This is a genomic window from Chloroflexota bacterium, assembly GCA_020850535.1.
Taxonomy (GTDB): Bacteria; Chloroflexota; UBA6077; order UBA6077; family JACCZL01; genus JADZEM01.
Genome location: JADZEM010000130.1, coordinates 1 through 52,503, shown reverse-complemented (window position 1 = coordinate 52,503; position 52,503 = coordinate 1). Strand labels below are relative to the sequence as shown.

General features: G+C 69.0%; 38 protein-coding genes, 2 tRNA genes and 1 pseudogene. 19 read left to right on the top strand and 22 right to left on the bottom strand.

Annotated features, from left to right (window positions below; all coding sequences use genetic code 11):
* The first annotated feature begins 401 nt into the window (after window positions 1-401).
* Genes glpK through IT306_19060 form a run of 4 tightly spaced genes read left to right on the top strand, consistent with a single transcriptional unit; the run spans window position 402 to window position 5,354 of the window.
* Window positions 402-1,919, top strand: a complete 1,518-nt coding sequence (gene glpK, locus IT306_19075; GenBank protein MCC7370532.1) for a glycerol kinase GlpK — start codon at window positions 402-404, stop codon at window positions 1,917-1,919.
* A 34-nt stretch (window positions 1,920-1,953) separates the two neighbouring features.
* Window positions 1,954-2,133 (top strand): hypothetical protein, encoded by a 180-nt coding sequence (locus tag IT306_19070; GenBank protein MCC7370531.1) that lies wholly within the window; start codon window positions 1,954-1,956, stop codon window positions 2,131-2,133.
* A gap of 4 nt (window positions 2,134-2,137) precedes the next feature.
* The gene (locus IT306_19065; protein MCC7370530.1) at window positions 2,138-4,540 is read left to right on the top strand and encodes an O-antigen ligase family protein; all 2,403 of its coding nucleotides are present in this window, start codon (window positions 2,138-2,140) and stop codon (window positions 4,538-4,540) included.
* A 55-nt stretch (window positions 4,541-4,595) separates the two neighbouring features.
* Window positions 4,596-5,354 carry a hypothetical protein gene (locus IT306_19060; protein ID MCC7370529.1) on the top strand — a complete coding sequence of 253 codons (759 nt, stop codon included), beginning with the start codon at window positions 4,596-4,598 and terminating at the stop codon, window positions 5,352-5,354.
* Between the two features lie 64 nt (window positions 5,355-5,418).
* Here the strand turns inward: IT306_19060 and IT306_19055 are convergent, their stop codons facing one another.
* On the bottom strand, window positions 5,419-6,651 hold the full coding sequence (locus IT306_19055) for a molybdopterin molybdotransferase MoeA (GenBank protein MCC7370528.1): 1,233 nt from the start codon (window positions 6,649-6,651) through the stop codon (window positions 5,419-5,421).
* 209 nt (window positions 6,652-6,860) lie between these two features.
* Complete coding sequence (locus tag IT306_19050; protein MCC7370527.1) at window positions 6,861-7,424, bottom strand: PadR family transcriptional regulator; 564 nt, start codon at window positions 7,422-7,424, stop codon at window positions 6,861-6,863.
* A 248-nt stretch (window positions 7,425-7,672) separates the two neighbouring features.
* Between IT306_19050 and IT306_19045 the strand changes: the two genes are divergently transcribed.
* From IT306_19045 to IT306_19030, 4 genes are all read left to right on the top strand, one after another.
* Window positions 7,673-10,885, top strand: a complete 3,213-nt coding sequence (locus tag IT306_19045) for a PAS domain-containing protein (GenBank protein MCC7370526.1) — start codon at window positions 7,673-7,675, stop codon at window positions 10,883-10,885.
* Window positions 10,875-11,573 (top strand): response regulator transcription factor, encoded by a 699-nt coding sequence (locus tag IT306_19040; protein MCC7370525.1) that lies wholly within the window; start codon window positions 10,875-10,877, stop codon window positions 11,571-11,573. The genes IT306_19045 and IT306_19040 overlap by 11 nt, the downstream gene beginning before the upstream one ends.
* An 82-nt stretch (window positions 11,574-11,655) precedes the next feature.
* Window positions 11,656-12,645 (top strand): 2-hydroxyacid dehydrogenase, encoded by a 990-nt coding sequence (locus IT306_19035; GenBank protein ID MCC7370524.1) that lies wholly within the window; start codon window positions 11,656-11,658, stop codon window positions 12,643-12,645.
* A gap of 303 nt (window positions 12,646-12,948) precedes the next feature.
* The gene (locus IT306_19030) at window positions 12,949-15,621 is read left to right on the top strand and encodes an EAL domain-containing protein (protein MCC7370523.1); all 2,673 of its coding nucleotides are present in this window, start codon (window positions 12,949-12,951) and stop codon (window positions 15,619-15,621) included.
* Window positions 15,622-15,743: 122 nt separating this feature from the next.
* Here IT306_19030 and IT306_19025 read toward each other — a convergent pair whose 3' ends face one another.
* Genes IT306_19025 through IT306_19015 form a run of 3 tightly spaced genes read right to left on the bottom strand, consistent with a single transcriptional unit; the run spans window position 15,744 to window position 18,551 of the window.
* Window positions 15,744-16,754 carry an alcohol dehydrogenase catalytic domain-containing protein gene (locus IT306_19025; protein MCC7370522.1) on the bottom strand — a complete coding sequence of 337 codons (1,011 nt, stop codon included), beginning with the start codon at window positions 16,752-16,754 and terminating at the stop codon, window positions 15,744-15,746.
* Window positions 16,755-16,758: 4 nt separating this feature from the next.
* Window positions 16,759-17,760 carry a transketolase family protein gene (locus tag IT306_19020; GenBank protein ID MCC7370521.1) on the bottom strand — a complete coding sequence of 334 codons (1,002 nt, stop codon included), beginning with the start codon at window positions 17,758-17,760 and terminating at the stop codon, window positions 16,759-16,761.
* The gene (locus IT306_19015) at window positions 17,751-18,551 is read right to left on the bottom strand and encodes a transketolase (protein ID MCC7370520.1); all 801 of its coding nucleotides are present in this window, start codon (window positions 18,549-18,551) and stop codon (window positions 17,751-17,753) included. The genes IT306_19020 and IT306_19015 overlap by 10 nt, the downstream gene beginning before the upstream one ends.
* A gap of 314 nt (window positions 18,552-18,865) precedes the next feature.
* Between IT306_19015 and IT306_19010 the strand changes: the two genes are divergently transcribed.
* Entirely contained in the window at window positions 18,866-19,891 is a 1,026-nt protein-coding gene (locus tag IT306_19010) for a hydroxyacid dehydrogenase (protein ID MCC7370519.1), read from the top strand.
* 460 nt (window positions 19,892-20,351) lie between these two features.
* Here IT306_19010 and IT306_19005 read toward each other — a convergent pair whose 3' ends face one another.
* Window positions 20,352-21,026, bottom strand: a complete 675-nt coding sequence (locus IT306_19005) for a FadR family transcriptional regulator (protein MCC7370518.1) — start codon at window positions 21,024-21,026, stop codon at window positions 20,352-20,354.
* 233 nt (window positions 21,027-21,259) lie between these two features.
* Between IT306_19005 and IT306_19000 the strand changes: the two genes are divergently transcribed.
* The 3 genes from IT306_19000 to IT306_18990 all read left to right on the top strand — a co-directional run bounded on the left by IT306_19000 (window position 21,260) and on the right by IT306_18990 (window position 26,002).
* Window positions 21,260-22,699 carry an ABC transporter substrate-binding protein gene (locus IT306_19000; protein ID MCC7370517.1) on the top strand — a complete coding sequence of 480 codons (1,440 nt, stop codon included), beginning with the start codon at window positions 21,260-21,262 and terminating at the stop codon, window positions 22,697-22,699.
* Window positions 22,700-22,780: 81 nt separating this feature from the next.
* Window positions 22,781-23,755: a D-2-hydroxyacid dehydrogenase gene (locus IT306_18995; protein MCC7370516.1), complete on the top strand. Its 975-nt coding sequence runs from the start codon at window positions 22,781-22,783 to the stop codon at window positions 23,753-23,755.
* A gap of 63 nt (window positions 23,756-23,818) precedes the next feature.
* Window positions 23,819-26,002 (top strand): beta-galactosidase trimerization domain-containing protein, encoded by a 2,184-nt coding sequence (locus IT306_18990; protein MCC7370515.1) that lies wholly within the window; start codon window positions 23,819-23,821, stop codon window positions 26,000-26,002.
* A 337-nt stretch (window positions 26,003-26,339) separates the two neighbouring features.
* Here IT306_18990 and IT306_18985 read toward each other — a convergent pair whose 3' ends face one another.
* From IT306_18985 to trxB, 3 genes are all read right to left on the bottom strand, one after another.
* Window positions 26,340-27,518, bottom strand: a complete 1,179-nt coding sequence (locus tag IT306_18985) for a mandelate racemase/muconate lactonizing enzyme family protein (protein ID MCC7370514.1) — start codon at window positions 27,516-27,518, stop codon at window positions 26,340-26,342.
* A gap of 554 nt (window positions 27,519-28,072) precedes the next feature.
* On the bottom strand, window positions 28,073-29,854 hold the full coding sequence (locus IT306_18980; protein ID MCC7370513.1) for a Stp1/IreP family PP2C-type Ser/Thr phosphatase: 1,782 nt from the start codon (window positions 29,852-29,854) through the stop codon (window positions 28,073-28,075).
* Between the two features lie 360 nt (window positions 29,855-30,214).
* Window positions 30,215-31,210, bottom strand: coding sequence for a thioredoxin-disulfide reductase (trxB, locus tag IT306_18975; protein ID MCC7370512.1), 996 nt, complete (start codon window positions 31,208-31,210; stop codon window positions 30,215-30,217).
* 413 nt (window positions 31,211-31,623) lie between these two features.
* Here trxB and IT306_18970 point away from each other — a divergent pair, with 413 nt between their 5' ends.
* From IT306_18970 to IT306_18955, 4 genes are all read left to right on the top strand, one after another.
* Window positions 31,624-33,420, top strand: coding sequence for an ABC transporter substrate-binding protein (locus IT306_18970; protein MCC7370511.1), 1,797 nt, complete (start codon window positions 31,624-31,626; stop codon window positions 33,418-33,420).
* 146 nt (window positions 33,421-33,566) lie between these two features.
* A complete protein-coding gene (locus IT306_18965) occupies window positions 33,567-34,508 on the top strand; it encodes an ABC transporter permease (protein MCC7370510.1) in 942 nt (313 codons plus the stop codon).
* Window positions 34,508-35,428: an ABC transporter permease gene (locus IT306_18960; GenBank protein MCC7370509.1), complete on the top strand. Its 921-nt coding sequence runs from the start codon at window positions 34,508-34,510 to the stop codon at window positions 35,426-35,428. The genes IT306_18965 and IT306_18960 overlap by 1 nt, the downstream gene beginning before the upstream one ends.
* 136 nt (window positions 35,429-35,564) lie before the next feature.
* Window positions 35,565-36,992 (top strand): class II fumarate hydratase, encoded by a 1,428-nt coding sequence (locus tag IT306_18955; GenBank protein ID MCC7370508.1) that lies wholly within the window; start codon window positions 35,565-35,567, stop codon window positions 36,990-36,992.
* Between the two features lie 134 nt (window positions 36,993-37,126).
* On the opposite strand, the gene IT306_18950 is transcribed toward IT306_18955, so the two are convergent.
* From IT306_18950 to IT306_18925, 6 genes are all read right to left on the bottom strand, one after another.
* Window positions 37,127-37,540: a CBS domain-containing protein gene (locus tag IT306_18950; protein MCC7370507.1), complete on the bottom strand. Its 414-nt coding sequence runs from the start codon at window positions 37,538-37,540 to the stop codon at window positions 37,127-37,129.
* 2,177 nt (window positions 37,541-39,717) lie between these two features.
* Window positions 39,718-39,794 (bottom strand) — tRNA-Arg (locus IT306_18945).
* 37 nt (window positions 39,795-39,831) lie between these two features.
* Window positions 39,832-39,907: transfer RNA gene (locus tag IT306_18940), tRNA-His, on the bottom strand.
* A gap of 332 nt (window positions 39,908-40,239) precedes the next feature.
* Window positions 40,240-41,154 (bottom strand): NYN domain-containing protein, encoded by a 915-nt coding sequence (locus IT306_18935; GenBank protein ID MCC7370506.1) that lies wholly within the window; start codon window positions 41,152-41,154, stop codon window positions 40,240-40,242.
* 90 nt (window positions 41,155-41,244) lie between these two features.
* A complete protein-coding gene (locus tag IT306_18930; GenBank protein MCC7370505.1) occupies window positions 41,245-41,964 on the bottom strand; it encodes a Crp/Fnr family transcriptional regulator in 720 nt (239 codons plus the stop codon).
* 112 nt (window positions 41,965-42,076) lie between these two features.
* The gene (locus IT306_18925; protein MCC7370504.1) at window positions 42,077-43,093 is read right to left on the bottom strand and encodes an NAD(P)-dependent glycerol-3-phosphate dehydrogenase; all 1,017 of its coding nucleotides are present in this window, start codon (window positions 43,091-43,093) and stop codon (window positions 42,077-42,079) included.
* Between the two features lie 220 nt (window positions 43,094-43,313).
* Here IT306_18925 and plsY point away from each other — a divergent pair, with 220 nt between their 5' ends.
* Entirely contained in the window at window positions 43,314-43,943 is a 630-nt protein-coding gene (gene plsY / locus IT306_18920; GenBank protein ID MCC7370503.1) for a glycerol-3-phosphate 1-O-acyltransferase PlsY, read from the top strand.
* Between the two features lie 116 nt (window positions 43,944-44,059).
* On the opposite strand, the gene IT306_18915 is transcribed toward plsY, so the two are convergent.
* The 4 genes and pseudogenes from IT306_18915 to ribD form a co-directional block, all read right to left on the bottom strand.
* Window positions 44,060-44,530, bottom strand: a complete 471-nt coding sequence (locus IT306_18915) for a 6,7-dimethyl-8-ribityllumazine synthase (protein MCC7370502.1) — start codon at window positions 44,528-44,530, stop codon at window positions 44,060-44,062.
* Between the two features lie 2 nt (window positions 44,531-44,532).
* The gene (locus IT306_18910) at window positions 44,533-45,816 is read right to left on the bottom strand and encodes a bifunctional 3,4-dihydroxy-2-butanone-4-phosphate synthase/GTP cyclohydrolase II (protein MCC7370501.1); all 1,284 of its coding nucleotides are present in this window, start codon (window positions 45,814-45,816) and stop codon (window positions 44,533-44,535) included.
* Between the two features lie 16 nt (window positions 45,817-45,832).
* Window positions 45,833-46,447 carry a riboflavin synthase gene (locus IT306_18905; GenBank protein MCC7370500.1) on the bottom strand — a complete coding sequence of 205 codons (615 nt, stop codon included), beginning with the start codon at window positions 46,445-46,447 and terminating at the stop codon, window positions 45,833-45,835.
* A 536-nt stretch (window positions 46,448-46,983) separates the two neighbouring features.
* Window positions 46,984-47,451: pseudogene (gene ribD, locus IT306_18900) on the bottom strand (bifunctional diaminohydroxyphosphoribosylaminopyrimidine deaminase/5-amino-6-(5-phosphoribosylamino)uracil reductase RibD).
* Between the two features lie 176 nt (window positions 47,452-47,627).
* Here ribD and IT306_18895 point away from each other — a divergent pair.
* Window positions 47,628-47,942: an Lrp/AsnC ligand binding domain-containing protein gene (locus tag IT306_18895; GenBank protein MCC7370499.1), complete on the top strand. Its 315-nt coding sequence runs from the start codon at window positions 47,628-47,630 to the stop codon at window positions 47,940-47,942.
* A 104-nt stretch (window positions 47,943-48,046) separates the two neighbouring features.
* Entirely contained in the window at window positions 48,047-49,111 is a 1,065-nt protein-coding gene (locus IT306_18890) for a M23 family metallopeptidase (protein MCC7370498.1), read from the top strand.
* A 69-nt stretch (window positions 49,112-49,180) separates the two neighbouring features.
* Here IT306_18890 and IT306_18885 read toward each other — a convergent pair whose 3' ends face one another.
* The 3 genes from IT306_18885 to IT306_18875 are packed head-to-tail and all read right to left on the bottom strand — an operon-like array spanning window position 49,181 to window position 52,042.
* Window positions 49,181-50,962 carry a hypothetical protein gene (locus IT306_18885; protein MCC7370497.1) on the bottom strand — a complete coding sequence of 594 codons (1,782 nt, stop codon included), beginning with the start codon at window positions 50,960-50,962 and terminating at the stop codon, window positions 49,181-49,183.
* Between the two features lies 1 nt (window position 50,963).
* Window positions 50,964-51,464: a pilus assembly protein gene (locus IT306_18880; protein MCC7370496.1), complete on the bottom strand. Its 501-nt coding sequence runs from the start codon at window positions 51,462-51,464 to the stop codon at window positions 50,964-50,966.
* Window positions 51,461-52,042 (bottom strand): hypothetical protein, encoded by a 582-nt coding sequence (locus tag IT306_18875; GenBank protein MCC7370495.1) that lies wholly within the window; start codon window positions 52,040-52,042, stop codon window positions 51,461-51,463. Before IT306_18875 ends, IT306_18880 begins: the two co-directional genes overlap by 4 nt.
* Between the last annotated feature and the right edge of the window lie 461 nt (window positions 52,043-52,503).

Sequence of the window (52,503 nt, the reverse complement as noted above, 5' to 3'; positions counted from 1 at the left end):
CCGGCACTGGTGCGACTGGCGCGTCGCGCAGCGACTGCAGGATCGTAGGCGGGGCTTTCAAGCCCCGACGCGGCGGCACGACGCGCTCAACATACGATTGCACTGGTAGCAGCATCAGGGCGATGGCCTGTTCATTGGTGTCCCCGAAGCATCGTGGAACGGGCGGTCGGGGACTGAAGTCCCCGCCTACCGTCACGCCGTCGCTGCGCGACGGACACCGGAAACGGCGTCGTCTGGTGAGACCGGGGCGTCGCGCAGCGACTGCAGGATGGTAGGCGGGGCTTTCAAGCCCCGACGCGGCGGCACGACACACCCAACATGCGATCGCCCTGCGTCCGAAGCCCGATTCATAGGAGGCCGGCCTGGGGGCGGTCTATACTCCCTCAGCAGGAGGGCGTGGTGTGAGCGACGGCGGGCGTGGATACATCCTGGCACTCGATCAGGGCACCACGGGGTCGGCGGCGTTGGTGTTCGACCGGCGAGGAGCGCCGGTCGCGATGGCCGACAGCGAGACCCACCAGTACTTTCCGCGGCCCGGCTGGGTCGAGCACGACCCCGAGGAGATCTTCACCAGCACCATGCGCGTCGCCAGTCAGGCGATGGCGTCGGCGGGCATCAGCGGGGCCGATCTCGCGGCCATCGGGATCACCAACCAGCGCGAAACGACGCTGATCTGGGATCGCAAGACCGGCCAGCCGATCCACAAAGCCATCGTCTGGCAGGATCGCCGCAGCGCCGCGATCTGCCAGCGGCTGAAGCAGTCCGGGCTGGAGCCCATCGTCCGCGAGCGGACTGGCCTGCTGATCGACGCCTACTTCTCGGCGACGAAGATCGCCTGGCTGCTGGAGAACGTGCCGGGCAGCCGCGAACGCGCCGAGGCCGGTGAGCTGGCGTTCGGGACGGTCGATTCCTGGCTGCTCTGGCGGCTGACCGATGGCCGCGTCCACGCCACCGACGCGACAAACGCCTCCCGAACGATGCTCTTCAACATCTACGAGCATCAGTGGGACAGCATCCTGCTCGACGCGGTCGGGGTGCCGCGCGCCCTGCTGCCCGAGGTTCGCCCGTCGAGCGGCGTCTTCGGGGAGGTCGCGGGCGCGGCCCTCGAGACGTTCGGCGGTGTGCCGGTGCCGGTCGCGGGCGTTGCAGGAGATCAGCAGTCGGCCCTGTTCGGGCAGGCTTGCTTCAGCCCCGGCATGTCGAAGAACACCTACGGCACCGGCTCGTTCCTGTTGCTCAACACCGGCGAGCGCGCCCCGAGCTCGCGACTGGGGCTGCTGACGACCGTCGCGTGGCAGCTTGGCGAGCGCTGGACGTACGCCCTGGAGGGGTCGGTCTTTGTGACGGGCGCGGCGGTTCAGTGGCTGCGCGACGGCCTCGGGCTGATCGCCGATGCCGCCGAGACGGAAGCGCTCGCGAACGCGGTGCCGGACACGGGCGGCGTCTACTTCGTGCCGGCCTTTGCCGGGCTGGGCGCGCCGTACTGGGACATGTACGCGCGCGGGGCCATCGTCGGGCTGACGGGGGCGACCCGCAAAGAGCATCTGGTCCGGGCGACGCTCGAAGCGATTGCGTTCCAGACGGCTGACGTGCTGGCCGGCATGCGCGACGAAGGCGGCGTCGATGTGCCCGTGCTGCGGGTGGACGGTGGCGGCACGGCGAACCGCTTCCTGATGCAATTCCAGTCCGATCTGCTCGGCATCCCGCTTGAGGTGGCGGACGTGCAGGAGACGACGGCGCGCGGCGCGGCCTACCTGGCTGGTCTGGGCGTCGGCTACTGGAAGGACGCCCAGGCCATCGGGCAGCAGTGGCAGCCAGCCCATCGGTATGCGCCGTCGATGTCCGCTGACCGACGCGGCGAGCTGATGTCGGCGTGGCACCGGGCCGTGGATCGCGCACGCAACTGGGCCACGGGGTAGGATGCGGTCGGTCGTCACCGCGGCAGGTATCGGGGTGGGGCTCGGTGTCCTGCTCGTGGTGCTCATTCTCGGCGCCGGGTGGGCAGTTAACCGCGCGCCGTCCGTGCCGTGGTCGTGCGACGACACCCGCTTCAACGACACGACGCCGACGGGCCGTGGCGTCGTCGGGCCGGCCGTGAGCGCGCCGCCCGGCTGCGGCGGACGAGGTCTGTAGCCGCGTGTCTTCCGCCGCCCGCGCCGAGCAATCGTGGAGTCTGGCCGCCTGCCAGCTCGCCGGCCTGCTGACGCCGCTGGTGTTCCACACGCTTGGCGCGCTCGGCTTCGAGTCCACCAAGGTGCTGCTCCTGCGCGTCCTGGCGCTGGCGATGCTGTTTGGTTGGCTCGGGTGGGAGGGCGCGAAACTCGGTGGGTCGCCGGGGCCGTTCGGGTGGCGGAATGCGCTCGCGAAGGTCTGGAGCGGCCCGCTGCAACTGCCGATCCTCGGTGTGGCGGGGCTGGCCCTGTCCACCGCCGTATCGACGGCCGCGTCGATCTCGCCGCTGGTCAGCCTGCTCGGATCGTGGGACCGGCAGGTCGGACTGGCGACGGTCCTGGCCTGGCTGGTGCTCGGGGTTACCGCGACCATCGCGGGCCGCGACGCCGAGCGCCGTCGAGGCCTGTTGCTGGTCTGGACGCTGGCGAGCATCCCCGTCTGCCTGTACGCGTTCGTCCAGGCGGCGCACCTCGACCCGGTGAACTGGCTGCATCAACCGCTCGGCGTGGCGAGCACGCTCGGCTCGTCCACAGCCCTCGCCACCTACCTGACGATGCTGCTGCCGCTGACGCTGGTCTGTGCTGCCGAGGCCGCAGACGCTGTGCCGCGGCCGTCTCGCCGCCCGAAACGCGAGGCTGTCTGGTACACCGATCCGCGCGTCCATCTCGCCGGCCTCTCGGCGCTCCTGACGGCCCAGGCCGTCGTCGTGGTGCTGACGCACGTGCGCGGCGGCCTGCTGGCCCTGGGCGCTGGCCTGCTGGTGACGCTGGCCGTCGTGTTCTGGCCGAGCCAGCGTCGGCTGGTGCTGGTCGGCGGCGTTGCGACCTGCGCGCTCCTGGTGCTGGCGGCCACGCTCTTCGCGCTGGCCCCGCGTCCAGACACCGGCGATGGCGAGGACACCTCCGCGCGCCAGCGGGTGCTCATCTGGCAGGACGCCGTGGGTGCGCTGGCGGGGCCGCGCATCGTCCTGGGGTTCGGCCCGGAGACGCAGATGACGGCGCTCGAAGCGAAGTACCCGGTCGCCCTGGCGAACCGCTTCGAGGATCAGCGCTTCGACCGCGCGCACAACCTCTGGCTGGACACGCTGTTGACCACCGGCCTCGTCGGGCTGGTGGCGTTGCTGGCGACGCTCGTCGGGGTGGCGCGTGCGGGCCTGCTGGCGGCCGCCACCGAGCGCGGCGTCGGCCGCTGGCAGCCGGCCGGACTGCTGGGCGCGCTGGCCGCTAACCTCGTCGCCAACCAGTTCGCCTTCGACTCGTCGGTCACCGGCGCGCTGTTCTGGATGCTGGCTGGCCTGACCGTCGCGCCGCTGCTGCCGTGGAGCTCGCCGGCCGCCGTCGCCGTGGCCCGTGCCGTCTCGCGGCGCAAGCGCAACGAGCGCAGCGGTCAACCGGCCTCAGGGCTGACCCCGGCCGTGCGCCTCCGAGCGACCGCTATGCTGGCGGCGGGAGCCGTCGCGCTGGCGACGCTCCCCTGGGTGACGGCTCCCTTCCTGGCCGATCTCTACCATACCCGTGCGCTGGCGCTGCGGGCCGGCGAGGCGCCCGGCTCGGCCTCGCAGCAGGATCTCCTGGCCGCCCGCTCGACCCCCTGGCTGGACGTCCCGTTGCTGGCGCTCGGGGATACGTTCCTGGATCTCGCGCGCTCGTCCACGCTCTCGTCGCCGGTGACGATCTCGCGCTACGAAGACCTCTTCGAGATGACGCCGTCGAGCCGCGCCGCCCTGTTCGACGCCGCGAAGGTCACGCTCGAACGGGCCGTTCAGCTGAATCCGCTCGATCCGTACCCGCACGCCTATCTCGGGCGTCAGTGGATGCTGCGCGCCGAGGCCAGCCGCGATCCAACCGAGCAGGCTGACGCCTACGGGCGCGCCGTCGAGGCGTTCGACCTGGCCATCGCGGCCGGGCCGAGCAGAGTCAGCTTCTACGATCAGTCCGGAGTGGCGCTGACCCGTTGGGGGCGGCCGGCGCTTGCCCTACAGCGCTTCCGACAGGCCCAGCAACTGAGCCGTCCGAGCGCCGAGCGTCTCGCGCGGATGGCGGATGCCGAGCTGGCTCTGGGCAACCCGGAAGCCGCCCGTGCCCTCTACGAGCAGGGGCTCCAGCTTGACCCGCGCTCGGCCCCCGCTGATGCCGGGTTGGCGCGGATGGAGCGGGCGGCTGGCAACCTGCCGGCCGCGCTGGTGCGGATGCAACGGGCCGCTCGCAACCAGATGCGGAACTGGGAGTATCAGCGAGACGTGGCGATGCTCCAGCGGGAGCTGGGGCAGCGCGGCGAGGCGCTGGCGTCGGCGCGGGCCGCCCGCCGGCTCGCGCCGGCCTGGGAGCTTGACGACCTGAACGCGCTGATTCAATCCGTGACAAGCTAGTCCGTGGCAAGCTACAGGGTGTGCGGTCAGATCATCGGGGAGCGGCGACAACAGCATGAGTGAGGCACACGCGCCGCACCGGCTCGTTGTGGAGCGGATCGCGTACCGGCTGGCGGCGGACCGGCCGGCGCCCGTCGGGGTTGAGCGGTGCGGCACGGACGCCGAGGGCCGGACCCTCTATGCGGAGCATGGACGCGCGGCCTCGCGGAAGTTCGTCTATCTGCCGGCCGCTGAGCCGCCGCTGGTGGCCTACGTCCGAGACGATCCACCGCCGGGCTATGGGTTGGCCACCCTGCTGGCAAATGCCTTTCCGCAGCTACTGCCTCGCCCGGAGGCGCTCGGGCTGCTGGCGCTCCTGACCGCGCACCACGTCATCCTGTCGGACGGCACACGGCTTGGCGGCTCGCGAGACGCCCTGGCCGAAGCCGTGATGTCCGTAGCGCTGGAGCCGAGCGGCTTCGTGGCGCAGGCGCGGCGCGTGCCCGAGTGGGCGCTGACGGAGGCGCTGCGTCCGCGCGAGGACGCGCTGCGGACGCGGCTGCTCGCGGCGCCGCATGTGCGCGGCCTGGCAACGCCAGACTTCGGGTTCGTGCGGTCGATCGCGCCGACCGAGCTGGTGATTGCTCGGGTCGGTCAGCAGCCCGTCGATCTCGGCGCGCTGCTGGCCATCGGCACGCCGAGCGGCCACGGCGAGTCGGTGATCGTGCGGGTCGTGCAGCTCAGCGAGCGCGACGCCCGCGTGGTGCAGGCCGACGCGGGCCGTGACGAGGGCGTCAACCACGGCGATCCGGTCGCGTTCGTCCCGACGCTGTAGCGCAGGGCTCGCCGCCCGTTCATCAGCGAACGGAGCGGGGCGGACAGCCTGTGAAGATGGTCTCCTAACTCTGGAGGTCGCCCGTCAACAGGGCCGGCAGCTCCGTGCCGGCTGGCAGCAGCGCCGTTCCAGACGGCACTTCGAGCAGCGCGTTTGCGCCGACCATCGTGATCAGCCGGCTGGAGGTCTGCTTGCCGGTCGAGGTTGCCAGCAGTGTGCCGTCCTGCCAGCGGACCGTCGCACGGTGGTACTCCAGGCGGCCGGCGTCGGGTTGGATGTCGTGCGCCAGTGTCACCCGCACCCGTGGCCGCTGGACGTTGGCATACCCCTGGAGGCGGCGCAGGGCCGGCCGCACGAAGACCTCGAACGTCACCAGCGACGAGACCGGGAAGCCCGGCAGGCCGAACGCGTAGGCTACGCGGCCCGGCCGCTGGAACGACGCAAACGTCAGCGGCTTGCCGGGCTTGAAGGCGATCCGTCCGAAATGGACATCTCCCAGTTCGGCCAGGAGCGGCTTGATGTGGTCTCGCGTGCCCATCGAGACGCCGCCAGACGTGATCAGCACGTCGGCTACCGAGAGCGCGTCACGCATGGCGTCGGCCAGCGCGGCCGGGTCATCCGGCACGTGGCGCGACCAGACGACCTCACCGCCGGCCTCGGTGGCAGCGGCGATCACGGCATAGCGGTTGCTGTCGCGGACGTATCCGACAGGCGGCTCCTCTTCCGGCTCCACGACCTCGTCGCCCGTCGCCATCACGGCGACCCGTGGCTTCGGATGCACCTTGACCCGCGTCTGACCGATGGTCGCGAGCATCCCGATCTCGGGCGGCCCCAGCCGGCGGCCCGCGACGAGGACTGCCTGGCCCTGGTGGACGTCGATGCCCGCGCCCTGGATGTTGTCGCCGACCTTTGGCGTCGACCTGACCGTGACGACCCCGTCCCGCTCCTCGGTCTCTTCGACCATCACCACGGCGTCAGCGCCCGGCGGGATCACGCCGCCCGTCATGATCCTGACCGCCGTCTCCCGGTCCAGGTGGAGGTCAGCGCTCTGGCCGGCCGTCAGCTCGCGGAGCACCCGTAACGAGAGCGGCCCTGGCTGCGCCACCAGCGCGTATCCGTCCACCGCTGACCGCTCGGCCGGCGGCAGATCCATCGGCGCGATGGCATCCTCCGCCAGCACGTAGCCGAGCGCCTCGCGGAACCCCACGACAATCGGCGGGAGCGGAGCAACCCGCGACTGGATCTCGTCCGTCGCCTCGGCGACCGAGATCATCGGGTAGGGCGAACTGGTGCGCATCGGGACGGACATAGTGGGCGGTCTCCTCACGACGCTCGACTGACGGTCAGACCTGGAGTCAGAAACCTATTTTACCTTTGAGTACCCTGTCCACGGCCGAAAAGGGGCGTGAGGTCCGGGGCGATTGCGCGTTGGGCGCGTCTTACGACGTCCTGGGAAACCGGCGAACACGCGATTGCCCAGGCGTCAGGACGCCGTGTCGTGACGGCTCAGGCGGGCGGTGCTGTGACCTGCTCGCCCGCCCGCGCCCGCTCCGTTTCGAGCCACGTCGTGGTGGCGCGTGCCAGCGCCAGCCGTGACTCGTACACCAGCAGGGCGAAGCTGCCGGCCGGCTCGGCGGCGGCCGCCGCGGCCAGCTCGTCAGCTACGGCGCGGCTCACGGCAAGCTGCCGGTCGATCAGGCCGGCCGTATCGTGCTCCGGAAGCTTCTGCGAGAAGAACAGCTTCAGGAGGAAATCCTGCCGGATCTGCCGGAGGCGGCGGATCGGCTGGTCGAGCCAGGCAGCGAACGCCGTCGCGCCGGCCTCCGTCAGGCTGAAGACCTTGCGGGGTGGTCCGCCGCTGACCACGGAGGACTCGGCGTGCACCAGCCCCAGCTCTTCGAGTGTGTGCAGCAGGGCGTACAGGCGCGAGACGCCCAGCGTGCAGACCGGCCCGAGGGTGCCGTCAGCCTGAAAGTACGACGCCAGCTCGTACCCGTGACGGGCGCCCAGGCGTAACAGGCCGAGCAGGGCGTGATCGGCCGCCCCTAGCTGGTGGCTTCGTCGCGGCATACGCACTCCCGATGGCGGTCGTGCCGCCACACCCACAATGGTGTAGGCTACATCGTGCCATCAAGGGGAGGGGGTGTGTCTACCCTCAGTGGTCACGGGCATCGGCTCGCTCCCAAACGAATGCGACCGTACCCCGGGCCATTGGCCGGGTCCATCTCGTTCTAGACGCGCAAGCCGCGCCCCTGGCGGGGGACGTGGCGCGCTCAACTCGTCAGCCTCGGCTGGCCGGTGAGGACCGTCGCTTCGCTGTGAGTGCTCCAAGAACCTCCCAGTCACCCCCGGGCTACGCGCCCGGCGATGGCCAGGGACCGTCCGCCGCACATCGGCCCGACCGCCGGTGGCTGCGTGTTCCCAGGCCGTTCCTGCCGTTGCGCATCCAGCTCGGACTGCTGCTCGGGACCGTCGCCGCGCTCGCCGTGGCCATCCCGACGATCCTGCACGCGCTGGTGCTCCTTGATGACCTGGAACGGTCGGTCAATGACCAGAACCTGGAACTGGCGCGCGTGGTCGGAGCGCTCGCGGAGCAGCGCATCGATCAGACCATTCTCACGCTCGAAATGATCGCCGCCAGCCCGGGATTTGCGGAGGACGTTGACCTCCGCGACAACGGGCAGATGCACGAGCGTCTGGCGCAGGCGGTACGCCTCGATCAAGCGCTCTCCTCCGCCAGCATTGTTGACCGACAGGGCGTGACCTGGGCGCACACGATCGATGACCCGCGTATGCTGAGCCAGGACGATCCGCGCGCGCCCGGCGTTCAGGAAGCGCTGAAGACGGGCAAGCCCGCGCTCGGGCAGGCGATTCGCGGCAACGTGACGGGCCGGGCAGTGGTCCCGATAGTCGTCCCGTTCAGCGACCGTCACGGAGCGACCGGCGGTGCTCTCAAGGGCTGGCTCTCGCTGGAGCGGCTCAACGCGATGGTCGATGGCGTACGGGGCGCGGCGCGCGGCAACGTGCGCCTGTACGATGGCTTCGGACGTCTTCTCACGGCGCCGAATCCGGAGCAGATCCTCGCCGATCTGCCGGCCTCCAGCCTGGCCGCGCGCGACGCCCTCGACGGGCGCGTGTCCACCCGCCGGATGACGGATGCCACCGGTGAGCCGGTGTATGCCGCTGCACTGCCGCTGAAGCAAGGCTGGGTTGTGGAGGCGTACCAGCCGGTCGACGTTGCGCGCGCCGCCCTGTACGGCCAGTTTGTGCGGATCGGCCTGTTTGCACTGGCGGCGTTCGTGGCGGCGATGCTGGTCGGTATCCTGGTGGCCCGGCGCATCTCCGCGCCGCTGGTGGCGGTGTTGCGTGCGCTCCGCTCGATCCGCGACGACGAGCACGGTCCCGCGCTGCGGCGTTCGTCCACGCTGGAGGTGGCGCAGCTCGTCGCCGAGCTGGACGCCGTGCGTGATGCGCTGAACCGTCGTTCAGCGGAGACCCAGGAGACGCTCGGTCTGCTGCAACGATACCGCTTGCTGGCCGAACAGATGCACGATCTCGTGCTGTTCGTGGACGAGGACGGGCGGATCGTCGAGGCGAACCCGGCCGCCGAGCATGGCTACGGGCTCGCGCGCGAGGAGCTGATCGGCCGGCCGATGAACGACCTGCTGGGTGGCCCGGAGCACGTGCTGCGGGGCGAGGAGATCGCCCAGGCCATGCAGGAAGGTATGCGCTTCGAGGCCAGCCACCGGCGCAGCGATGGCACGTTGTTCCCGGTCGAGGTCGCGCTGTTCGGCGCCGATTTGAGCGGCCGGCAGTTGCTGATCTCCATCGCGCGGGATCTGACGGACCGTCTGCGCTCGGACGAGACGCGCGCCCGTATGCTCTTGCATGAGCGCGAAGCGCGGGCGCGTGAGGAGCGAGCCGCCGAGGTGACGGGCATCGTGCAGCACATGCCGTGCGGCGTGCTCGTCTTCGACGGCGACGGGATCCTGATCCTGGCGAACGAGCAGGCGACCGACATGCTCAGCCCGGCGCCGTCTGTGACGGGCACATCGGCCGGTGCGACAGGCACGGTGCTGCATCCGTCACAGCTGCTGGATGCACGCCTGCTCGGGCCGTGCCGGGCGCTGGTGAGCCGGGCGCTGGGCGGCAAGGTGGTCAGCGGGCAGGAGCTGAGGCTCGGGTTGGCCGGCGGCGAGGGGCGTGCCGTCGTCGGCTCGGCTGCGCCGTTGCGGTCGCCGGAGGGTGAGATTCATGGAGCCGTCGCCGTGCTGGTGGACGTGACCCGTGAGCGACGGCTTGTCCACGACCTGACCGTTTCCGAATCGACGCTGCGGCACAGCCTGGAAAGCCTGCTGGTGCTGCACGAGGCCAGCCGAGACCTGGGCTCAACGCTGGTTGAGGAGGAGATCGGTCAGCGGCTGGTCGAGAGCTGCGTGAGGATCGCCCGGCTCGATGCGGCGCTGGTGTTCCTGGACGACGGCCTCGGCGACGTGCGGCTGCTCGGCCAGGATGGCGACCCGCTCTTGACGGAGCACATCCGCCGCTGCGACTCGCTGCGGCAGGCTCGGCTGGCCGCGCTCGAAGAGGCGTCGTCTCCGTCCGTTCTGGCGGTGCCGGCCTGCCCCGAGACGGGCATGGTCGTCGGGCAGTTCGTGGTGCTGCGGGCGCGTGGGCGGGCGCTCGGCGTGCTGGAGATCTACGGTGCGGAGCACCGGGCGGTGGTCACGCAGGACGCGCTCGCCAGCCTGGCCGCGCACGCCGTGAGCGCATTGGACAACGCCCGCCTCTACCGCGAGGTCGGAGACCGCGAGCTGCGCCTCCAGGATGCGCTGCGTAAGTTGCTGATCGCGCAGGAAGAGGAGCGCCGGCGCGTTGCCTACGACCTGCACGACGGGCTGGCCCAGGTCGCGGCAGCCACCCACATGAGCCTGCAGACGTTCGCGTCGCAGTACCGCCCACGTTCTCAGGAGACCCGCCAGCAGCTCGAGCGGAGTCTGGAGCTGGCGCGCCGCGTGGTGCGCGAGGCGCGTCAGGCGATCGCCGGCCTGCGCCCGACGACGCTTGACGACTTTGGCCTGGAGCGAGCGTTGCGCCTGCACATCCAGGAGCTGAACAGCGACGGCTGGAGTATTGAGTATCATGCCGGGCTGGGACCAGCGCGCCTGCCCGGTCCTATCGAGACGGTCCTCTTCCGAATCACGCAGGAGGCGTTGACCAACGTGCGTAAACACGCCGAGACGCTGGTGGCTACCGTGTCGCTCCAGCGGCAGGATGGATACGTCGATCTGGAGGTGGCCGACCGGGGAGCGGGGTTCGTGGTGGGGGCGCCTCCCACCGAGGCGAGCCCAGGGCAGCGACTGGGCCTGGTCGGGATGCGCGAGCGCGCCGCGCTGGTCGGCGGGACGTGTACCGTCGAGAGCCAGCCAGGGCGCGGAACCCGCGTCGCCGTGCGGATTCCGCTCGGCGTGGTAGCGCTGCCACCGGCCGGTGAGACGCCAGCGGTGGAGTCGAGCAACTATGTCGCGTGAGTCAGGCGGGCGGACCAGCCGCTCGGTGGCGCGGCTGCTGATCGTCGACGACCACGAGCTGGCGCGGCTCGGACTGGTCGGCGCGCTGCAGGGCGAGCGTGGGATCGCCATCGTCGGTGAGGCGCGAGACGGCCTGGAAGCGTTGCAGCTCTGCCAGGAGCTTGGCCCCGACCTGGTGCTGATGGACGTGCGGATGCCCAAGATGGACGGCCTCTCGGCGACTGCCGAGATCGTCAAGACCTGCCCGCGCACCAGCGTCATCATGCTGACGATGCAGGAAGACCCGGAGTACGTGCTCGAAGCGCTGAAGGTCGGGGCATCGGGGTACTTGCTCAAAGACTCGGGGCGGCCGGAGATCGTCAACGCGATCCGTCAGGTGCTGGCCGGCGAGTCGCTGCTGAACGCCGGGATGGTGGCCGAGTTGCTGCAGCGGCTCGGGCGGGACCGCGGGGCGCAGCCTGAGTCGACGCCGGCTGGCTCGACGCACAACCTGTCCGACCGCGAGGTCGAGGTGCTGACCTTGCTGGCCGCCGGCAAGACGAATCGTGAGATCGCTCGGGATCTGGTGCTGAGCGTCAGCACGGTCAAGACGCACGTCGAGCACGTGATCGCCAAGCTCGAAGTCGCGGACCGCACCCAGGCCGCCGTCAAGGCGACCCGCCTCGGCATCGTGCGCGCCGCCACCTGAGCCAGCAGGCGCACCCAGCGGCCTGCTATCGTCCCGCCCGACACCCTGAGCGAACAAGGCTCTTGAGGAACGGGAGGGAGCGATGGCGTACACCGTGCTCTACATGGGGACGCCGCCCCAGGCGCACCGCGAGGTGACGCTGAGCGTCGAGCCTGATGGCTTCGAGAACGTCTGGCTCGAAAAGGCGGACACGGCGGACGAGGTTCGCGCCAAGTTCGCCGAGGCCGACTTCATCGTCACGGGCGCGATCTCCGCCGAGCAGATCGCAATGGCGCCCGACGTGAAGCTGATCCAGATGCCGGGCGTCGGCTACGAGAAGATCGACGTCGCAGCGGCCAACGCGCGCGGCATCCCCGTCGCCATCACCCCCGAGGGGACGATCACGGGTGTGTCAGAGCACGTGATCCTGCTGATGCTGGCCATCTACAAGCACCTGACCGAGGCCCACAACGCCCTCAAGCAGGGCCGCTGGATTCACAACGACTTGCGCCACACCGCGCTGATGCTCGAGCACAAGCGGGTCGGCATTCTGGGGCTCGGGCGCATCGGGCGGGAGGTTGCGAAGCGGCTGCGTGGGTTCGACGTCGACGCGGTCTACCACGACGTCGTGCGCCAGCCAGCCGAAGTCGAGCAGGCGCTTGGCGTACGGTACTTGCCATTCGAGGAGCTGCTGCAGACGGCGGACGCCATCACGCTGCACGTCTTCCTGGGAGACGGCTCCAAGCACCTGATCGGCGCGTCCGAGCTGGCGATGATGAAGTCGAGCGCCATCCTGATCAACACTTCGCGGGGTGGCGTCATCGACGAGGTGGCCCTCTACGCGGCCCTGCGCTCAGGGCGGATTCAGGCGGCCGGCCTGGATGTGTTCGAGGTTGAGCCGACGCCGGCCGACAATCCGCTCCTGACGCTCGACAACGTGGTGGTGACGCCGCACATGGCGACGGCGAATCGCGACTCGATGGTCAAGAAGTCCGAGGCGTGCTACGCCAACTTCGGACGGGTGCTGCGCGGCGAGACGCCGATCAACGTCGTGCAGCCGTACGCGGCGGTCGAGGCAGCCGTGAAGGCGTAGCGGTCACAGGCTTTCGGGGAACCACCTGGACTTCGGGCGCGCTGGCCGAAATAGGCCATCTGACCGATCAGACGGTCGCATCGTGTCGCGTTTCCTAGACAGATGTTTCGTGAATCGTGCACGGCGCGCCAGCGTTCCGGCCCGGGCGAGGAGTCGTCGGGCGGTGCCTGCCCGTCATTCGCCGGGCTGCAGCGCTCCCGCGCGTGCGCCGCGGCCGGCGCCGTCGCACGCTGCCTCGGTGGCCTGCATGACTGGGGTGACTGGCTCACCGCCGCTTGCGTCGTCTATTGCCTGCTGTTCATCGTGTGGCAGTTTGGCCGCTGGGGCGGCGAGTCGTACATGCTGCTCGTCGGCGGATTCGTCGACGTGCCGCTCAACCTGGTGGGCGCAGGGCTGGCGTGGCGGATATCGGTAACGGGCGACCTGGACCACATGACGCGCCGCGCCTGGCGCTTCATCGGCATCGGTTCGGTCAGCTACGGCATGGGAAACGCCCTCTGGGGCTACTACGAGTCGCTGCTTCGCGTGTCGCCCAGCCCATCGCTGGCCGATGTTGCCTACCTCGGCAGTTTCCCGCTCATGATGGCCGGCCTGGTGAGCTTTCCACTGGCGTTCCGCACGCGGGGTGAGCGAGCACGCTACTGGCTCGACGTGTGCATCGTCCTCGTCGGCTCGGCGATGGTACTCCTGCACTTTGTACTTCCGCAGATGGTCGCCGAGGGTGACGACCTCGCGGCCAGTATCCTGGCGTACGCCTACGTCGTCGGATGCCTGGTGCTCCTGTTCGGCGTCATCACGCTGCTGCTGCGCGGCTACCAGGGCTCGTCGCAACGGGTCATGGAGCTGCTCGCGCTCAGCGTCGGTCTGATCCTGGTGGCTGACCTGTTCCTGGCTGAGCTCTTCCCGGAGAGGAAGTACACCGGCGGCGACCTGCTCGACGTCGCCTGGCTCACCTCGGAGCTGCTGATCGTGGCTGCCGCGCAACTGCAATACCGGGGTCGGGCAGAGATCATCGTCGAACCCACGGCGCATGCCGCCGGCCGGCCGATGGCATGGCTGCCGTATGCCGCCATCGCTGCCGGCTACGGCCTGCTGCTGGTCGTCTCGTTCACCGATGCGGGGACGGAGCTGTACAACCTCGTCATCGGCGCGATGGCCCTGACGGCGCTTGTGGTCGTCCGTCAGGTGCTGGCCGTCCGCGAGAACGGAGAGCTGCTGGCCGAGATCGAGGGGCGGCGCGTGGAGGCGCGCTTCCGGTCGCTCGTGCAGCATGCGTCGGACGCGATCCTGGTGGTGGACGCGGACACGGCGATCAGGTATCAGACGCCGTCGGTCGCTACGATGTTTGGCTTTGCCCCAGAGGATTCGCTCGGGGCACGCTTCCTGGCCTGGGTCCACCCTGACGATGCCGGCCATGCCCAGGTGCTCTTGGCTGAGAACGCAGGCCACGATCCGACCGCAACGGCGACGGAGTGGCGGCTGCGCCGTCGTGACGGCGGCTGGCTGCATGCCGAGGTCATCGCCACGAATCTTCTGGCAGACCCGAACGTCAACGGCATCGTCCTGACCATCCGCGACATCGGCGAGCGCAAGGCCCTGGAACGGCAGTTGACGCACCAGGCGTTCCACGACCCGCTCACCGGGCTCTCGAATCGGGCGCTGTTCCACAACCGCGTGGCCCACGCCCTGGCACGGCAGGAGCGTGGCGGCGGCGACCTGATCGTCCTGTTCCTGGACCTGGATGACTTCAAGACGGTGAACGACAGCCTCGGGCACGCCGCCGGCGACCATCTCCTGGTGACGCTGGCTGGTCGGCTGCAGACGGTCGTACGGACCGCCGACACCATCGCACGGCTCGGCGGCGACGAGTTCGCGATCCTGCTCGAACAGCCGACGTCCATGGCTGAAGCGGAGGAGATCGCCGAGCGGATCCAGAGCGCCCTGCGTGTGCCGATCCCGGTCGAGGGGCACGAGCTGCTGATGAACGCCAGCATCGGCATCGCGGCCGGGCGGCCCGGCGACGGCGCGAACGAGCTGCTCCGCAACGCCGACGTGGCGATGTACATGGTGAAGACCCGTGGCAAGGCCGGCTGGGCATCGTTCCGCCCCGACATGCACGAGGCGGCGGTGCAGCGGCTGGCCTTGAAGGCTGACCTCCAGCGGGCCGTCGATCAGGACGAGTTCGACGTGTTCTACCAGCCGACCGTCGCGATCGCGACCGGCCAGATCATCGGCGCGGAGGCGCTGATTCGCTGGCGTCACCCCGTGCGTGGCACGGTCTCGCCGGCCGAGTTCATCCCGCTGGCCGAGGAGACGGGGCTCATCGTTCCCATCGGGCTGAAGGTTCTGGCAACAGCCTGCCAGCAGGCACGCACCTGGCAGCAGGAGCTGCCGTTTGGTTCGCGCTTCAAGGTCAACGTGAACCTGTCGGCTCGCCAGCTCCACGATCCGCGCCTGATCGAGCAGGTGCAGGCGATGCTGCAGGAGACCGGAATCGCCCCTGACTCGCTGGTGCTCGAGATCACCGAGAGCATGCTGATGCAGGACATCGAGTCGGCCATCAGCCGGCTCCAGGCGATCAAGCGGCTGGGCGTTCGGCTCGCCATCGACGATTTCGGGACCGGCTACTCGTCGTTGGCCTACCTGCGACGCTTCCCTATCGACGTGCTGAAGATCGACCGCGCCTTCGTGAAGGATCTGGCGCGCGGCGTGACCGACGTGGCGCTTACCAGCGCCATTGTGGAGCTGGGTCGGGCGCTCGACCTGGAGCTGGTGGCCGAGGGCATCGAGACGGCGGACCAGCGGCTGCACCTGATGCGGATGGGGTGCGAGCTGGGGCAGGGCTACCTGTGGTCGAAACCGGTGCCGGCCGACGAGTTCAATCAGCTGCTGATGGACGGATCGTTCGCCGCCGCCGACCTGCCCCGCCGCCCGATCCTGCTGTCAAGCCGGCGCGGGAACCTGGTGCGCCCCTGACTGAGAACCTGCCTCACGCTGACGGCTGCCGCAGCGCGGGGGCCTGTCCCCCGCCCGTTTCAAAGCATGACGGGCAGGAGACAGGCCCCCGCGCCACATTCGCGCCTTCTTGAGACCGTTTCTTACGGTGCGAGCAGGATCTTCATCTCGTCGCGGGAGTCTCGCAGCCGCTCGTAGCCATCGGTGACCGCGTGCTCCAGCGGGACCGTCCGCGTCACCAGCCCCTTGACGTTGATGGCCCCCGTGCCGAGCAGGTGCACGGCCGTCGCCATGTCGCGCGAGGAGTAGACGCGCGAGCCGATCAGGGTCAGCTCTTTGAACACCACGTTCGCAAGGTCGGTCGGCGGCTGGACTCCGCCGATCCCGCCGACCAGGATGCGCCCCTGAACGCGGGCGGCCGGGATCATCTGGGCGACCGTTGCCGGGTGGCCGACAGCCTCGACCACCACATCCGCGCCCTCGCCGTTCGTGATCTCGCGGATCACGGCGACAGGGTCGTGCAGGCTGGCGTCGATGGTCTCGATGCCGGCCTGCTCGGCCAGCGAAAGGCGCGGCTTGCTGACCTCCGAGATCAGCACGCGGCGCGCACCCGCCGCCTTCGCCACGTTCGCCACCAGGAAGCCGATGGGGCCGCCGCCCAGCACCAGGACGGTGTCGCCCAGCTCGATGCCGGCGCGCCGCACCATGTGAACGGCCACCGAGACCGGCTCGGTGCAGCCAGCCTCCTCCCAGGACAGGCCGTCTGGGATCGCATGCAGCCGCGTCGTCGGCGTGCAGAGCAGCTCCGCTGCGCCGCCGTCGGCGTGAACGCCCTGGACCCGCAGCGTGCGACAGACGTGCGATGCGCCGGAGCGGCAGGCCAGACAGCTCCCGCAGACCAGCAGCGGCTCGACGGCGACGCGCTGCCCGGCCGAATAGCGGCCCGTGGTGTCCGTCACGACCTCGCCCACCAGCTCGTGCCCGACGACGACCGGCGGATTGACCGTCGACATCTCGCCGTGCCACAGATGCAGGTCCGTCCCACAGATCCCGGCGTAGCGGATCCGGATCAGCGCTTCGCCCTCCCTGGGCGTGGGCGTCGGCCGGTTCTCCAGCTCCAGCTGATCCGGCCCCAGGTAGACCAGTGCGCGCATGGTGTCAGCCCTCCGTAGCAGACTGCGTGTCAGAAGTCCGGCGAACGGCCGCCTCGGCCTGTTCCGCGATGGCGGCCGGGGTCAGCCCGTACCGCTCGAGCAGGAAGTCGAGCGAGCCGGCCACCGGGAAGAGATCCTGCACGCCCAGCGTGGTGAGCGGCACGCCGCTGCCGGCCGCCGCCAGCGCCTCAGAGACGGCGCTCCCCAGCCCGCCGAGGACGGTCCCATTCTCCACGCTGACCAGGGCCGGCACGCGGGCCGCCAGCGCTCTGACGGCCTCGGCGTCGAACGGCTTCAGGCTGCTGGCGTGCAGCACGCTGGCCTGGACGCCGCGCGCCGCCAGGACGTCAGCCGCCTGCAACGCCCGCTCCGTCATGATGCCGGTCGAGATCAGGCCGACATCCGCCCCATCGCGCAGCAGCCGGGCTTTGCCAATCTCGAACTGGTAGCCCTGGGGCAGGACGATCTGCACGACGCCGCGCGGGCCGCGCACGTAGGCCGGCCCGTCATGGTCGGCGACGGCCTGCACGACCTGCCCAAGCTCGCGGGCGTCGGCCGGATCGATCACCACCATGTTCGGCAGGCTTCGCATCAGGGCCACGTCTTCGATGGCCTGGTGGGTCGGGCCGCCGGGGGTCGTCAGGCCCGGCAGAAAGGCGAAGATCTTGACGTTCTGGCGGCCCAGCGCGATCGCCATCGCCACCTGATCGAACGCCCGCCGGCTGGCGAAGACGCCGTAGGTGGTGACGAACGGCGTGTAGCCGACGCGCGCCAGCCCCGCCGCGATGCCCATCATGTTCGCTTCGGCCATGCCGGCCTGGTAGAAGCGCTCGGGGAACGCCTCGGCAAACGGCAGGATATCGGTGTACTTGGAGAGGTCGGCGGACATGCCGACCACATCGGCGCGCGCCTTCCCGAGCGCCAGCAGCGCCCGGCCAAACGGCGCATCGACGGCCTGGGCCTCGGCGGCCACCGCGCCCATCATCGCCGCGTCGATCATCGCCATGCCGCCGCCTCCGTCTCCAGCTCCTCGATCAACCCATCCAGCTCGCGCGGGTCGCGCGGGCGGACGTAGTGGACCTTCTCGCGCTGCTCGATGCTCGGGACGCCTCGGCCCGGCAGGGTATCGCAGACGATGGCGCTCGGCTGACCCTGGACGGTCCGCGCCTCTGCGAAGGCCGCCAGCAGGGCCGCCAGATCGTTGCCGTCCACCCGGCTGACGTTCCAGCCGAAGGCGCGCAGCTTCTCGTGGACCGGCTCGATGCCCATGACGGTGGCGGGCGGGCCATCCGCCTGGATCTGGTTCAGGTCGAAGATCGCCACAAGGTTGTCGAGGCGGTAGTGGGCAGCCGACATGATCGCCTCCCAGACCTGTCCCTCTTGCAGCTCGCCATCAGACACGAGGGCGTACACTCGATACGCCTTGCGGCCTTCGAGCGTCCGCAACCGGGCGCCGAGCGCCATGCCGATGGCCTGCGACAGTCCCTGCCCGAGCGAGCCGCCAGTGACCTCGAAGCCCTTCGCGAACTCGGTGGCGTTCTGCTCCACGTCGCTGCCGTCCTGGCCGTAGGTCGCCAGCTCCTCGTCCGTGTATGCGCCAAGCTCGGCCAGCACGCCGAACAGCGCGATGGCGTAGTGGCCGACCGATAGCACGAAGCGGCCGCGGTCTGGGTCAGCCAGCCAGGCGTCGATGGGCTGCGCCTCATCCCGAGCAAGCTCGTGGAAGTAGACGGCGGTCAGGATGTCGGCCACGCCGAGCCCCTGCCCGAGGTAGCCGTGGCCGAGAGCCTGCACCATCTGGATCACGCGGCGGCGCACGGCAAGGGCGCGCTCGCGCAGTCTGGCGACGGTCGGCGTCGGGTCAGTCGTCGGCGACTGGTGTGCGTCGATGGCGCTCAACGGTGCACCTCGACGGGCGGGGTGGTGGCGGCAGGCACAGGCCGAACCCTCCGTGTACTTGCGAAACTCCGCGGCAGGGGGATTGTGGCCCGGATGATGTGCCAGGGGCACGGGTCGGGTCGCCGTCAACGTTGCCCGACGCCCGGCCGAACCGGCACGATCATTCCATGTGCGAGAGGGGCGGTCGCCGGGATGCGGTCGCCGGCTGAGAGGTGAAGGCCGTGTCCGAGAAGCCCGTTGCCGTGTTCTTCGATCTCGAGGGGTGGGAGGAGCCGTACCTGCGGGAGCAGCTACCGGAGGTCGAGGTGCGCGCCACCAGCGACTTGCTCCTGCCGGGCCGTGTCGGCCCCACCGCTGACGCCGACATCGTGTCGGTGTTCATCATGTCACGCGTCACCGCCGACGTGATGGCCGCCATGCCCGACTTGCGTTTTGTGGCGACCCGCTCGACCGGTTTCGATCATGTCGATCTCGCGGCGGCGAAGGCGCGCGGGATTCAGGTCGCCAACGTGCCCTACTACGGCGAGAACACCGTGGCCGAGCACACGATGGCGCTGATCCTGTCGCTCTCGCGGAACGTGCACCGGGCCTATGTCCGGACGGTGGCCGGCAACTACAGCCTGGAGGGGCTGCGCGGCTTCGACCTCCAGGGCAAGCGGCTGGGCATCATCGGGGCCGGCAGCATCGGCCTGCACGTCATCCGGATGGCGAAGGGCTTCGGGATGGAGGTCGTGGCGAGCGACCTGCGCCAGAATCGCCTGATCGCCGACGTGCTCGGCTTCGAGTACGTCGATCTCGACACGCTCCTCGCGACATCGGACGTGATCAGCCTCCACCTGCCGTACAGCGCTGGCGCACGCCACCTGCTCGACCGCGAGCGGCTGGCGAAGGTCAAGCGGGGAGCCTTGCTGATCAACACGGCGCGCGGGCAGCTGGTGGACACCGACGGGCTGCTCTGGGCGCTCGACGCCGGCATCCTCGGCGGGGCCGGCCTGGACGTGTTCGAGGGCGAGGATATGGTCAACCGTGAAGAGCAGTTGTTGGCGACGGACACCGGCGCCGAGGAGCAGTTGAAGGCCGCCATGCGGCTGCACCTGCTCCAGCGGCGCGAGAACGTCGTGCTGACACCGCACATCGCGTTCAACAGCCACGAGGCCGTGCGGCGGATCCTTGACACGACGGTCGGCAACATCCGAGCGTTCCTGGCGGGCCAGCCGACCAACCTCGTCGGGGCTTGAAAGCCCCGCCTACGATCCTGCAGTCGCTGCGCGACGCGCCAGTCGCACCAGTGCCTGCCGTTCCCGGCGGCCGTCGCGCAGCGACGGCGTGACTGTAGGCGGGGACTTCAGTCCCCGACCGCTCGTTCCATGATGCTTCGGGGACACCAATGAACATGCAATGGCCCGGACGAATCAGTCCGGGCGATTGCATGTTGATGTCGTCGTGCCGCCGCGTCGGGGCTTGAAAGCCCCGCCTACGATCCTGCAGTCGCTGCGCGACGCTCCAGTCGCACCAGTGCCTGCCGTTCCCGGCGACCGTCGCGCAGCGACGGCGTGACTGTAGGCGGGGACTTCAGTCCCCGACCGCCCGTTCCATGATGCTCCGGGTACACCAATGAACATGCAGTCGCCCTGGGGTAGCGTCGGCAGTGGCCCGACCTCGTAGTTCGCGACTGACAGGCGGCTGGACGGCGCGCGCTCACTCCGAGCGGGTTGGACGGTCCTCGGAGAGGATCAGGTGCCGGAAGGCCCGCATGTGGACGGCCATCGCCAGCGAAGCGCCCTCGCCGTCGCGCTGCTCGATGGCCTCGAAGACGGCGGCGTGCTCGCGGTACCTGAGGCTGGCGTTGCTCGGCCGGGCTGAGAGGGTGGTGGCGAGCCGGGTCATCATCAGCGACCGCAGCGCCCGCAGGATCTGGTAGAAGACGCGATTCTGGGTGGCGCGCGCCACGGCGAGGTGGAAGGCCACATCCGCCTTCAGGAACTCGTCGATGGAGTCGAGCGCGGCCTCCTGCCGCTCCAGGCAGCGCCGCATCTCGGCAAGGTCGTCGGGCGTGGCGCGCTCGGCCGCCAGCCGCGCGATGTGCGGCTCGACAATCGAGCGCACCTCGTACAGCTCGTTCGCCGTGCGCCCGCCGATCAGCGTGCTGACCATCAACGCCTGATTGAGGAACGGCTCGTCGCTCTGGGCCACGAACGTGCCACGGCCCCCTCGGACCTCGATCAGCCCGAGCGAGAGCAGCACGCGCAACGCCTCGCGCATCGAGGTCCGCCCGACGCCAAGCTGTTGGACGAGCTGCCGCTCGGCGGGAAGCCGATCCCCCGGCCGCCACGTCGAAGCCGGCCGAGGCCCCCAAGCCGACCGCCCCGCCACAGATCGTCGTCCCGACTCCGCCGGCCGCGCCATCGCCGGCCGCGGGAGCCTCGCCAGCAGCGGCGGCGTCCCCGGGCGCGTCGCCGGTTGCGGGCGCGTCGCCGGCCGCATCGCCGTCCCCAGCGGCTGCCGCCCCGACCCAGGCCGCGCCCGTTGCTGCCGCTCCGAAGCCCTCGGGCACGGTCAAGCGCGGCGGCTCGCTGATCGTCAACTCGCAGAACGACTGGTCCACGATGGACGTGCAGACCAGCCAGACGGGCAACCCGGACTCGCCGCTCGTCTACGATTTTCTGACTCGGCTCGACCGCAACGTGCAGTCTGGCGCGTTCGAGGTCAAGCCGCACCTCGCGGAGTCGTGGGACATCAGCGATCCGCTCAACGTGCTACTGAAGCTGCGCCGGGGCGTCAAGTTCCACGACGGCTCTGACCTGGATGCCTCGGCGATCAAGTGGAATCTCGACCGCGCGATGACGCACCCCAAGTCGGGCGCGAAGGCGCAGTTGGCGACGATCGAGGCGGTCGACGTGGTGGATCCGCTGACCGTCCGGCTCAAGCTGAAGTCGCCCAGCCCGACGCTCCTGGTGGCGCTGGCTTCCGACGGCCGATACGTCTCGATCATGTCGAAGGCGCACCACGACAAGGTGGGCGATGAGGGCGTGGCCCGGCAGGCTGTGGGGACCGGGCCGTTCAAGCAGGTGGACTGGAAGGCCGGCCAGAGCGTTCGCTACGAGCGGTTCGACGGCTACTGGATGATGGGGGCGGACGGGAAGCCGCTGCCGTACCCTGACGCCGTCGAGCTGCGGTTCCAGGCCGATCCGGCCGCCGCGCTGATCGCGCTCCGGAGCGGCGGCCTCGACGTGCTGCCGACCGTCCTCGGCAAGGACGTCGCGACGATCAAGGGCGACGCCAGCCTGGTGTACCAGGAAGCGCCCTGGCAGGCTACCATCTACTGCCTTGCCTTCAACGCCCGGCCCGGCAAGAAGTTCTCGGGCGATCAGATGAAGAAGGTCAGGCAGGCGGCCATGTACGCCATCGACCGCGAGGGCATGGCGAAGGCGTTGGGCTTCGGGCTGGGCCAGCCGAACGGCTACCTGCTGGCCCCCGGCCAGATCGGCTACGACGAGTCGCTGCCGGCCTACAAGCTCGATGTTGACCGGGCGAAGCAGCTGATGAACGAGGCCGGCTTTGCCAGCGGCATCGACGTGACGCTGGACTTCATCTCGCGGCCTGAGGACAACCAGAATGCCCAGCTCTATCAGCAGATGTTGGAGAAGATCGGCATTCGGCTGACGCTCCAGCCGTCCGAGCGGGTGGCCTGGGTCCAGAAGACGCTGGCCGGCGACTACGAGTTCGCGGCGTTCCAGACGGGGACGCCGCGCGCCGACACGGACCTGACGATGAGCGCCTATCTGGCGACCAACGGCACCAGCGCCTGGGCCGGCCTGAACAATCCGGAGATCGACAAGCTGATCGTGGACGGGCGCTCGACGTTCGACACGGCGAAGCGCATCGCCACCTACGCTCAGATCCAGAAGATGGTGCACGACGAGGCGTACCTGGGATTCACCTGGCGGCGCAACGGCGCGTGGGCGTTCGCGAAGGCCGTCAAGGACTTCGGGGATCCGTACCAGAACGTGGTGACCAGCGGCACGGCGGTCTGGCTGGACCGATAGTCCACACGCACGGCGCCCTGGCTGCCTGACCGTGTACCCTCGCCACCGAGGTCACTGATATCGCTTGAGGGAGAGAACCTGATGCCAGAGATCGAGGTGGCGCTCGTCACGGTCGGCTGGTCGGACACCTACCTCGCACGACTGCGCGAGGCGCTGCACCCCGCCGAGATCGTGCAGACGCGCGACGACGCCGAGATCGCGCGGACGCTCGTGCGGGCCGACGTGGCGATCCTCTCCGGCGACCTGGACGACCGCTACGCCGACGCGCCGCGTCTGCGCTGGGTCCACTGCGACCACGCCGGGCTGAACAAGTCGGCCCGACCCTGGGTCTTCGAGCGCGAGCTGATCGTCACCAGCTCGGCCGGGCGCTCCGGGCCGGTGCTGGCCGAGCACGCCATCCTCTTCATGCTGCTGTTCGCCTTCCAGTACCCATCATTTCTGGCGGCCCAGCGGGAGCATCAGTGGGGCTTCCCCGGCATGGAGAAGCTGCGCGGCCTCTACGGGCGCACGGTCGGGATCGTCGGGCTGGGCAACACCGGCCGCGAGCTGGCCGTTCGCACGAAGGCGCTGGGCATGCGGGTGCTCGGGTATCGGCGGTCCGACGAGGACGTGCCGGGCGTCGATCGGCTCTACTCGGCGGCGCGCGGCGAGACGCTCGATGCGCTGCTCCGCGAGAGCGACTTCGTGGTGCTGGCGACGCCGCTCTCGGACGCCACCTACCGCCTGATCGGGCGACGCGAGCTGGATCTGATGAAACCATCGGCCGTCCTGGTGAACATGGCGCGCGGCCCGGTCGTAGACGAGGCCGCGCTGATCGAGACGCTCCGCGCCGGTAAGATCGCCGGGGCCGGCCTCGACGTGTTCGCGCGGGAGCCGCTGCCAGCCGACAGCCCGCTCTGGGATCTGCCGAACGTCCTGATCACCCCGCACACGACGCCCCAGGTGCCGGATCGGACGGGCCGCTCGTTCGACACGATCTCCGAGAACATCCGTCGCTTCCGGGCCGGCGAGCCGCTGCTGAATCGCCTGCTGCCCGCCGACATCTACACCCGCTGAGGACAGCCCCGACCGGCGCGGCCTGGCATCGTCGCAGGCCCGCCGGTCTTCGGAGGACCGCTCATGACCGTCGGCACGCCGACTGCGACGCCGCAGGATGACCCCGCCCGGCCGGGGCCGTGGTACACCCGGCCATTCCGCATCTTTCAGACGAACATCCGTGAGACCGACGCCGGCATGGATGTCGACGCGGTGGCCGACGACGTGCGCGACTTCGGCGCGAGCGCGTGGCTGCTCAACACGGCCGGCCTGGTGTCGTTCTATCCGTCCGCGCTGCCGTTCGCGCGGCCCAGCCGCTGGCTCGTGGACCGCCCGAGCGGCGACCTGATCGGCGACGCGCTGGCGGCGGCCCAGGCGCGCGGCCTGCGCCTGCTGGCCCGCTGCGACTTCTCGAAGCTGCACCGCTCGGTCTACGAGCAGCACCCGGACTGGTTCTACGTCTCGCCGGCCGGCCGGTCTCAGGTCTACAACGACTTCTACTCCTGCTGCCCGAACTCGCCGTACTACCAGCACCATGCCTTCGAGATCCTCTCGGAGATCCTCGACCGCTACGACGTGAGCGGCTTCTACTTCAACATGTTCAACTTCCAGCTGCGGGACTACGCCGGCGTCCATCACGGCATCTGCCAGTGCATCCACTGCCGGACCCGCTTCCCGGACCAGACCGGCATGACGCTGCCCCGGACGGAGAGCTGGGCCGATCCGGCCTACATCCGCTGGCGCGAATGGTCGCGCGAGGTGCTGCGCGACCTGTCCGGCCGGATGCGAGAGCACATCACGGCGAAGAACCCCGAGGCCGGGATGATCCTGCGCCAGAACGCCCACATCCTGACCCACGAGGTCAACAACGCCGTGGACCGGGCGCTGCCACTCTGGCGCTTCTGGGCCGGCGAGTTCGGGCGGGAGGTGCGGACGGCCCATCCGCAGACGCCAGCCGTCATCAACTCGGTGATGTTCCTGGACATGCCGTACCGCTTCAGCGCCGAACAGCCGGGCCTGTTGGGCCTCCACCTGAGCCAGACGATGTCACAGGGCGTCAACCTCTGGGCCTACGTGCTGGGGACGACTCAGAACCAGCCAGATCGCAAGAACTTCGGGATCGTCAAGCGGCTGTTGAGTTTCCACCGCGACCACCAGGACGTGTACGCGGGGCTGCGCTCTGCTGCGAAGGTCGCCATCATCTCGTCGGTGCGCTCCGAGGAGCGCGCCGGTTCCGGCGGCGATGCCCGCGATGTGGCCGTCATGCTGGGCGGCGGCGAGGGGCTGGCGTCGGTGCTGAACGCGCGGCGCGGCGCCTACCGGGCGCTCCTGGAGAGCCAGATCCCGTTCGACATCCTGCCGGACAGCCAGCTCGTGGCGGCGGCCGGCGATGGACGGCTGGCCCAGTACGACGTGCTGGTGCTGCCGAACGTCGCCGTGCTGGACGACGCCCAGGTGGCCGTGCTCGACGCATTCGTGGAGAGCGGCGGCGGGCTCGTCGCGACCTACGAGACGGGCCGCTACACGCCTGACGGGCAGGTGCGCGGCGAGATGCCGCTGGCCTCGCTCGGGGCGGCCCGGGTGATGAGCAAGCGGTCTGGCGCGTCCACTATCGGCGTGGCCGATGCCGGCGGCATCGAACGGCCGATGCGCTCGTCGTACTTGCGGATCACGCGGCGCGCGGACATCCCCGGCTTCGATGACACCGACCTCGTCATGCTGGATCGGGCGTTCCTGACCGTCGAGCCACGCGCGGGAGCCGAGCCGTCGCTGACGCTGGTGCCGCGGTCGCGCAACGGCCCGCCTGAGGTCATCTACTTCGACTATGAGACCGAGCACCCTGGCCTGCTCCACTACGCGTACGGCAAGGGGCGGACGGCGTACTTCACCTGGCCCGTCGATCTCCTGTTCTTCGACCACAGCCTGCCAGAGCATCGGGCACTGCTGGCGCAGGCTGTGGCGACGGTCGCGGGCGGCCGACAGGTCGAGGCGCAGTCGCCGCCGCAGGTGGAGGTCGTGGTCTCGAGGCGGCCGAGTGGCGAGCAGGTCGTCCACCTGATCAACCATTCGGGCCACCAGGACCGCTCGTTCCACGATCCGCTGCCGATCTTCGAGATAGGGCTGTCACTGGCCGTTGGCGGGTCGCAGCCGACAGGCGCCCGGGCGCTGGTCGCGGGTGTGGACCTGTCGCTCACCCGGGATGGCGACCGCACGCGCCTGACGCTGCCGCGCCTGGACACCTTCGAGGTGATCGTGCTGGAGGCGTAGGTTCGCGCAAACGCTGGCCTCCCTCTGCCGGTCCGGGTTCGTCGGCACACGGCTTCAGGGACAGATGAGCAGGCGTCCTGTGCAAATCTTGCAAGATGCAATGTCATTCTGAGCGAAGCGAGGAACGAGCGTCGTCGAAGGATCTTCCCCGTGAGCCGTCTGCATGCTTGAGGAGGATCCCTCCACTCCGCTCCTTCGCCGCTCCGGTCGGGATGACGGGTGTGTTGCGCTCGTTCCTCGCTCCGGTCGGGATGACGGGTGTGTTGCGCTCCTTCGTCGCTCCGGTCGGGATGACGGCGAGCCCTCAGCACCCCTGCGATTGTCGGCTGACGAGTGGCTACAGGTGCAGGTCGTCCTGCTCCTCCGGCGGCACCACGAACAGGCCGCCGCCGCGCCGACGGCCCCAACTGCCAAGCGTGACGCCCGGCGTCAGCGACTCGACCTCCAGCGCCTTCAGCTTCTCCTCGTCGAAGACCATGCCGATGCCCGGCGTCTCGCCAAGGACGATGTAGCCGTCCTCGATCCGCTGATCGACCGTGAAGCAGACCTCGCGGCCGGCCTCCACCACTTCCATCATGCTGTGGTTTGGCAGGGCGGCTGCGACGTGGGCCATGAAGTTGCCAGGGCAGTTCATCACGGCCACCGGCAGCTCGAAACCGTAGGCCACGTCCGCGACGTACATCGCGCCGGTGATCCCCGAGGTGTTCGAGCCGACCTGCACGATGTCTACGGCTTCCTGGTCGATCAGGGCCATGAAGTCGCCGATCTCGTGGAGGTTCTCGCCGGTCGCCACCGCCGCCTTGATTGCCCGTGAGACCTGTCGCAGGCCCCGGTAGTCCCAGCGGCGGGCCGGCTCCTCGACCCACGTCAGGTCGAACCGCTCCTCAAGCTGGCTGATGCGTCGGATCGCCTGCTTCGGAGACCAGTACTCGTTGGAGTCGATCATCAGCAACGGGCGCTTCTTCGACGTGGCGAGCGCCTCCTCCATCAGGGCCAGCCGGCGCTCGTCAGCATCGTGGTCCACGCCGACCTTCAGCTTGCCGGCGTGGACGCCGCGCGCCGCGAGGCTGCTGTAGAACGCCGTGATCTCGACATCGGTCAGGTTCATGTCGATGCCGCTGGCGTACGCCTTGACCTTCGGCACCGACGCCCCGAGCGTCCGCCAGAGCGGCTCGCTGTTGATCTTGGCCTTCAAGTCCCAGAGGCAGATATCGAGGGCCGAGATCGCGCTGGTGATCGCCCCGCGATTGCCACCCTTGAAGACGGCATCGACCATCCGCTTCCAGAGGCCGCGCACGCCGCGTGGATCCTGCCCGACGAGCAAGTTCTCAGCGAGGCTGTGGATCGATCCGCGCGCGGCCGGACTGCCGGTGATGCAGCCGGTCAGGCCCTCGTCCGTGTCGAGAAAGACGGCCAGCCCGTTGGCCTTGTTGCTGCCGGTTGGCAGGTTGGCATCGCCGAGCGCTCGCGCGGCGGTGAACTCGTAGAGGCGCGTCCGCACGCCAGTGATCTTCATCCCGTACCCCTTCGTCGGATCGAGGAACGGTAGCGGGAGACGCGCGCGGCGTCAAACTCGTGGGTCGTGGGTCGTGGGTCGTGGGTCGTGGGTCGTGGGTCGTGGGTCGTGGGTCGTGGGTCGTGGGTCGTGGATCGTGGATCGTGGATCGTGGATCGTGGATCGTGGATCGTGGATCGTGGATCGTGGATCGTGGATCGTGGATCGTGGGAGTGATGGGGTGAAAGCGTGCAAGTTGCAGTTGTCATCCTGAGCGAAGCGAAGGACCTCACCCGCTGACGCGAACGCTGACAGGCAGACGCGCCGGCCGATGACAGGGTGGCATCTCACCCGCTGACGCGAACGCTGACCGGCAGATGCTGCCGGCCGATGACAGGGTGGCATCTCACCCGCTGACGCGAACGCTGACAGGCAGACGCTGCCGGCCGATGACAGAGTGGCATCTCACCTGTTGACGTGAGGATTGACGGCCAGCACCTGAGATTCTTCGCTGCGCTCGCAGGCCCTGCCCTGAGCCCGCCGCAAGGGTCGGTCTGCTCAGAATAACCGGCGGGTTAGTGCCCACTCTCGTTGTCGCTCGGGCGGCACCCGGCTCGTGTGGCGGCCTCGCGGGATACCTGGATCAGCCGCGCGCACAGCTCGGACGTGCGTGGCGCGTCGGCCGGGGTGGCCTCGGCAGGGGCGCCTTCATCGGCCGGCGTGACCGTCGCGGGTGCGCCGCTGTCTGGGCTGGTGGCGCCAGCGTTCGGCGCGTCCGCCGATGTCGAGGGCGCTTCGCCGGTGCGCGGCTTCCCTGGAATCGACGGAAGGACGGGCGTCAGGATCGTCTGCGCGGTCGCCAGCGACGGCGGCAGGATCTGGAGGGGTGGGGCCGGGCTGCCGACTGCATTGGGCGAGGGCGCTGGCGTGGCCACGCTTGCCGGTGGGGTTGGCAGCATCGCGCTGATGGTCGGGATGCCGGGCTGTGGGGGCGTGGTCACGGTTGCCTGGGCTGCCGGTAGCTGCGACGAGATCGGCGGCGGCACCGTGGGCACGGCGGTGGGCTGGGCCGCCGCGGGCGGGGCTGCAGTGGCCTGGGCAGCGGCGCTCGTCGAGGCCGCCGTGGGCGGGCTGCTGTCTCGGGTGAGCTGGAACAGGGAGATCAGGATCAGCCCGGCCGCCAGCCCAAAGGCGGCCAGCGCTCCAGCGATCCAGCGCCCGCGTCCACGACTCAACTCCGACAGTCCGCCGGCCGTCTGCACGCTCGTCGAGCGTGCCCTGACCACCGGCCGGCCGCGCGGCGATCCGCCGGCTGTCGCGCCCGGGCCGGCTGCGCCACCGGCAGCTGGTGCTGGGACGCCGAGCGGAACGGTCTGGTCCGCCGGGGCCGCCGGTCCTCGCGGACGCAGGCGGTCCGTCGGCATGTTGCCAGGAGCAGCGTCCGGGCTCTGGAGCCGCGAGCCGGCTGGGCCGGCCAACAGCGTGGTGGTGCGGTCGTCCAGCACGGGAGTTGCCGCCGCGCCATCGGCAGGCACGATGTGCCCGATCAGCACCGTCACGTTGTCGGGCGCGCCGCGGGCGTTCGCCAGCTCGATCAACTGGTGTGGCAGCTCGCGAGCCGGGACGCGGACGGCTTGTTCGGCAATCTCGGCGTCGGAGACCATGCCGGTCAATCCGTCCGAGCACAGCAGCAGGATGTCGCCGGCCTGGAGCTGCACCTGCGAGACGTCAGCCTCAACGCCCGGCTGCCGTCCGAGCGCGCGCAGCAGGACGCTGCGGTTCGGGTGATGCTCGGCCTGCTCGGGCGTGAGGATGCCTTCCTTCACCTGCATCGCTACCCAGGAGTGGTCAAGCGTCAACTGCGTGGCTCGTCCGCCGCGAATCAGGTAGCCGCGACTGTCGCCAACGTGCCCGACGGTCAGATCGCCGTCGTGCACCACCATCGCCACCACGGTGCAGCCCATGCCGGCCTGTTCGCGGTGACGCTGCGCCGCCTGGTAGATCGCATCGTTGGCGACGGTGATCGCCTCGCGGATCGCGTCGCCGACCGGCAGCGAGCGACTCTGGTAGAAGCGGCCGCGGACCGTCCGCACGGCGATCTCGCTGGCGACCTCGCCGGCCGCGTGCCCCCCCATGCCATCCGAGACGACCAGCAGCGTCCCGTGCGTGCGCGCCTCGCTGGCGGCAGGGTCTTCCCAGGTCAGGTTGTCTTCGTTGCCGGGGCGGACCCGGCCAGGGTTCGTCTCGCCGAACACTTCGATGGCGAGGCGCTGCGGTGGCCTGAGCTGCCCGGTCGGCGCGTCCGACTCGGGAAACCCGTGAGAGCCGGGCGGATGTGCTCGGGGGGCGTCAGTCATGATGCGCGGCTCACCCGAATCCGAAGGTAGCTACCGGCGACGGTCCTGCTCGCTCGGACGCGCTGGCAGGACGAACCGATCCCATCGTTGGCCTGACTCACGACCACCGCTCTCGTTCTGGCGCTTGACGCTGCAATCTCACTGTACCATGCGCCCTCGTCAGAGGATGCTCGCAAGCGAACAGTTTCTGAGTTCGTCAGGCAACGCGCCAGCACGGTGCGCGTCCGGCAACGTGCAACGCCCCCGCTCCGGTGATCGGAGCGGGGGCGCTGAAGAGCGGCCCGCAGCAGTCTTGAGACGGGTGGGGCGCGCCTGCGCCGTGGCGGACTGACGCCGTGGCGGACTGACGCCGTGGCGGGCCTACGCCTTGGCGGCTTCGGCCTCGGCGTGGCCCCAGTCGAGCGCCACCTCGCCGGTCAGGAAGTGCTCGGCGTCGAGGGCTGCGCGGCAGCCGTCGCCGGCCGCCGTGACCGCCTGGCGGTAGCGCGTGTCCGAGACGTCGCCCGCCGCGAAGACGCCGGGGATGTTGGTCTCGGTGCGGTCGTGCTGAATGATGTAGCCGTTCGGGTCCATGTCGAGCTTGCCGGCGAACAGTTCCGTATTCGGCTTGTGGCCGATGGCGATGAACAGGCCGTCCGTCTTCAGCTCCGACTCGTCGCCGGACTTGAGGTTCTTCAGCCGCACGCCTTCCACACCGTGCTCGCCCAGCACGTCAACCACGGCGCTGTCCCACACGAACTCGATCTTCGAGTTGCGAAACGCCCGCTCCTGCATGATCTTCGAGGCCCGCAGCTCGTTCCGACGATGCACCACCGTCACTCTGGTGGCGTAGTTGGTGAGGAAGCTGGCCTCCTCCATCGCGGTGTCGCCGCCGCCGACCACCACGACATCCTTCCCCTTGAAGAAGAAGCCGTCGCAGGTGGCGCAGGCCGAGACGCCACGTCCCTGGAGCCGCTTCTCGCTGTCCAGGCCCAGCCAGAGCGCCGACGCCCCGGTCGCGATGATGACGGCGCGGCCCTTGTACTCCTGGCCATCCTCGGCGGTCAGCGTGAACGGCCGGCGGGAGAAGTCGACGCTCGCCACGTCGTCCTCGACCAGCTGCGTGCCGAAGCGGACGGCCTGCTCGCGCATCTCCTCCATCAGCTCCGGCCCCATGATGCCGTTGCGGAAGCCGGGATAGTTCTCGACCTCGGTGGTCAGCATGAGCTGACCACCGGGCAGGCCGCCGCGCTCCAGGCCGGTGAACACGAGGGTCTTGAGGGTCGCCCGGGCGGCATAGATCGCGGCCGTCCAGCCAGCCGGCCCAGAACCGATAATGATCGCGTCCCAGAGGACGCCAGTCTTCTCGTCAGCCATGGTCGTCTTTCTTCTCTCCGCTGCACCGATGTCGGCAGCCTGCGCTCGGGTCCGTGTGCCCGTCATTGTGCGTCCTGCCCGTGTCGGTTCACCAAGTGAAACGTCCGTGGCATCGGCACTATTCCCCGAAAAAATACGCTGAAGATTGTGCACCCGTAACGTTTGAGCGGGTTGCCACTCGGTTGCGTTCGACCGGGATACTTGCTATATCAGCGTCGTGCCGTCGGTGGTCCGGGGGCATTGTCGTTGTCAGGCCTGAGTGCCCCCGTTGCGTCGATCGGCTCCGTTGCCTCGTGCGGGTGGGCGCGCTGGTCCGTTCCGTACAGCCCACGGCGGCTGTGCGATTCGTCCGGCTGTCGTCGCTTGCTGCCGGGTCGCCTGGGCGGCCCTACCCCGACGAGAGGTCAACATCTATGCCACACGCGCATCGCTCCACGCCGCAGGGCGGATCGCTGGTCAGCCGCCGGTGCTTCATCGGACTGTTTGTTGGCGCATCGACCGCCGCCCTGGCCGCAGCCTGCCAGAGCGCACCGGCCGCCCAGCCGACGGCCAAGCCGGCCGCCGAGACGGCCAAGCCGGCCGTCGCGACCCAGGTTCCGCCGACGGCGGTCCCGGCCGCTGGCGCCAGCCCGGCCGCGAGTCCGGCTGCCAGCCCGGCGGCCGCGGCCAGCCCGGTGGCGGCCGCGAGTCCTTCGCCGTCGCCGGCCGCCGCGTCGAGCGCCGCGCCCGCGCCGGCCGTTGCCGCCAGCGGCGCGAAGAAGGTCTACAAGCTGGCCGTGCTCGGGGATATCGCCACGATGGACCCGGCCATCATGAACCAGCAGGTGGACTTCCAGATCGCCGAGACGATCTTCAACCTGATCGGCCGGTATCCGTACGATCCGCCGCTGGGCAACGCCATCACGCCGGAGCTGGCCGAGGGCTGGGAAGTGCAGGACGGCGCGCGCACCTGGATCTTCCACCTCCGCAAGGGCGTCAAGTTCCACAAAGGCTACGGCGACCTGACGGCAGAGGACGTGAAGTACAACTGGGAGCGGATCAAGGATCCAAAGACGGCCTCGCCGTTCCGTGCCGAGTTCAGCGGCACCACCATCGACGTGCTCGATCCGTACACCATCAAGGTGGCGTTCGACCGGCCGGTGCCGTCGTTTGTGTCGGCGTCGCTCGGGTTCCGACCGGGCTTCGTGATCTCCCCGAAGGCGCACCAGGAGCTTGGCGACCGCTGGAAGACCGGCCCGGTTGGCTCGGGGCCGTTCATCTGGAACAACTATCAGGCCGGCACCAGCCTCTCGCTGGTCAGGAACCCCGACTACTGGGGGCCGAAGCCGAAGATCGACGAGATCCTCTACCGCTTCAAGGTGGACGACCGCGCCGCGATGCTGGCCGTCGCCAAGGGCGAGCTTGACGCGTACTACCTGTCCGACCCGGACCTGATGGCCCAGGCGGCGAAGAACCCGGACCCGAACACCGTCTTCCTCAAGTCGAACCTCGGGCAATCGCCGTTCATGTTCTGGTTCAACATGGCCCGCAAGCCGTTCGACGACGTGCGGGTGCGCCAGGCGTTGCGCTACGCCATCGACAACGAGGCCATCGCGCGCGACCTGTTCGGCGGGCTGGCCCAGCCGATTCACAGCTACCTGCCGCCGTTCAGCTTCGGCTACACCGAGGACGTGCCGCGCTTTGAGTACAACCCGGACAAGGCCAAGCAGCTGCTCAAGGAGGCGAACGTCCCGGCCAACTGGTCGTTCAACCTCCTGAGCTACTCGGCGCTGCTGATCTGCCGCCGCGTCACCGAGGCCGTCGCCTCGTACTGGAACGACATCGGCGTCAAGGTCACGCCCGAGCTGGCCGAGAACGCCGTGGTGGCCCAGAAGACCGGCCCGCGCGACTTCGACGTGTGGGGCACGTACATCGGCCGGATCGATCCGGACCAGTTCACCACCCCGTACTTCCTGTCCTCGTCGCCGTCGAACTTCTCGGGGTACAAGGACGCCGACGACCTCATCACCGTCACCCGGACCGAGCCAGACCCGGCGAAGCGGGCGCAGGCGTACGGCGACTTGCAGCGGAAGCTCTCGCAGGACTCGCCGGCCGCGTTCATCATCGCCTGCTCGGAAGGCATCCTGGCCAACAAGAAGGTCACCGGCCTGACCGGCGCTGGCTGGCAGGAGCGGCACCCCTGGTGGGATATCGACGTGCCGGCCGTCTGAGCGATCCCCAAAATCATGGTGAAACACTCACGCCCTCCGCTCTGCTTGCATCACCCATCAAGCGGCGTGCCGGCCTCGGTGCGGGCACGCCGTGCCATCCGTTGTCCCGCCGGATCTGCGGGGCCGGCTACCAGTGAGGTGGCGGCATGACGTTTGTGCTGAGCCGCCTGGTGCGGGCGGTGCTGACCGTCTTCGGGGCGCTGACGCTGGTCTTCCTGAGCCTGCGTCTGACCCCTGGCGACCCCGTCGAGATCATGCTGGGCGACTACCGCACCCCGGAGCTGGTGGCGATCCTGCGCGCCCAGTACGGGCTCGACCGACCGCTGCCCGTGCAGTATCTCGTCTTCGTGAAGAACACTCTGACCGGCGACTTCGGCATGTCGCTGGCGAAGCGCCAGGATGTCAGCGTCATCATCGGGGCAGCGTGGCCGTACACGGTGGCGCTGGCGCTGGCCTCGATGGTGGTCACCTGCATCATCGGCATCCCGCTCGGGACCATCGCCGCGCTCAAGCGGAACACCTGGGCCGACTTCTCGGCTATGGTGATCTCCCTGCTCGGGGTGGCGATGCCGGGCTTCCTGATGGCCCTGCTGATGATCTACCTGTTTGCCTACTGGCTCGGCTGGTTCCCGGTCCAGGGGGCCGGCGAAGGGCGAGGCGTCGCCATCCTGGGCTACTACCTCGTCCTGCCGTCGGTGGCGCTCGGGTTCCAGTCGGCCGCGCTGGTGGCTCGCACGACGCGCGCCTCGCTGCTGGCCGTGCTGGACGAGGACTACATGCGAACGGCCCGCGCGAAGGGCCTGTCCGAGGCCGTGATTCTTCAGGTCCATGCGTACCGCAACGCGCTCGTCCCGATCCTCGCCGTCCTCGGCCTGTTCTTTGGACAATTGCTCGGCGGCGCCGCCGTGGCCGAGATCGTGTTCGGGCGGCCGGGCCTGGGCAAGCTGCTGGTCGACTCGATTCTCTCGCGTGACTATCCGCTCTCGCAGGCGCTCATCAGCGTCTTCCTGATGGGCGTGATCCTGGTCAACTTCGTGACGGACACCCTCTACGGGCTGGCCGATCCGCGCATTCGGCGAGGCACCTGATGGCAGCGACCTCTGAACGCTCCGCGACGGTCTCCCCAGCGGCAGCAGCGGCGGCGCCGGCCCGGCTCGGGCCGCCGCGTACGTTCTGGCGAGACACGGCCAGACGGTTCCGCCGCCGCACCTCCGCCATGATCGGGCTGGCGCTCGTGGGCCTCTTCCTGGTGGCAACGCTCATCGGGCTGTTCGGGACGCCGGCCACCACCAACCGCAGCAACCTCGGGCAGCGGCTGCGCGCCCCCAGCCTGACGCAGCCCTTCGGCACGGACGGCTTCGGCCGCGATGTGCTGTTCCGGGTGCTCCAGGGCGCGCCGCTCGCCCTGGCCGTCGGCGTCGTCTCGGTGGCCATCGGCAGCGTGCTGGGCTGCGCGCAGGGCCTGATCGCCGGCTACTACCGTGGCAAGGTCGGCGCGGCGATCATGGGCTTCACGGACGCCATGCTGGCCTTCCCGACGCTGCTGCTGGCGCTGTCGGTGGTGGCGACGCTCGGCTCGGGCCTGAGCAACGTCATGATCGCCGTCGGCATCTCCACGATGCCGCGCTTCACCCGCATGATGGAAGCCGAGGTGCTCTCCATCGGCAGCCGCGACTTTGTGCTGGCGTCGCGGGCCATCGGCGCGGACACGCGGCGCATCCTCCTGCGGCACATCCTGCCGAACGCGCTGTCGTCGGTGCTGGTGATGGCGACGCTGTACATCTCGACGGCGATCCTGGCCGAGGCGACCTTGAGCTTCCTGGGGCTGGGGCCGCCGCCGCCGACGCCCACCTGGGGCTCGATGATCAACGACGGCAGCTCGGTGCTGGAGACGGCGCCCTGGGTGGCGCTCTTCCCCGGGCTGGCGATCACCCTGACGGTGCTCGGGTTCAGCCTCGTGGGAGACGGTGTGCGCGACGCCCTCGACGCCCGCCTCCGAGACCGGTAAGGCCATCGTGCAGCGGGACGGGTGAGGCACGCCCGTTCCGCGCTACACTCCTTCCATACCTGATGAGCGAACGATCCCCGTGCAATGGGCCGCGGATGCCGTTGCGCGAGGGGCAGCTAGTACGGGAGGAATCGTGATGGCCGGTGGTCCTGTCCGGCGCACTGAGCGCGACACGATGGGCGAACTGGAAGTACCAGATGGCGCCTACTACGGCGCGAGCACGATGCGCGCCGTCAAGAACTTTCCAGCGAGCGGCCTGAAGCCCCCGAGCCGCTTTGTCAGCGCACTGGCGCTGATCAAGCTGGCGGCAGCGAAAGTGAACGCCGATCTCGGCCTGCTCGACCGGGGGCTGGCCGACGCCATCGTCACGGCGGCAACCGAGATCGTTGATGGCAAGCTCGACGGGCAGATCGTCGTCGACGTGCTGTTCCAGACCGGCTCGGGCACCTCGACCAACATGAACGCCAACGAGGTGATCGCGAACCGGGCCATCGAGCTGCTCGGCGGGCAGATCGGCTCGCGCAAGCCGGTCCACCCGAACGACCACGTCAATATCTGCCAGTCCTCGAATGACGTGATCCCGAGCGCGATCCAGCTTGCCGCGCTGGTCGCCATCAAGGAAGACCTGATCCCGGCGCTGGAGCGTCTTCAGGCCGCGCTGCTGAAGCAGTCCGACGAGCTGATGCCGGTCATCAAGACCGGCCGCACGCACCTGCAGGACGCCACGCCGGTGCGTCTGGGGCAGGAGTTCCTGGGGTACGCCGGGCAGGCTGAGCGGGCGATCCGCCGCCTGAAGCACGCGCAGGAGGAGCTGGGCGATCTGCCGCTCGGCGGCACGGCGGTTGGCACGGGCATCAACGCCCACCCCGAGTTCTCGGCCCGCGCCTGCAAGGTCCTGTCGGAGCTGTCGGGCGTCGAGGTCTGGGAGACGACCAACCATTTCCAGGCGCAGAACACGCTCGACGCGGTCCTGGAGACGAGCGGCGTCCTGCGGACCACCGCCATCAGCCTGATCAAGATCGCCAATGACATCCGCTGGATGGCGTCTGGCCCCCGCGCCGGCTTCGCCGAGCTGGATCTGCCGGCTCTGCAGCCGGGCAGCTCGATCATGCCGGGCAAGGTCAACCCGGTGATCGCCGAGGCGGTCTGTCAGGTGGTCGGCCAGGTCGTCGGCAACGACCAGACGGTCGCGATCAGCGCGCTGCAGGGCAGCAACTTCGAGCTGAACGTGATGATGCCGGTCGCCTGCTACAACGTCCTGCAGTCTATCGAGCTGCTGGCGCACGCCGCCGACAACTTCGCGACGAACTGCATCGAGGGGCTGACGGCGACGACCAACGGACCGTCGATGGTCGAGCGGGGCCTGATGATCTGCACCGCCCTGGCGCCTGAGGTCGGGTATGACGCGGCGGCGTCCATCGCCAAGGAGGCCTACGCCTCCGGCCGCACGATCCGCGAGGTGGCGCGCGACAAGACCTCGCTCTCGGAGAGCGACCTCGACCGGCTGCTGGACCCGTCCGGGATGACCGAGCCAGGGCTGACGGGCGGCCCCGGCGGCGGCTGATTCGAGGGGACGGGGTGCAGGGGTGGACGACCTGCCGCTGTACCCCATCCCCAGGGCGACTCCGCGTTTCGTAGTGTTGCGGGAACATCAACGACCATGCAATCGCCCTGCCTGTCCCGTCTGACCTGTAGCTGCTAGCGTTCCGGCTTCGACGGCGCGGAGATCTCCTCCAGCGCCTTGCCCGACAGGTCGCGGTCGTTCACATCCACGGCCAGATCGCCCAGCGAGACGACGCCGACGAGGCTGTGCCGCTCGTCCACGATCGGCAGCCGCCGGATGCGATGCTCGCGCATGATCCGGGCGGCCTCCTCCACCGGGTCATCCTCGGTGGCCCAGGCCACGCCGCTGGACATAATGTCGCGGACCGGCGTCAGGTGCGGGTCGTGCCCGTCCGCCGCCGAGCGAATCGCGATATCGCGGTCGGTGACCATGCCGATCAGGCGCGAGCCGTCGCAGACGGGCAGTCCGCCCACGTCGAGCTGGCGCATCAGGGCGGCAGCGTCCGCCACCGTGGCGTTCGGGTGGATGGTGCGCGGGCGGCGCGTCATCACGTCGGCGATGCGGGCCGACCGTGCCGTGTGTGCCCCTCGCCGCGCGAGATAGATCGCCAGCCCGCTGACGGCGATCAGCGCCCCGGAGAGCGCCGCCTCGGTTGGCACGGACCACTGCGACGGCCGGTTCCAGTTCTCGGGCATCTCCATCTGCGTCACGGAGTCCTGGAGCCGCCGCATGCCGGTGCTCACGGAGTCGGATGTCGCCGCGCCCGCCATCGGCAGCCACGTCGCGAGATCCGTGAGGCCGCGATCCAGCATGTCGGCCAACTGCTCTGACGCCGTTGCTGCCTGCCGGACCGACCGTGTTGGCGTCTCCTTCTCGGGCCACGCGTAATAGGCCGCCAGCGGCACGACCGTCGCCGCGAGGCCGCCCCACCAGGCAGGGTTCCGATCCCGTGCGAAGTCGGCGGCGACGCCTGCCCAGGCGTTGGCGGCGTCCGCGAAGCGCTCCATCCGCGACTTGCGGCGCAGCTTCTGCCGCAGCAGATAGGCGGCTGCCGCCAGCCCGCCGACGGCCAGTCCGCTGAGCGTCATCGTGGTGGCGGTCCAGCGACTCTCCGGCTCGTGGTACTCGTCCGGATACATCGGCGTGATGCGTGGATCGGTCGGGGCCGTCGCGGCGTGTGGAATGGTTGTCGCGCGTGGCCGGGCGGCGTCGGCGGTCGAGCTTGAGACGTCCGAGGCCGAGGTCGCCGAGCCGACTGAAGACGCGGTCGGCCCCACGCCTGCCATGGTCGCGCCCACAGTGGTCGCGCCCACAGTGGTCGCGCCCACAGTGGTCGCGCCCACAGTGGTCGCGCCCACGGATGGCCTCGTCGGGTCGGCGGATGACGTCGTCGGGACGGTGGACGGTGTGGCCGGCGTCGACAGGGGCGATGACGTGCTCGTGTGGGCTGGCGTCGTGCTCGTGGTGCGTGGCGGCTCGACGAAGTGGGGGACGTCGTCGTTCGCCGAGGCCTGCGCGTCAAGCATCTGGGACAGGAAGACATCGTTGCCTTCCGTCCGCGCGATCAACGCAAACGGCACCTCGAAGGCGTTGAAGCCGGCCGGCCGCCCGTCGATCACCAGCATCTCACGGGCGGTGTCCACGTCCGTGACGTTGCCGATGGCCCGCTCGACGACGTCGTGCACGGACCAGCCTTTCTCGATCTGCCGGACGCTGGCGCGGGCGTTGCTCGTCCCGCGCCCCGTCGACGTTCGCTGATTCTGCGGTGGCATCTGTGAACCTCCAACAGCGCTCGAATCCCCTCATGCGCGCGTGCGGTCCTCGGGTTCGAGGGGTTCGAGCGGGGATGCTGGAGAGGTGCGGTTGCAGGGTTCATGCCGAGGGACGATTTTCGGCGGGGCCGGGTGCATCTGCCGAGCTTGTGCGCTCCGGCCCGGCCGCCGGACAGCACAAAGCCCGGGAGGGACAGCCCCCGGGCCTTGTGTCGATGTCTTGAGAATCTGGGTGCCAGGCCGGCGGTGGCCGGCCCGGCGGATCTAGTCGTCCGGATCGTTCTCCGGTTGGTTCGACAGATCCTCGCTGATGTCGCCGCCCTCGTCGACGTAGCTGTCTTCGTACATGTCCATCCTCCCCCAGAAGTGTTGTCATGCGTTTCGGTCAGTGTCAGTGGCGGAAAGCTCGCCCTGCGCGGGCTGGCGTCCTCGCCACATCGACACTGTACCACCCCCTGAAGCGCCGCTCTGTCAGCATCCGAACGGCCCGGATGTCGGGGCTGACACACCCGACAGGCCTGCTGGCGGCCTAGTCGTCCGGATCGTTGATCGACTGGTTGGAGAGCTGATCGCCGTCGAGGTCGGTCTCAGGCTCGAGGGTGATGAAGGTGTCGTCGTGCAGTTCGCGGGTCATCGTGTTGCTCCGTGCTTTCGTCTGTGCGGCTCGGGCGCGATGCCCTGACCGTTCACTTGTTGGTCTCGCCGGTGGTCTCCGCCGCTACTCCGACGCCGTCGCCTGATCGGGACGACGGCGCTCGGGTGGCGAGGACGCTGGCGCCGTTTCTCGGTGGTGTGCGCGCACCTACTCTGACTACGGCCGGCGGTTCTGGGCCGGTCGTCATTTTCGGCGGGCGCTGGCCGAACTGTCGGCAGGATGACATCTGGCCACGGGGCAGAACGCAAACGGCGCTCGCCTCGTCAGGCTTGACGAATGGCGAGCGCCGAGAGGCTGGTGGCACGCCCGGAGGGATTCGAACCCCCGACCCCGTGGTCCGAAGCCACGTGCTCTAGTCCACTGAGCTACGGGCGCGTGAGCAGTACACCGAGTGGGAGCAGCAATGGCTGCTTGGGGTGAGCGAAGGGATTCGAACCCTCGATCTCCAGGGCCACAACCTGGCGCGTTAACCGCTACGCTACGCCCACCATGAGCCGGCACCGTGTTTCCACGGCTCCGATGCCCTGCAAGTGTAGCCGCCGGCTGGCGTCGGCGGCAACATCGTGGCCGACGCGGACAGGGCGATCGCATGTTGATGTCGTCGTGCCGCCGCGTCGGGGCTTGAAAGCCCCGCCTACACGCATGCAGTCGCTGCGCGACGCGCCAGTCGCACCAGTGCCTGCCGTTCCCGGCGTCCGTCGCGCAGCGACGGTGTGACTGTAGGCGGGGACTTCAGTCCCCGACCGCCCGTTCCATGATGCTCCGGGGACACCAATGAACAGGCAATCGCCCTGCCGACGCGGAGGTCAGCCGGAGACGGTCAGTCGCGCAGGTCTGGCGGCCAGGGGTGCGCCCCGAGGACGCGCGGCATCGGCCGCTCGAACGCCAGTCCGGGCACGTCATCCTCGTCGTCAAGGTCATCGTCATCGTCCTCGGGCGCCATCGGCTCGCCGCCCGGTTCGAGCAGCATTTTGCCGATGATCCGCTCGACGATGGGATGGTCGCGCCGCAACCGCGTGGTGGTCAGCGTCTTGCCGCGCGAGCTGGTCTCAAGCTGCTTGTAGAGGATGCCCTGCCGGATGAACTCGAGGATCTTGCCGTCGATCTGCTCGCTCGGGAGGAGGCCAACCTCCAGCCGCTGCTTGAGCCACGCGATGAGGTTGCCCTGCGTAGGCAGGAAGCCGCCGTACAGGCTGCGCTCGTACTCCTCGATCCGCGCGATCAGCGCAGCGTCAACCTCCGGCGAGGAGACGACTTCGGAGACTTCGAGCGGGTCTTCCTCGCCGGCCGCGATGACGAGGTCGCGGCTGGTCGTCTCGGGCACACCGCAGATGACGACCCGCTTGCCAAGTCGATTCCGCAGCATCGCCACGACGCGGATAAAGTCGCCATCGCCGGTGAAGAAGAGAAACGTGTCGATGTTCGGGCGGCCGAGGGCGGTATCGACAATGTCGATGACCATGTGCAAGTCCGCGATGCTGCGGATGCGCTCGGTGCCGTCTCGGTCGCGATAGCGCTTGACCGGGTAGTGCTCGGCCTCGAAGCCTGCGACGTTGAGCCGCTGACGAAGCTGGGGCGGATGCTGCTCGTAGTCAGCGTAGGCCCGCGCAATGCCGATCAGCCCATACGCCCGCGCCTTATCGCGCCATGCGAGAGGATCCGGCTCCTGATGCCACCGGTTAAGCATCGAATAGCGGATGTTCTCCAGGTCGACAAATGCGGCGACTTCGTTCATAGCCTGCCCTCATCAGCGTTACGGCTGGAATTGTAGCAGCCGGTGCTTTCGCCCGGTCTGAATGCTTTGCGTGCGGTGATGCGCGACGTGCTAGTCAGCGAGGCGCCGGAGTCGTTCCTCTTGACGCAAAATGAGCGTGCGGCCATCGATATCGATCCAGCCGAGACGACGGAAACGTTGCAGCAGTTGATTGACTGTGGGCCGGGAGCCGCCAACCATCGACGCCAGCTCGGACTGGGTGAGGCGCAGGGTGACCCGCACCGCGCCGTCTGGCAGCTGCTGGCCGTAGGTACGTCCGAGGTCAACCAGCGTCTTGGCGAGCCGCGCGGGCAGGGTCAGGAAGGTGGCATCGCCAAGCTGTGCATCGGCCTGGCGCAGTCGCCGCGCCAGCACCCGCAGGCAGAAGACCGCCGCTTCTGGCCGCGCCCGGAGATACGAGAGGAAGTCGCCACGGTGCAGCACCAGCAGATCGGTCGGCTCGCCGGCGACGGCGGTGGCTGAGCGCGGCTCCTGGTCGATGGCGGCCAGCTCACCGAAGAACTCGCCCGGCTCGAAGCGGGCGATGGTCAGCTCCTGGCCGTCCTCCGAGCGGAGGAAGAGGCGCACCGCCCCCCGTGCGACCAGATACAGCCCCTCGCCGATGTCATGCTGGTGAAAGATTGCCTCGCCGCTGCTGTAGTGGCGCAGCCGAATGCGCGCCGCGATCTCGCCGAAGTACGGCTCCGGCACGGTGGCGAACAGGGGGACGTCACGGAGCGCGCGAGCGACCCGTTCCGGCTCGTTCGTTCTTGAGAGGTGCTGGCTCGTCACCCGTAGCGCTCCTCGAGCTTCGCCGCGAGATGCGACAAGCGTACCAACGGATGGCACAGTACAAACGTTGCAGCGTGAACGGTTTCGGCAGTCAGTGTGGACGATGCTGCCCTCATGGTACGCCACCCCAGCCTTCGGCGGTCGGATCTCGGGCCATCAGCTCGGCCATCGCGGCGCGCGGGTCGCGTCCCTCGAACAACACGGCGTTTGCCTGCTCGACAATCGGCATGCTGACGCCGTAGCGCCGGGCCAGGGCCAGGGCCGCCCGGGTGGCCGGAACACCCTCCACCACCTGGGCTGATTGCGCCAGTACGGCCTCAAGCGGCATCCCCTTCCCGATCGACTCCCCGGCGCGGCGGTTGCGGCTGTGGCGGCTCGTGCAGGTGGCGACGAGGTCGCCCACCCCGGCCAGGCCGGCCACGGTCTCCGCTCGCCCGCCCGCCGCCACGACCAGCCGCCCGATCTCGGCGAGGCTCCGCGTCATCAGGGCCGCGCGGCCGTTGTCGCCGCCGCCCAGCCCGTCCCCGACGCCGGTCGCCAGCGCCACGACATTCTTGAGCGCGCCGCACAGCTCCACCCCGACGACGTCGGTGTTGGTGTAGATGCGGAATGCCTGGCTGGTCAAGATGGCCTGGAGCGACTCGGCAGCCGCACGGTCGGCGCACGCGACAACGGCGGCCGTCGGGATGCCGCGCCCGACCTCCTCGGCGTGGGTGGGGCCGGAGAGCGCGGCGACCCGGCCACGGTGGGCCGGCCGCAGCTCGCTCTCGACCACCTGGGAGAGTCGCAGCAGGCTGTCCCGCTCCAGCCCCTTCGTACCGTGGACGACCTGGGCGGCGTCTGGCAGCAGCGGCCCGAGCCGATGTGCAAGCTCCCGCAGCCCGGCCGAGATCGGGACCAGCACGGCGGCGTCGCAGCCCGCCACCGCCTCAGCCAGGTCGGCGGTCGGCAAAATGCCGTCCGGCAGCGGCACGCCCGGGAGATACGTCTCGTTCAGGCGGCTGGAAGCCAGCAGCGCGGCCTGCTCCGGCCGACGCGCCCAGAGGCTGACCCGGTGTCCGTTGCGCGCCAGCACGATGGCGAGCGCCGTGCCCCACCCGCCGGCGTTGAGGACTGCTACCGTCGCCACCTGCTCCACCCTCCGGATACCTGGCCCGTGCCCAGCATACGCGCATCGTTATACGCGCATCGTTCCGAAGCCGAGACGCCACCGGGGTGCGCCCGCCCCCATCGTTATAATGGCGGACGGTCGGGGGGAGCGGGATCAATCCGGCCGGTTGGCTCCGTCAGGGGCGGCCGGCGGAACGCGAGGGGACCTGGATATGTCCGTGGACGGCGTGGCGCTCCAGATGGTCATCGGAGCCGTCGTCGGTTACCTCCTGGGAATGATCCCAACAGGCGCCATCGTGGGGCGGTGCCTCGGCGTCGATCTGACAAAGGTTGGCAGCAAGCGTATCGGCATGACCAACGCTCTGCGGACGTTGGGCATCCGTTGGGCGATTGTCGTGCTCCTCGGCGATATTCTCAAGGGCACGCTGGCGGTCTTGATTGTCGGGTGGGTGGTCGGCGGCCGTCCCTGGGGAGATGTGAGCTGGGCACAGGTCATGGCGGCAGCATTCGCCGTCCTCGGACACACGTTCTCGCCGCTGCTCGGCTTCAAGGGCGGGCGCGGCATCGTGACGGGCGGCGGCGGGCTGCTGGTGCTCTCACCTGAGGCGTTCGCCATCGCTCTCGTCTGCGGCGTTGCGATGGTCGTCCTGACGCGCTACATGTCGCTTGGCTCGCTGGTTGGCACGGCTGTCTCGGGTGCAACCGTGATCGTCCAGGCCCTGTTCTTCGACGGACCCACGCCGTACCTGCTCTACGGCACGGCGCTGCCGGCCTTTCTCTTCTGGGCGCACCGCGACAACATCCAGCGGCTGCTGAGCGGCACCGAGCGCAAGCTCTCGCGCGGCAGCCGCGACAAGCTGCCGACGTAGACGAAGGCGACACGCCCACGGCCTGGCCCTGTCGCTCCGCGCGCTGGCCCCGGTACCGGAGCGACTTCCCGCTCCCGCCCAGGGATCCGGGCTGCGCGTGAGGGACTCCCGGAGCGCTACTCCGGGATCTTCTTCAGGAGCGACGCCATCTCGATGGCTGCGACGGCAGCCTCATAGCCGTTGTTGCCGGCCTTGAGGCCTGAGCGGTTGAGCGCCTGCTCCACCGTGTCCGTCGTCAGGACGCCGAAGATCGTCGGGACGCCCGTATCCAGCCCGACGCGCGCGACGCCCGACGTGACCGATCCGGCGACGTGGTCGTAGTGGTCCGTCTCGCCACGGATCACCGCGCCGATGCAGATCACCGCGTCGTAGCGGCCGGTCTGCGCCAGCCGCTTCGCCACCAGCGGGATCTCGAACGATCCGGGAACATGGGCGATCTCGATGTCGTTGTCGGCCACGCCATGCCGGCGCAGCGCCTCTTCAGCGCCGGCCAGCAGGTAGTTCGTGACAATCGAGTTGAACCGCGCGACGACCACCGCGATCTTCAGGCCGTGTCCGTCGAGGTCGCCTTCCAGCGTCTGCGCCATCCTCACTCCTCAACCGAGACGGGCTGGCGCCGGCTGTCGCCCTCCGCCCCGGGCGCAACGTCGAGATCGAGCAAGTGCCCCATCTTCGTCTGCTTGGTCTCCAGGTAGCGTCGGTTCACATCGTTCGGGCTGGTGACCACCGGCACCCGCTCCGCCACCTCCAGGCCGAAGCCCTGGATGCCGGCCCGTTTGCTCGGGTTGTTGGTCAGCAGGCGGATCCGCCGCAGCCCCAGATCGACGAGGATCTGCGCGCCGATGCCGTAATCGCGCGGGTCCGGCGGGAACCCCAGGTGGAGGTTCGCCTCGACGGTGTCCAGGCCTTCGTCTTCCTGGAGGCGGTAGGCGCGCAGCTTGTTGACGATGCCGATGCCGCGCCCTTCGTGGTGCCGCATGTACACGACGACGCCCCGGCCTTCCTCGCCGATCATCTGGAGCGAGCGCTTCAACTGATCGCCGCAGTCACAGCGCTGCGAGCCGAACACGTCGCCCGTCAGGCACTCGGAGTGCATCCGCACGAGCGGAGGCGGGTCGCCGGTCAGGTCGCCTTTGACGAGCGCCAGGTGATGCTGGCTGGTCACCACCGACTCGAAGGCGATGCAGCTGAACGTCCCGAACTCGGTGGGCACCTCGGCGTCGGCCACACGATGGACGAGGTTCTCGGTGCGGCGGCGGTACTCCACCAGCTGCGCCACCGTGAACATCTTGATCCTGTGTTCCTTCGCGAACTGGATCAGGTCCGGCAGGCGGGCCATCGTGCCGTCGGCGTTCATGACCTCGCAGATCACGGCGGCGGGGTACAGGCCAGCCAGCTTCGAGAGGTCAACCGAGGCCTCGGTGTGGCCCGCACGGCGCAAGACGCCACCTTCGGTGTACCGCAGCGGGAACAGGTGGCCCGGCCGCACGATATCGTTGGCGGTGGATCTCGCGTCGATCAGCGCCTGGACCGTCAGATACCGGTCGTAGGCCGAGATGCCCGTCGAGACGCCCTTGCGCGCGTCCACCGAGACGGTGAAGGCCGTCTCCATGCTGACACTGTTCCGGGCGACCATCAGCGGGATCTCAAGCTGGTCGAGCCGCTCCTGGAGCATCGGCATGCAGACGAGGCCGCGCCCGTGGAACGCCATGAAGTTGATGACTTCCGGCGTGGCGAACTGCGCCGCGATGGCGATGTCGCCCTCGTTCTCACGGTCCTCGTCGTCCACGATCAGGACCATCCGGCCCCGCCGAAACTCCTCAATCGCTTCGGGGACCGAGCAGAAGGACGCGTCGTGCTGCGACCCGTTCATGATAGGTCCGCCGGCCTCATGACCGGGATCCGTCGCGCTCAACTCGACCCTCCAACAGGCTCTCGACGTACTTGGCGAAGACGTCGACTTCAAGATTGACGGTACTGCCGACGCCCTTGCTCGGCAGCGTGATCTTGCTCTGGGTGTAGGCGACGAGCGCGATGCCGAATCGACCGTCCACTTTGTCGGTGATGGTCAGGCTCACGCCGTCTAGACAAATGTACCCCTTCTTTACGATGTACGGCATCAACTCGTCGGGCGCGGTGAACCAGACGCGCAGCGAGTCGCCGTCTGGTTGCATCTCGACGACTTGTCCAACGCCGTCGACATGACCCTGGACGTAGTGCCCACCGAGCCGCCCGCCGACCAGCAGCGAGCGCTCCAGGTTGACGCGGTCGCCGACCTTCCGCTCGCCAAGGTTGGTCTTGATGAGCGTCTCGGGTGACAGCCCGATCCAGAAGCCTTCGGGGTCGAGGTCGATGATGGTGAGGCAAGTGCCGTCCACGCAGACGCTGTCGCCAAGGGCGAGGCCCTGGCGCGCCTCAACGCTGGCAACCGACAGGCGCGTACCGTCGGGCGACTGGACCAGCTCGCGCACAGTGCCCATCTCTTCGACAAGGCCGGTAAACATCGATCAGGCTCCCATTCGTCGCGCCCGGGGACGGGCGCAGGCCGCGGCGGAGGGTAGAAGGGGGGCGCAACGCGGCGCGACCGACGGGGCGCTCACGAAGCAGCACCGTTGACCAGCGGCGATCCACTGGAATGGGGATAGCCGGTCACCATGACGGTGTCGCCGAGCCGCTCCGTCGAGACCGCCAGGAGCGCGCCCCGGTCCGAGCACGTGCCGGCGAGCGCAGCAGGCTGGCCGGCCGACGCGATCGGCACGTCGGCCTGTGCCAACGACCCGGCCGCCCGGCGGCCGAAGGCCGGCGTCAGAAACACGATCAGGCGGTCGAGCAGCCCGTGCTCCAGGAGGCTGTCAAGCTCGGCCGGCGCGGCCTCGACGTTCAGGCTGATGACGCCGTCCGCGGCTACGCCAGCAAGGTCAGGATCGCCAGCCAGGAGCGTGAGCGGATCGGTGGAGGTGCGCGCTGCCTGCTGCCGAATCGTTGCAAGCTCGCTGAACGCTGCCGCGCCGAGGGTGGCCTCGTCGAGTGGCTGCGACGTGCCGTCCAGCGCCAGCGCGTAGATACCGGTCACCAGCGGCCGGCCGTGCTGGAGCCAGGTCAGGTACGCTTCGTTCAGGCGGCGGGCGTCCTGTTCGTGCGCCCCGACCTGGACGCTGATGCCGGCCCGTTCGAGCACAGCGTTGCCGCCGCCGTCAACCCAGGGGCTTGGATCGAGCATCGCGACGTGCGCCCGCGCGATGCCGGCCTCGACCAGCGCGTCCGCGCAGGGGGGCGTCCTGCCGTAGTGGGCGCACGGCTCCAGGGTCACGTAGAGCGTGCTGCCGGCGGCGCGCGGCCCAGCGGCACGCAACGCGACGATCTCGGCATGGGCCTGGCCGGCTGGCTGCGTGGCCCCTTCGCCAACGACCTCACCGTCGCGGACGAGCACCGCCCCAACGGCCGGGTTGGGACTGCACCGACCGAGCGCGCGGGAGGCTAGCTGAAGCGCCCGCGCCATGTACTCCATGCTGTTGCCGCCCAGTGTTTCGAGAACCCTCAGGCGCCGTCGACTGGCGTTTGATCCTGGCCTCGAAGCAGATGCTAGCACCCGCTCCAGGGCCATCACAATGCGGCCGGGTACGGTCCATTCCGGCGAACATGGGCGGCAGCGTCGGGATCTGGCCTCGTGCTACAATCGGCCCGATGATCGCTGCCGTTGTCCTGATCACTACCGAGCGCGGACGCATCGCCGAGACGGCCGAAGCCCTCCTGCAACTGCCAGAGGTGTCAGAGGTCTACTCGGTGGCCGGCGCGTACGATCTCGTCGCGATAGTTCGCGTGCGTGAGTACGAGCAGATGGCCGAGGTTGTCCCGACACGGCTTGCGGGGCTGTCTACGATCACCAGTACTACCACGCTGATGGCCTTCCAGTGCTATTCCCGGCGTGACCTGGAGCGCATGTGGGGTATCGGCCTCGACGACGAGTCGACGCTGGGCGAGACGGCCAGCGAGGGCTAACGCTCCCGCTCATCCTGCTGGCCAGTCTGTTCCTCGTTCTGATCGTCGCCGGCGGCGCCTGGTGGACGGGTGCTGCTGCCTACTCCTGGTGGTGGTTGACGAACGTGACCCCGCCGACGGTCGTGCTGGAAGGGCCAACCGGGCCGGTTCGGGCAACCGTCCCCGTGCGGGTGCGCATCGAGCCGGCCGGCCGGGCTGTGCCCGTTGAGGTCCGCGTCAACGACCGCGCCCTGCCGGTACCGGACGGCGAGCAACTGGTGGTCGACACGACCGCGCTGCCCGACGGTCAGCAGCAGCTCGTGATGGTGGCCGAAGACCGCTCCTGGCGCAAGAACCGCACGACGGCCTCGGTGTCGTTGCAGACGGACAACACGCCGCCCGCGCTCACCGTCGATTCGCAGCCCCGCCAGGTGCTCCAGGGCCACACCTGGCTCGTACGCATCCGCACCAACGAGCCGGCCTCTGTCGATGCCCACCTCGGGGAGCATGAGCTGCCGATCCAGGTCGGCAACGGCTTCGGCTGGTCCATCGTCGGGTTCTCGCCGACCGCCGACACGACGACGGTTCCGGTCCGCATCGACGGGCGCGACCAGGCCGGCAACGAGACGCACGTCTCTGAGCCGGTCCAGGTGGCTGCCGAGCAGTTCCCGCGTGAGAACGTCGACGTACCGGCCTCGCTGGCCGAGCTGCTGGGCGGTGAGGTCCGCGCCGAGGAGGACCGCCGCCTCGCCGAGTATTACAAGCCCGTCAGCCCGGAGAAGCTCTGGGAGGGCCGTTTCCTGATCCCCGTCGCCGGCCCGATCATCACCGAGTTTGCCACGATCCGCTCGTTCAACGGCGGGCCGGTGGTGGGGCCGCACCAGGGGGCGGACATCGGCGCGCCGACAGGGCGGCCAGTCGTGGCGCCAGCCAGAGGCCGCGTCTACAAGGTCGAGCAGGTTCGGCTGCGCGGCAACATGGTCATCCTCGATCACGGCCTGGGGGTCTACACGACCTACGCCCACCTCTCCGCTGTCGATGTGAAGGTAGGGGACATGGTCCAGCGGGGACAGGCGTTCGGGAAGGTCGGGAGCACCGGCCTCTCGACGGGGCCGCACCTGCACTGGGAGCTGTGGGTTGGCGGCGCGAACGTCAACCCACTGGAATGGACCGAGCGCGACATCCCGTAGCGACGCACAGCAGCGAGGCAGCCGAGTTGAGGTCGGCTGCCTCGCTGCGGATTGTCACGCGTGGGCGGTCTACTGCAGCTTGCCGCGGGTGATGGCGCCGGCGACGACTCTGAAGAGCTGTGGCAACGACTCCCCCTCAGATTTTGCGATGGGGAAGTAGTGGTCGCAGGTGCCAGGGCTGGACGAGGCGATGGAGTTCAGGATCTCATCCACCCCTGGGCTCACCGAGTTTGAGGCGTACGAGAAGGTGTTCAGGCCCGGCGCCGGCAGCAGTGCTCCGGTTGCGCCCGGGCACGGGTGAGTGTTCGCTGCGACCGTACCAGTGGCAGCCGCCCGGCTGCGGCACCAGCTCGTCTGACCGGCGGACGTGCTGTACGGGGTGCAGAAGAACCCGACCACGAAGATCTCGACATTATCCTCAGGGGTTGCAATGTTTCCATCTGGTCCGGCCTTCAGCGCGTTCGCCTTGGCGATGGCATCGGCGTCCCAGGTGGTCACGTTGAGCGTACTCGGGATGTCCACGCCCGATGAGACGTTGAAGGGGCTCTGGCTGAAGCCGTCCGTCATGATGACCAGCACCTTACGGGCGAGGCCTGCGCCGCCATTGCCGTTCCGGCCGCCGTTGGCATCGCTCCAGGCGTAGTACGTGCCGTTGCTGACCACGTCGATAGCCGCCGGCAGGCGCGTTCCTGTTGCGCCGCTCCAGTTGTAACTGGTGCTGTTGTTGTTCTGGAGCCCGGTCGCGGCGACGGGCGTCCCCGCGATGACCGGTACCTGCGAGATCGGATAGGCCCACGACTGCAGCGGGCAGGCGTAGCCCGACATGCCGGTCGGGCACGTCCCTGCGCCAGAGTTGTCGGCGATCTTGTTCAGCGTCGCGACGTTCTGGGTCAGGTTGGTGACGACGGTCGAATCGTCGGTGCAGGGAGCGACGTACTCGCTGCGGGTGTTGAACGCGCCGGTGTTTGGCGGGCCGATGCCGAAGTCGATGTTGGTATCGCCGTCTGCGCCGAAGTTGACGTCGGGAAGCGGCGTTGGGGTGGACGTCGGCGCAGGGGTCGGGGTCCGGGTCGGCGTGGCCGTGGAACCGGGCCGAGGTGTCGGCGTGCGGGTTGCGCCGGGGTTGGGCGTCGGTGTGCGGGTCGGGGTGGGGGTCAGCGTTGGCGTCAGCGTCGGCGCGACGCCGCGTCGCCAGGAGCATTTGACGCCGGCCCACCGTGCAATGCCAAGCTGGGTGCTGCGCGGGTTGGTGGCATCGATCTTCATCTGGCTGATGAACGCCTTCGTCGCGGCCTGGAGGTTGGTCAGGTCCGAGCCGCCCATGTCCATCGACTTGCTGAGGTCGAGGCTCAGCATCACGTCGATCATGTTGCCGGCGGCTGCGGCCGTCGCCCCCTGCCTCAGCGTGGTGGACTGAATCCCGATGACGCGCCAGAAGTAGGTGCTCTTCACGACGACGGCGTTGATGCGGAGGGTGTCGTTGTGGCCGCCCGCCTCCGACGCCGAGAACTCGTAGTCGAACGTGGCGCCATTCTGACCGCTGGTGTAGCCGTTGAGTGTCAGGTAGGCTGCCGCCGCAGCCTCGCCATCGGCATTCCGCAGCGTCGCGGTGCTGCCAGACGATGTGACGAGCGCGCGCGCGCCAGCGAGGGCGGCCGCGTCCAGCGCGTGCTGGAGCTTCGAGCTTTCGACTACGGCCAGGCTGAAGTCAACGCCGGCGCCTGCCAGCCCCATCAACGACGCCAGCAGCAGCGCCATGTACACGGCGACCTGCCCTGGCCCGCGTCGTACCGACCAGACGGCCCAGGGATGTCGCCAACGCGAGACGTGATCGATCAGTCGCTTTCGCATGTCAAGTTGGCTCCACCTGCATGACGATGGTGTAGTTCGGCAGCGACGTAGGCATCCGGATGACCATGCTGCCAAACCCAAAGCTGGTCGGCAGGAACATGTGCGACGCGATGTTGTACGAAGAGGTGACGGACAACTGCGTTCCGCCAGTGCGGCCCGAGCACTTTCCACTGGTGAGCGCCGTACACGTGGGTGAGACTGTCATCGTGAGGGCAGCGGCGTTGAGGGCAGCGGGAAGGCGACCTTGCACCGTGGCAAGGTTGGTCGAATCGATGACGTGCGGATGGACGGCGATCCATCGAGCGGCGTCGCGCGTGGTATTGATCACGTTGATGTAGGCGATAAACACGACCGCGAACTGCACGCAAGCCAGCCCGAAGAAGGCGATCAACGGCAGGAACACCGCCATCTCGACGAGGGACTGGCCACGCTGTGCACGTCGGCACAGCCGCCAGCGGCGACCGAAGCTGAAGTGTGAGCGGAGTGAATGTCGTCGGATCATTCGAGCAGCACCGTGTAGGCGATGGCCGGCATCGTGCTGGGAAGCCGGAACTGGAGTGGGGCGACTCCTATAGTTGTCGGCAGAAACATCACATGCGATAGGTTCGCGGTCACCGACACGGTGACCGCGTCGCCGCTGGAGCGTGACGCGCATTTCCCGCCGGTCAGCGACGCGCACGAGGGGCTGACCGTCACCGACGTGATGCCGCCGTTGCTCACCCCTGGCAGATTCGCCGCGAACGCCGTGGCCTGGGTTGAAACGGCGGAATCGATCGTGTCGATCCGGACGGCGAGCCAGCGCGATGTCTGCCGGGCTACGTGTGCTGCACTGATCGCCTGTGCAACAACCATCGACAACTGGAGCACCACGACAACCGTGACCACCGACAGCAGCGTGGTGATCGCCGTCTCGACGAGGGCCTGCCCGGAGCGGTGCGAGCGCAGGTGGGGGCGCCCGATCCGGGCAACCAGCCCCCGGATCTGAAGTCCCGCCCAACCCCTCGCAGCCGCCTGCACCCGTTGCCGCATATTCGCTCCGAAGAAGAGTGTCCAGTCAAGTAAACGCGAATCAGTGGTCAAGAGTGCCGATTCGGGGCTCCGTCAGATGGGGGATTGCTCGGCCACCCCACGCCGCGCCGATCCAACCCATGCCGGGCGTCCTCGCTGCGCCCCCGTGCGACCGTCGGCGCGCCCGCTGCACAGCGCCGTGCTGCCCATTCCTGCCCCCGTACCATAGCGCAAGGTCGTGGCAAATGTGCGGTCTTCTAAGTAACATGGACGCAAGAATGCGCCATGCGTACCATGCCAACCCTGGGGATCGCATGTTGATGTCGTCGTGCGGCGGCGTCGGGGCTTGAAAGCCCCGCCTACGATCCTGCAGTCGCTGCGCGACGCCCCGGTCGCACCAGTGCCTGCCGTTCCCGACGGCCGTCGCGCAGCGACGGTGTGACTGTAGGCGGGGACTTCAGTCCCCGACCGCCCGTTCCATGATGCTTCGGGGACACCAATGAACATGCAATCGCCCTGATGCTGCTACCAGT

Excerpts from the sequence above, each read along its gene's own strand:
- IT306_19060 (MCC7370529.1), top strand. The coding sequence starts at position 4,596 with ATGAGTGAGGCACACGCGCCGCACCGGCTCGTTGTGGAGCGGATCGCG.
- IT306_19055 (MCC7370528.1), bottom strand. The coding sequence starts at position 6,651 with ATGCGCACCAGTTCGCCCTACCCGATGATCTCGGTCGCCGAGGCGACG.
- IT306_19050 (MCC7370527.1), bottom strand. The coding sequence starts at position 7,424 with ATGCCGCGACGAAGCCACCAGCTAGGGGCGGCCGATCACGCCCTGCTC.
- IT306_19040 (MCC7370525.1), top strand. The coding sequence starts at position 10,875 with ATGTCGCGTGAGTCAGGCGGGCGGACCAGCCGCTCGGTGGCGCGGCTG.
- IT306_19035 (MCC7370524.1), top strand. The coding sequence starts at position 11,656 with ATGGCGTACACCGTGCTCTACATGGGGACGCCGCCCCAGGCGCACCGC.
- IT306_19025 (MCC7370522.1), bottom strand. The coding sequence starts at position 16,754 with ATGCGCGCACTGGTCTACCTGGGGCCGGATCAGCTGGAGCTGGAGAAC.
- IT306_19020 (MCC7370521.1), bottom strand. The coding sequence starts at position 17,760 with ATGGCGATGATCGACGCGGCGATGATGGGCGCGGTGGCCGCCGAGGCC.
- IT306_19015 (MCC7370520.1), bottom strand. The coding sequence starts at position 18,551 with ATGGTGCAGGCTCTCGGCCACGGCTACCTCGGGCAGGGGCTCGGCGTG.
- IT306_19000 (MCC7370517.1), top strand. The coding sequence starts at position 21,260 with ATGGACGTGCAGACCAGCCAGACGGGCAACCCGGACTCGCCGCTCGTC.
- IT306_18995 (MCC7370516.1), top strand. The coding sequence starts at position 22,781 with ATGCCAGAGATCGAGGTGGCGCTCGTCACGGTCGGCTGGTCGGACACC.
- IT306_18990 (MCC7370515.1), top strand. The coding sequence starts at position 23,819 with ATGACCGTCGGCACGCCGACTGCGACGCCGCAGGATGACCCCGCCCGG.
- IT306_18985 (MCC7370514.1), bottom strand. The coding sequence starts at position 27,518 with ATGAAGATCACTGGCGTGCGGACGCGCCTCTACGAGTTCACCGCCGCG.
- IT306_18980 (MCC7370513.1), bottom strand. The coding sequence starts at position 29,854 with ATGACTGACGCCCCCCGAGCACATCCGCCCGGCTCTCACGGGTTTCCC.
- trxB (MCC7370512.1), bottom strand. The coding sequence starts at position 31,210 with ATGGCTGACGAGAAGACTGGCGTCCTCTGGGACGCGATCATTATCGGT.
- IT306_18970 (MCC7370511.1), top strand. The coding sequence starts at position 31,624 with ATGCCACACGCGCATCGCTCCACGCCGCAGGGCGGATCGCTGGTCAGC.
- IT306_18965 (MCC7370510.1), top strand. The coding sequence starts at position 33,567 with ATGACGTTTGTGCTGAGCCGCCTGGTGCGGGCGGTGCTGACCGTCTTC.
- IT306_18960 (MCC7370509.1), top strand. The coding sequence starts at position 34,508 with ATGGCAGCGACCTCTGAACGCTCCGCGACGGTCTCCCCAGCGGCAGCA.
- IT306_18955 (MCC7370508.1), top strand. The coding sequence starts at position 35,565 with ATGGCCGGTGGTCCTGTCCGGCGCACTGAGCGCGACACGATGGGCGAA.
- IT306_18950 (MCC7370507.1), bottom strand. The coding sequence starts at position 37,540 with ATGACGCGCCGCCCGCGCACCATCCACCCGAACGCCACGGTGGCGGAC.
- IT306_18935 (MCC7370506.1), bottom strand. The coding sequence starts at position 41,154 with ATGAACGAAGTCGCCGCATTTGTCGACCTGGAGAACATCCGCTATTCG.
- plsY (MCC7370503.1), top strand. The coding sequence starts at position 43,314 with ATGGTCATCGGAGCCGTCGTCGGTTACCTCCTGGGAATGATCCCAACA.
- IT306_18915 (MCC7370502.1), bottom strand. The coding sequence starts at position 44,530 with ATGGCGCAGACGCTGGAAGGCGACCTCGACGGACACGGCCTGAAGATC.
- IT306_18910 (MCC7370501.1), bottom strand. The coding sequence starts at position 45,816 with ATGAACGGGTCGCAGCACGACGCGTCCTTCTGCTCGGTCCCCGAAGCG.
- IT306_18905 (MCC7370500.1), bottom strand. The coding sequence starts at position 46,447 with ATGTTTACCGGCCTTGTCGAAGAGATGGGCACTGTGCGCGAGCTGGTC.
- IT306_18895 (MCC7370499.1), top strand. The coding sequence starts at position 47,628 with ATGATCGCTGCCGTTGTCCTGATCACTACCGAGCGCGGACGCATCGCC.
- IT306_18885 (MCC7370497.1), bottom strand. The coding sequence starts at position 50,962 with ATGCGAAAGCGACTGATCGATCACGTCTCGCGTTGGCGACATCCCTGG.
- IT306_18880 (MCC7370496.1), bottom strand. The coding sequence starts at position 51,464 with ATGATCCGACGACATTCACTCCGCTCACACTTCAGCTTCGGTCGCCGC.